Below are 57,671 nucleotides of genomic sequence, written 5' to 3'. Positions count from 1 at the left end.
GATTACATTCAGTTTTAGTCACGATGACGCATTAATGGGAATAATAATACATCTCTAATTGAAGGAGAATTTGTTAAAAGCATTACTAAACGGTCAATACCGATTCCTAATCCTCCTGTTGGAGGCATGCCATACTCCATTGCTTCAATAAAATCTTCATCCATCATATGCGCTTCATCGTTTCCAGCTGCACGTTCTCTCAACTGGGCTTCAAATCTTTCTTTTTGATCGATTGGATCGTTCAATTCTGTAAATGCATTTGCGTGTTCTCTTGCAACAATAAATAATTCAAAGCGATCTGTAAAGCGCTCATCATCCGCATTCTTCTTAGCCAACGGTGATATTTCAACCGGATGTCCATAAATAAATGTTGGCTGAATCAATTTTTCTTCAACTCTTTGTTCGAAAAATTCATTGACGATATGGCCAAATGTCATATGGTCTTCAATCTCAATATTATGCTCTTTTGCTAATGCACGGGCTTCTTCGTCGCTCATTTTCTTCCAAAAATCAACACCGACGTATTCTTTAATGGCATCAACCATATGAAGACGTCGCCATTTTGGCTCTAAGTTTATTTCATATTCCCCATATTGAATGGTAGTTGTACCAAGAACCTCTTTAGCAATATGTGAAATTAAATCTTCTGTAAGGTTCATGATATCGTGAAAGTCAGCATAAGCTTCATAAAGCTCGATCATCGTAAATTCTGGATTATGGCGAGTTGAGATTCCTTCATTACGGAAAACACGGCCAATCTCATACACTTTTTCCAAACCGCCAACAATTAATCTCTTTAAATGCAATTCGATAGCAATACGCATATATAATTGCATGTCCAAAGCATTATGATGTGTAATAAACGGTCTTGCTGCTGCTCCACCAGCAATCGAATGCATCATTGGTGTTTCTACTTCTAAATAACCTCTTTCATCTAAATAACGGCGCATGGATTGGATAATCTTGCTTCTTGTAATAAAAGTTTTTCTGCTTTCCATGCTAGTTATTAAATCTAGATAACGCTGACGATAACGCTGCTCGATATCTTTTAGACCATGGAATTTTTCCGGCAATGGGCGAAGTGCTTTTGATAGAAATGTAAAATCTTTCACTTTAATTGATAATTCGCCCACTTTTGTTTTAAATACTACACCTTTTACTCCGACGATATCTCCAATGTCAGCTTTATCAAAGATTTCATATTGCTCCTCACCAACAGTATCTTGGCGAACATAGATTTGAACTTGTCCATCTAAATCTTGGATGTGAGCAAAGCCTGCTTTTCCTTTGCCGCGCTTTGTCATAATTCGCCCTGCAACAGATACTTCTACTCCCTTTTCTTCAAGTTCTTCTTTTGTAAAAGAATCGTACTGTTCTTTTAAAGTTCTAGAAGTATCGGTTCTTTCAAAACGTTTTCCGAACGGGTCAATTCCTTTATTTTTTAACATGGCTAATTTTTCACGTCTTACCCGCAGTTGGTCATTTAACTCTTCAAGGCTCATTTCATCATCTCCAAATCTTTTTGTATATAAAAAGTTTTTAAACGGCGTAAACAATATAAAAAACTGCCAGTACGTACTGGCAGCAATTAAAAAATTAATCTCATCGGTATTATAGGTTAGAGTGTAGATTGTGTCAAATTCAAGTTTTTTGTTGCAATGTACATTTCTTATACTACTGCAATGTCTTGTTCAGACTTTGCTTCAAGAGTTGCAATATATTCTCTTAGCAAAGACTCTAGTTCTTCCCTTGTCTCACATTCATTTAAAGCATTGCGTACTTTTGCATTGCCTCTTAATCCCTTTAAATACCAAGCCGCATGCTTTCTCATTTCCATAATGGCTAGTTTTTCACCTTTTAATTGAATTAAACGGTCTGCATGAAGGAGACAAACTTCAATTTTTTCTTTTGGAGTTGGCGGATCCATTAACTCTCCTGTTTCCAAGTAATGAACCGTACGATAAATCATCCACGGATCACCTAATGCTGCACGTCCGATCATTACACCATCGCAGCCAGTCATTTCTAACATTCTTTTTGCATCTTCCGGGGTTTTCACGTCGCCATTGCCAATAACCGGAATGTTCACAGCTTCTTTTACTTGTTTAATAATATCCCAGTTTGCAGTGCCTTCGTACATTTGCACACGTGTACGTCCGTGCAATGCAACCGCCTTGCCGCCTGCCCGTTCCACTGCTTGGGCATTTTCAACAGCATAAATATGGTCATCATCCCAACCCATACGCATCTTTACGGTTACTGGTTTATCTACGGCATCAACGACAGCGGCGACAACCTCATAAATTTTATCAGGATCTAACAACCATTTTGCTCCTGCATCACTTTTAATGATTTTCGGTACAGGACAACCCATATTGATATCTATAATATCGGCGGTTGTATTTTTTTCTACAAACTTTGCAGCTTCTACTAATGTTTCAATTTCACCGCCAAAAATTTGTAAGCTTAAAGGTTTCTCTCTTTCATCAATATAAAGCATATCTAATGTTTTTTCATTTTTATATAAAATACCTTTATCACTTACCATTTCTGCACAAACTAATGCTGCACCAAATTCTTTTACAATTAAGCGAAAGGCTGCATTACATACTCCCGCCATCGGCGCAAGTACGACCGGATTTTTCAGTTCGATATCGCCTATCTTAAACATTTTTATCACCTCTTCACAGTTGAAGTGCCTTTTCACGATCAATGTATAATGATACACCTGGATCGTTTTTCAGATGATCTATATTGATGTTAAAGGATCCAAAGAGATCTTTATCAATCTCTAACAAAGGAATTACAACAAATGATCTTTCGAACATTCGTGGATGTGGAACGATTAAACGTTCTGACTTAATATTTTCTTTATTGTAAAGTAAAATGTCAAGATCTATCGTCCTTGGCCCCCACCGGACGTTCCTTTTTCTTCCAAGATCATTTTCAATTTTCTGGATCGAGTCAAGCAGTTCGAGTGCTGTGAGAGAGGTTGCAATTTTTACCACCATGTTTAGAAACAGCGGCTGTTCTGTATATCCGACCGGCTCTGTCTCGTAAATGGAAGAATAATCAACAATAGATATACAACGATGGGCAGCCAACATTTGGATTGCTTCTTTTAAAAATTTTTCACGGTTGCCTTCGTTCGTACCTAAACCAATAAATGCGATATTATTCATTTTTTCCACCTAAGTTATATTACTAAGACTTTATATAACAAACTCGTCTAAACTTCCCTATTCTTCAATAGTTTCTGTTTATAAACTGAACTCATTTTTGTTGTGCACACTTCTTTTACATCAAATATCATTTTGTTCTAATTTCAGCCTATCAACCTTTTTGACTAATTCAGCCAAGAATACAACCACCTCTAATTTGAACAATTCAAATACCTATCTAGGACTGATTATACTAAAGCATATTGTTAAAGCCAACCCAATAGTTACGTCTTTCACATTCTTCTTTGAGAATGGGAGTCTTAAAAATATTTATTTAAATAATAAACATTCCCGTCATTCCACTTATAATAGCTTACCACAGGCTGTTAAGAAAAAAAACTTTATTACCGCCCTCTGCGAATTTCAACCGCAACAGATTCATAGCAACCTGGAATCGGTGGATCCGGTTTAGTGATTTTCACGGTACAAAAATCAATTTTTGAAAAAGACTTTAAAAGAGCAGCAGCCAATTGTTCTGCCAAATGCTCTATAAGCTTGCTAGGCTTCCCTTCCACAATCGATTTAACAATTTGATATACTTCAGCATAGTTTACAGTTTCATTTAAGTCATCACTCTGTCCTGCTTTAGTTAAATCAAGTTCTAAGATGAGGTCAACGATAAAACGCTGGCCTAACTTATTTTCTTCAGGCATAACACCATGGTAGCCATAAAACTGTAGTTTGTTTAAATAAATTTTATCCATTGGCCATCACTACTGAAGCTGGTTTTCCTAACATAGCATCCATCATTTTCGCCATTCTAGCCATTTCTTTCACATCATGAACTCTTACGATATGGCATCCTCGTTCAATTCCAAGGCAGACAGTTGCACCCGTTCCTTCCATTCTTTCGTCAACCGGTAAATCTAACGCTCGCCCAATAAATCTCTTTCTAGATGTTCCTAATAAAACCGGATATCCCATATTTACAATCAAGTTTAAATGACGCATAACTTCTAAATTATGCTCATAAGTTTTCGCAAAACCGATGCCTGGGTCTAATATAATTTGTTCATCACGAACGCCGGCTTTTTTTACAATAGCAATACTTTCACGCAAATCAGCAATCATATCTTGCATTAAATTTAAGTAATTCATATTATCACGATTGTGCATAAGAATAATCGGAACATCGTAATGGGCAGCTACTTCCGCCATTTTCGGATCTGCTTTTGCTCCCCAAATATCATTTATGATGTCTGCGCCGGCTTCAATCGCCTGTCTGGCAACCTCTGCTTTGTACGTATCAATGGATAGAGGCTTTTCAATCGTGCTTTTTAATGCCTTAATTACTGGCAAAATTCGGCGCAGTTCTTCTTCTTCACTAATTTGCACGTGACCAGGTCTCGTTGATTCGCCGCCAACATCAATAAAATCCGCCCCATCTTGAACCATCCGTTTGGCCTGTTGAAGTGCGGATTCAAGATTATTAAATCGTCCACCGTCTGAAAAAGAATCAGGTGTAACATTTAAAATACCCATAATCCACGTTTTCTCGTTCATATCAAATTTCTTTGCAGAACATGTAATGTGTAACGTTTTGTTTCCTTCCATTTCCCGAAACCCTTTCTTTTCTAGACTTTTAATTTCATTATGATCATTCCTATTAGTCTTATACAATAAAACAAAGGGGTTGGATCTATATCAATACATTCTTGCTCAAGCCGCTTATTGTAAGCAAGATTCATATTGATAAAGACCTCAATCCCCTTTTTACATTTTTATTAAGAAAGAGAAACTTTTTTCCCATATGTTGTTATAAAATTTTGCAGTATTTCTTTACCATAGGAAGTAATAATGGATTCTGGATGAAATTGCACGCCTTCGATTGGCAAATTTTTATGACGAATGGCCATAATTTCGTCATCTTTCGTCCAAGCAGAGATTTCAAAACAAGATGGTAATGTCTCTTTTTTTACAATTAAAGAATGGTATCGTGCAGCTTTAAATGGCTGTTCTAAACCAGTGAATATTGTTTTCCCATCATGATATATTTCAGATGTTTTTCCATGCATTATTTGTTCAGCGCGCACAATATCTCCACCAAATACTTGGGCAATAGCTTGATGTCCTAGACATACACCGAATATCGGAATCTTACCGGCAAATGTTTGGATCGCTTCTAGGCTAATCCCAGCTTCATTCGGCGTACATGGTCCTGGAGATATCATTAAAAAGTCTGGATCCATTTCTTCAATTTCTTTTATTGTAATTTCATCATTGCGCTTTACAATAAGGTTTTGGCCTAATTCTCCTAAATACTGGACTAAATTAAACGTAAAAGAATCATAATTATCAATCATTAAAATCACTACGCTCACCTCTACTCATCATTTTCTATTCTCTGCTCATATCCATAATTGTAATAAACTTTAAAAGAAAAAAACAGTCCTAATTCGGAAAAGGACTGTTTTTCCTTTTATTTATTCTTCAAATTGGTAAAGAGCTGTACTTAAATAACGTTCTCCGTTGTCAGGCAAGATTGCTAATACTTTCTTACCTTTACCTAATTTTTTAGCAACTTTTAAAGCTGCAGCAATGGCTGCCCCTGAAGAAATACCGCATAAAATACCTTCTTCTCGGCCAGCACGACGTGCATGTTCGAACGCTTCTTCATTTTCAATTTTGATAACTTCATCATAAATATTTGTATTTAATACATCTGGTACAAATCCGGCACCGATTCCCTGAATTTTGTGAGGACCAGGTTTGCCACCAGAAAGAACTGGAGAATCAGCAGGTTCAACCGCAAAAATCTTAATGTCAGGGAATTTTTGTTTTAACACTTCACCAGCGCCTGTAATTGTTCCACCCGTCCCAATACCAGAAACAAACGCATCTAATTGATCCATTTGTTCAACGATTTCCTTACCTGTTGTTTCACGGTGAATTTGAGGATTTGCTTGGTTTTTAAATTGTTGTGGCATGAAATAGCCATGTTCCTTAGCAAGTTCTTCCGCTTTGCTAATCGCACCTTTCATACCCTCTGCGCCAGGTGTTAAAATAAGTTCTGCACCGTATGCACGTAAAAGATTACGTCTTTCTAAGCTCATTGTATCAGGCATAACAAGAACTGCTTTTAAACCTTTTGCTGCTGCAACCATCGCTAATCCGATACCAGTATTTCCGCTTGTTGGCTCAATAATAGTATCTCCTGGCTTTAATTCGCCTTTTTTGATAGCGTCATTGATCATTGCCATAGCAATACGATCTTTTACGCTGCTACCAGGGTTAAAATACTCCAACTTTACATATACTTCTGCATCATTTTCATCTGTTAGCCGGTTCAATTTTACGATTGGTGTAGAGCCAATTAATTCTTCAATGGAATTTACAACACGCATTTACGACACTCCAATCCCGAGTAATTATATTGATTTTTAAGTTTTTCTATCATTAACCTATCAAGTTTTCAGATTATTGTCAACAAAATTTACTCGACAATTCCAAATAATAGTTTTTTCAAGCAAAAAAACTTTTTATTCTTGAGCATTTCCGTAAAGGTGTTCCAATTCTTCTTTTGAAAAAAAGTATGATTGATTACAAAAATGGCAAAGAGCTTCCGCTTTTCCGTCCTCTTCTATCATCGCTTTTATTTCTTCACGCCCTAAACCAATGATGGCATCTGCAAATCTTTCTTTTGAACAATTGCATTTAAAAGACACCGGCATTTTTTCAAGTACTTTAATTTTTCCAAGCAATCTTTCTAATATTTCCTCTGGTGTAAGTCCCTCTTCGATTAGCTTTGATATAGGTGGAAGCGCTTGAATCTGATTTTCTATTTTTGTGATGGTCTCATCATCAGTTCCCGGCATTAACTGAATAATAAATCCACCAGCTGCTTTGATTGTATGATCAGGATTTACTAGTACACCAACGCCGACTGCAGATGGAACTTGCTCAGAGGCTGCAAAATAATAACTAAAATCTTCACCAATTTCACCTGAAATTAACGGTACTTGTCCTGTAAAATAGTCTCTCAATCCTAAATCTTTTACAATCGACAAAAATCCGTTTTTGCCAACCGCACGGGCAACATCCAGTTTTCCCTTCTCGTTTAATTCAAAATCAACATGCGGATTGGATACATAGCCTCGCACTTCTCCATGGGCATTTGTGTCAACGAGAATTACGCCAATCGGTCCGCCTCCATCAATTTTCACCGTTATTTTATCTTCACCTTTCAGCATCGCTCCCATCATCACCGCAGCAGTCATCGTTCTTCCAAGGGCTGCCGATGCTGTCGCCCAAGTGTCATGGCGTCTTTGTCCTTCTGCTACAGTTTCCGTTGAACGCACTCCATAAGCTCTAACTTGTCCATCATAAGCCAATGCTTTAATTAAATAATCATGCATCAAATTTGCTCCTTCCACTCGTTTGATTACGGGCAAAAATCATTTGCAGCCCTTTTAATGTCAAGAATGGATCAACAACATCAATCACATCTGATTCTTTCGCAATGAGTGAAGCTAAACCGCCCGTTGCAATCACCTTCGGCTCAACTAAAGCTTGTTCTTTCATTCTTTTAACGATCCCTTCAACTTGACCAACATAACCAAATAAAATACCTGCTTGCATTGCATGAACTGTATTTTTTCCAACAATGCCATTTGGTCTGGCAATTTCAATGCGGGGCAGTTTCGCTGCTTTCGTATAAAGCGCTTCCGTAGAAATATTGATTCCTGGTGCAATTGCCCCACCCATATACTGTTTGTTTTCATCGATGTAACAATATGTAGTTGCTGTACCGAAATCAACTATGATTAGCGGAGCCCCATATAGATGAATGCCGGCAACAGCATTTACAATTCGGTCTGCTCCAACTTCGCGTGGGTTATCGTATTTAATATTTAAACCGGTTTTGATGCCTGGTCCGACAATCATTGGTTCAAGATGAAAATATTTTTCACACATTCTTTCTAGGGCATGCATAATTGGTGGTACTACAGAAGATATAATAATTCCGGATATATCTGTTGTACTGATACCAACATGAGAAAATAGCGCTTTTATCAACATCCCATATTCGTCTTCAGTTTTATGACGACTCGTTTCAATCCGCCAATGATGTTTTAATTCCTCTCCTTCAAAAACACCTAAAACCGTATTCGTATTACCAACATCAAATACAAATATCATTGTGATCACCCTATTAAAATTAGATTTATAACATTTGAACAATTTCTAGCTAAAATAGGATGCCAAATGGCATCCTATTTACTAAAATTACTCTTTCGGTTCTGTTTCTTCGTTTTTTGAATTAATATGAACGATTACGTCATCTTTCCCTGACTCTTCTTTGGATGTTGAATCTGCATTTCCTTTTCCATTGCTGCCTTCTGGAAGAGTTCCATGTTCAAATAGATGTTTAATTTGTTCCGCATCTAACGTTTCAACTTCCAAGAGCGTTTGGGCAATTAAATGATGCTGTTTCGAATAATCTGTTAAGATTTTCTTAGCCCGTTCATAGCATTCTTTAATGATGCGTTGAATCTCCATATCAATTTCATAGGCTATTGTATCACTATAGTTTTGCTCGCTGTTAATATCCCTTCCAAGGAAAACTTGACCGCTTGTTGGATGACCAAATTGCATTGGTCCTAATTTGTCGCTCATACCGTATTCAGTTACCATTTTCCGGGCAATATTAGTCGCCCGTTGGAAGTCATTATGGGCACCTGTACTAACTTCCCCAAGCACTAATTCTTCCGCTACACGCCCACCAAGGAGGCCGGTAATTTTATCAAGTAATTCTGGCTTCGTCATAAAATAACGATCTTCTTTTGGAAGCATAACCGCATAGCCGCCCGCTTGCCCGCGAGGGACGATCGTAACTTTGTGAACCATATCGGCATCTTCAAGAACAACCCCGATAACTGTATGACCTGCTTCATGATACGCAACAATTTTTCTCTCTTTTTCGGAAATGACACGGCTTCGTTTTGCAGGACCTGCAATAACACGGTCAATTGCTTCATCAATGTCTTCAGCGGTAATTTGCTTTTTATCTGCTCTCGCTGCAACAAGTGCTGCTTCATTTAATAAGTTTTCAAGATCTGCACCAGAGAATCCTGGTGTGCGAAGCGCAATTGTTTTAAGATCAACATCTGGAGCAAGTGGTTTGTTTCGGGCATGTACAGCCAAAACAGCTTCCCGGCCTTTTACGTCCGGTCTATCCACAGTAATTTGACGGTCAAATCGACCTGGACGAAGGAGGGCAGGGTCCAAAATATCCGGACGGTTCGTAGCAGCTATAATTATAATACCTTCATTAGCACCGAAACCATCCATTTCAACAAGCAATTGGTTCAATGTTTGTTCCCGTTCATCATGTCCACCACCAAGACCTGCACCACGCTGACGACCAACAGCATCAATTTCATCGATAAAAATAATACATGGTGCATTCTTTTTGGCCGTTTCAAATAGGTCACGAACACGTGAAGCACCTACACCGACGAACATTTCAACAAAGTCTGAACCGCTGATTGAGAAAAACGGAACACCTGCTTCCCCAGCAACAGCACGTGCAAGCAATGTTTTACCTGTTCCTGGAGGTCCAACAAGCAGAACACCTTTAGGAATACGGGCACCAAGTGCAGAGAATTTCCGAGGATCTTTTAAAAATTCTACAACCTCGACAAGTTCTTGCTTTTCTTCATCAGCACCAGCAACATCTTTAAAACGAACCTTTTTCTTCTCTTCATTATAGAGTTTTGCTCTGCTTTTTCCGAAGTTCATCACACGGCTGCCGCCGCCTTGCGCTTGATTAAGCAAGAAGAAGAACAAAATAAATATGATGATAAAAGGGATAATTGAAGTAAAAAATGTAACCCATCCGCTCGTTTCTTCTGCCTGCTCAATATTCACGATAGCTCCGGATTTTCTTGCCATTTCTACAAAATCAGCAGCTGCCTCTGTTTGAAGAACATATGTAACGAAATATTGACCTTCAGTTTGCGACTTTAATTGGCCCCTTATTTCGTACACTAATCGGTCAGGCTGAAAGTTCATTGACTTAATATCGCCTTTTTCAAGGTGAGTGATAAATTGGTCGTATGTAAGCTGTTTTTGTTGTTGTCCTGTTCCACTAAAAAAGCTTACTACTCCAATTACAACTAAAAAAATCAATAAATAAAAGATTGTATTACGGAAGATCCGATTCATTACTTACCTCCTCCTGCGAAGCGAAAACACTATAGTAAATGGTAACATATAAAATAAAAAAAACACAACAAATTACCCTTATAAATAAGGATATTTTTTCTATATTTTGAAGGGATGTTTACGGTATGAGCCATTTCTATTTCTCATAAACTTCCGGCTTTAAAACACCAATATAAGGAAGATTACGGTAACGTTCAGCATAATCTAGACCATAGCCAACTACAAATGCATCTGGGACTTCAAAGCCTACTAAATCCGCTTTCAAATCCACTTTTCGTCCAGTCGGCTTATCAAGTAATGTTACAATTTTAATGGATTCAGCTTTTCGATATTGAAGGAGTTCTGCAAGGTAGTTTAGCGTCAGACCGCTGTCAATAATATCTTCTACAATAATGATATGGCGTCCTTCAACAGATGTATTTAAGTCTTTAATAATTTTAACCTCACCGGATGAGACTGTTGAGTTACCATAGCTAGAAACATCCATAAAATCCATTTCCAAATGAATATCCATATTTTTTACTAAATCACTCATAAAGAGCATTGCACCTTTTAATACACCAATCACAAGCGGAAAGCGGTCCTCATATTCAGCTGATAAAATAGCTCCAAGTTCTTTTACCTTTTTTTGTATATCTTCTTCTGAGATTAATACTTCTTTAATATCTGCGTTCATGCTTGTTCCTCCTAGAGCTCTTTGTTGTATAAAATATATTGCAATAATAAATAAACATGACTATTATTAGATGTACTTTCTCGTTGATCGAAAAAAAATCGTGATTTTTTTAAAAGCGGAAGCCAAAGAATTTCCCCATTGCCGTCCACTACAACAGGCCAACGATCCCTTTTTTCTCTTGGAATTTTCTCATCGATAAAAATATCTTTTAACTTTTTTGTTCCTACCATACCTTTTAACGTCATCCGGTCACCCGTTTTTCGAGTACGTATATGTATAGGTAATGCAATGTGATCACTTGTACAAATAAAATAATCAACACCGGACATCGTCTTTGGAATATCCTTTACCCATTCAGCTTTGATTGAAACATCATCAGTTATAAATACTTCCCCCGGCACCTGCAGCTCTAAAGGCAAGTAGTGTTTCTCTGTTTCCTCACCAATTGCTAATGTGCATTGATGATACGACTTTGTTACAATCAAGCCTTTTGGAAAATGTAATATACCTGAAGGATGTTTAGTTTTGAGCAAGGATAGTAACTGATCTATATGTATCGTAGCTAAATTGGAAGGAATACTTTTATAAAGATATTTTAATATTAGTTGAATACCTCTTCTTTGTAAAGAAATAGGAAGACTCTTAAACTCATTTATAAGAAATACAACTTTTTTTTCCGTTTTCTCAATCACTGCCTTTTCAATTCCTTGCGCTGCATATTCCTCTAAAAGCTTTTCATCCTCCATTAATAATTCACTTATCGTCTGAAAGCGCTCGGCTACATTTGGGTTTTCGCTTTTTAAAAAAGGAAGGACATAATGCCTAAACCGGTTTCTTTGATAATCATCCTTCTCATTGCTTGGATCAACTCGATAGGAAAGATGAAATTCATCTATATATTGTTCAATTTCATCTCTTGTCAAACATAAAAAGGGTCGGATTATCTCAGCACCATGAAAATCGCGTTTTACCGGGATGCCGGCCAATCCTTTTCCATAGCTTCCGCGTACCATCCTCATCAACATCGTTTCAACTTGGTCATCCCCGTGGTGGGCCAGTGCTAAGTATTGTGCGCTATATTTTTCTAACACTCTACTATAAAACTGATACCTGCATTCCCTTGCCGCAACTTGAGGAGTCAGTTGATGAATTTTTATGTATTCAGGCACATCAATCGAAGTGCCTTCAAACGTAATTTGAAGCTTTTCGCAAAAATCTTTTACAAACAGTAAGTCTTCATATGATTGTTTTCCTCTAAACATATGATCAACATGTGCAGCGATTAAGGATAACTCCCATTTATCTTTAAAAGTCCATAAATAATGAAGCAGGGCGATAGAATCTGGACCACCTGATACACCGACGACAACAGTTGAGCCTTTTTTTAATAATTGATGTTTTTCAATAAACTGCCGAACCTTATCAAACTTCATTCCAATCTTCCTCTATAGTTGATTGTAACAATTCTTCAATCTTTATTTTAGCAAATCTTTCACATGATATGTCCAGCAATATAAAGAAAGTAAGCAACGATTAATAAAATAGCAATAATCATTGTTTCAAAAATTCCTCTATATTTTTCCTTCCTTTTTATGTCTCTTTGTTTTTGCCTGAAAGAGGGCGCTTTCGTTTGTGTAATCGATGAAGGTGCTACTTCATTTCGTATCGGTTTCCTTTTATCAATCCTCCCATTTGCCACTTCCATTAATTCATTTCTCATATCTTGCGCGGAATGATAACGGCTTTGCAGGGCCTTCACAATTACCTTTTCATATCTTTTTAAAAGAGGTGCACTTTGAATGGCTTTGATTAACTGTGGCAGATGCCTGCTTTCGTCTTTTTTCGAAAAACGCTGCGGATAGCAAGCATTGATCATCACCATTGCAACAGCAAATAAATCATATGAAGGTTCTGCTTTCCTCGTTCCCAAATTCCAATAACCGCGATCATAAAATTCGGTAAATTCTTTAATAGAGCGACCCATTTTTGTCGTTCCGCCAACATCAAGCCAGCGTACTCTTGGTGGAGGCCCGACTACAATTAGATTATCCGGTTTTAAATCTCCAAAAATCCAGCCTTCTTTATGAAGTTTTTCTAAATCAGCAAGCAGCTGCAAAACGAGAACAATGAGCCATTCATTCCCATGTTTTTTTAAATAGGATAAAAAATCTTCCCCTTTTAAATATTCCATTACATAAAACGGTAAAGTTTTTCCGATGTTCCGCACATCCCAGTCATCGACATCAAGCAAAGAAGGCCCAAGGCAACCTTGGACCTTAGAAAAGTGTCGAAGCACATTTACTTCCGAAGTAATCGCCATATGATCCTCGCTTATTTTTAATGCAACAAGTCCCCTTTTCCCTTGGGCTAAGTAAACAGTTCCAGTAGCCCCAAACCCGAGAGTTTTTAAAATTGTATAGCTATGATGTTGCCATTTTCCTGTTATGATTGTGCCTGGCGTTATATTAAAAGCCGGTTTCTTCGATGTATTCATCATCATCAGAAATCCAGCTCCTTAATGTTCGAGATTTTTTCACACTAAACTGTTGAATAGCTGCACGAATGGCCGGACCTGTCGGAGTAATTCCACCTGATGTAAGTTTAGGGAATATACTTGAAATTGAATCGAGTTTAGGCGTCCAATCTAGTATTTTATCAGCATCGCCTCGCTTTCCTGGGAATGTGAAAATTGAGAAACGGTTTTTTCCAATGCGTGAATTTAAACTGATGGACAAATCAAACAATGCTTCTTTTACTGTTGGAATTTTATCTTTCATACTGCCGCTAATATCTATTAATATTAAAACTTCCAAGTCGACCGTTTCCCCAAGTTCATCAACAACTTCCATCACTTCGCCCCTCTTTTCAGGCGGGAGATCTTCAATTGTACTTGTTTTGCCGAGAATTTGCTTTAATTCAGCATTAACCACTCCTTGCAAAGTTTGCGTCATTGCTTTTCTTGTAACCATTTGCACAGTTTGTGACAACTGCTTCGTATATACAATTTGGCTAATACCACCTCCGCTTAAAGCAATCTCTTCAATTTCTCGTCTTCCTTCCTCTCCTACCGTATCGTTCTGCATTACACCGATCACATTGACGGTGATTCCTTGTTCTTTAGCTAATGCTGCCATTGCCACTGGATCTTCCCCAGAATTCGAACAGCCATCGGTTATTAGTAAAATTTGTTTAAGTGTTCCTTTTTTCATTCGTATCTCCTCCCAAAATGGTCTAGTACCATTTTTAACGAATAAAAAAGGAAATATACGCATATACTAGTCTTTCCTGGGAAATAATAAACCATTTCTTTTTTTATTTCCTTCACCGATGGCCTTTGGATCTTTCTAATTATAGATTTTAAATCGTTTCTACTGAGCTTTTTTGCTTGGATAAACTGGGATCGCCGCCCACTTCGGTATATTATGTTTAATTTTTGCAACAATGACCGTCATATCATCTTGAATTTGCCCGCTTGTGCGAATGACTTCTTCCAATATTATGTCTGCAACCGCTTGCGGATCTTCAGACTGAATTTCTTTCAATTTTCTCTTCATCCAAACATCGTAGTTTTCCACATGAGAGGGCCCTTCAAACACCCCATCGCTCATCATGATGAGCAAATCTCCTGATTTCAGTTGTTCGCTTACTACGTCAACTTCAAAATCTTTAATAATGCCAATTGGCAAATTGCTTGCTTCAATTTTCTTAATTTGCTCACCTCTTTTTATAAAACTTGGTGATGAACCTATTTTTAAAAACTTGACGCTAGCATCTTGTAGATCAATCATAGCCAAATCAAGCGTTGAGAAAATTTCATCGGTTGTTCGAAGTGAAAGGACAGAATTAACAGACTTAATTGCAACTTTTTCTTCAATACCTGATTGCAATATTTTTTGCAATAAAACTAATGTTTCATTGCTTTCTAGATAAGCCCTCTCGCCGTTTCCCATTCCATCGCTAATGGCAATGGCATATTTTCCAGCACCAAGCTCAATGGTTGAGTAACAATCTCCGGAAATAAGTGCCCCACCCTTGGCTGCATGAGCAACACCTGTTTCAACAACATAGGCACGAGCTGAACCTAAAGTTACATGGCAATACCCATGTGGATATGGAGCACATTCTTCTTTTTTAACAACGATTGTTTCACCTAAAATGTCCGATAACATCGGAGCAATGACTTTTTCCGCTTCTCCAGTTCCATGGCAATAAGGGATGCTTATTTCAATATCAACATTCCCTGATTTTAAGCTGTAAATATCAATTTGCCCCAATTCAATACCCATTCCAGCTAAAGCTTCTATAATTTGATCTTCTTGAAGCTGGTGATTTTCACGCTCACGTTGAATCTCTTTTGCAAAATCTTCCATTACTTGAGAAACCCCTAATAACTGATCAGCTACTAATCGTCTGCTTTCTTTCACCTGCTTTTTTAACCGTTGATTTGCATGATAAAAAGATAATTCTTGTTTAATTTCTTCATAAACTTTTGCAGCTTTAACACAATGGTTGTTCCATTCCCGCTGCAAAGAGCTGCTCTGTTTTTTTGGTTGATTTTCACATTCATGCATAATTTCAACCATGTAATCATATGTTGTATTAAAGTTTTCTTCCCAGCATTTCGATTTACGGAAACAAGTTTGACAAGTTTTTTCAGTAATATTGCTTAAAAAATAATCAATTTCTTTTTGCTGGTCGTCCTCCTCATGCCCATTTAGGCCATGGTAATTAAAACTATTGGAAAGCGCTTGGAACAACCTTGAAAACTGTTCGACCCGCTTTGCTGTAACATCTCTAATTTTACGCATATATTGCTGTTGCTCTTGTGCATGTTCATCCGTTCCAGGAATAAATTTTGCAATTCTCGAAATAAAAGATTGCGGTGTCAGGAAAAACATAAACATTGCTAAACAAGACTCGAAAATCGTTGGCATTAGTTCATTCGTTCCTTCTCCATATAAGCCAATGAGCAGCGTGCCTATCATAAGGCCTATTGCAACACCGTATTTTTTTCCGTCTTTTAACAATCCGCCGAGTAAACCTGAAAATGCAAGCAAGCTCATTTGATAAAGGCTGGCAACATTAGCAAGGCTTAAAATAAGACCTGTGACCACCCCTACGGTTGAACCAATTGCGGCTCCGCCGACAAAAGCAAATAACAATACCAAATATCTCGATAAAACATGTTCAACTGAAATATTATAAAATGACCAACCGATCGTACCTGTTAACACAGAAGCAAATAAAATAATTAAACAAATAATCTCTTCATTTTTCAAAGCTTGTTTTCTACGCCGTGTACTTAAAAGCGGCACACTTTGAATAAAGATAAGTGTAAGAATATAACCAAGACCCGCTTCAATAAAACTCATCATTACATCATAATATGTAATTTCATGCATCGAAATATATGTTAACGTTAGTCTTGTTACTAAACTTGCAACAAAAACATTAATCGGCAGCATCTTTAATTGATTTTTACTAATCTTTGAAAAAATGAGATGAAAGATAAAAAACGCTCCTATTGAACCAAAGGTAAAGCCTGCACTAGGTATGGACGTTGACAATGCTCCAAGCACTAAAGCGATAGCAGCTTGTCCGGTCTTTTCTTTCCGCATTAAGAAAACAGCTGCAAAAAACGGCAGTGCAAATGGTGCAATTTTCGCAAGAATTAAGGCTCGTCCCAATAAAAACCCAACAATAACTAATAAAAACCCTTTCTTCATAAATAAATGTTCAATCTTAGCGCCAATACGCTCGAAAAGACCCTCCATAACCCCTTGCGGCTGTGCTTGGAAAATCAACTCCCTTTCAATTTTTTGCATGCGAAACACTCCCCTGACAAAATGTAGTTGTTTTTTATTAAACCACAGCCTTTTTTCTTTTTTTGTCAAAACATCAGGGTAATTTTAAAAAAGTATTCGACGTATTTTATTATTCTTATGTCAAAAAATTCAGTTTTTTATATAGCCACTCCAGTCCTTTTTATAAATAGCAAGCATTTACATGTTAAATCGTCTATTTTCTTAGCCAAATTTGACGAAAAAAAGAATAGTTTATACGAATTTCTACAGAGTATTTTTCAAACCTGCTTTGTTTTGTTTATTAATAATGATATGTGATGTGAGCCAAAAGGTATACACCGTGCGCCCTTCTAAAAAATTAGAAAATATTTTGTACATGCACCTAAGCGGATTCTGGAAAATAAAAGCCTAGTATCGCGCCCCTCAATCTACTGAAATTAACACGAATTTCGAGTAACGAGTAAAAAGAAAAACAGCGATATTGAGAACCCATCTATTTCTCAATCCGCTGTTTTTTTTCGGTATTTTTTAGACAAGCCAAACTATTTTATACCCAACCTCTAAATCTTGCTGCCTCCGCCATTTTTCGAATACCTGTCATATAGGCAGCCAAACGCATGTTAACATTTCGTTGCTTAGATGTTTCGTATACATTATTAAATGCTTTTACTAGCATTTTCTGAAGTTTTTCGTTTACTTCCTCACTAGTCCAATAATAACCTTGATTATTTTGCACCCATTCAAAATAGGATACAGTAACACCGCCAGCGCTTGCTAAAACATCTGGAACTAACAAAATACCTCGTTCTGTTAAAATTTTTGTCGCTTCCAAAGTTGTCGGGCCATTTGCTGCTTCCACAACGATTGATGCTTTAATATTATGAGCATTTTGAGCTGTAATTTGGTTTGAAATGGCAGCAGGCACTAAAATATCACAATCAAGTTCTAACAGTTCTTTATTGGTAATTGTATTTTTAAATAAATTCGTTACCGTTCCAAAGCTGTCTCTTCGATCTAAAAGGTAATCTATATCAAGGCCATTAGGATCATGCAAACCACCAAACACATCGGAAATACCGATAACTTTCGCTCCCCGGTCATGCAAAAATTTTGCTAAATAGCTCCCTGCATTTCCGAAGCCTTGAATAACTACACGCGCCCCTTCAATAGATATGCCACGCTTTTTAGCGGCTTCTTCAATGCAAATGACAACCCCTTGGGCAGTAGCTCTTTCCCTGCCTTGCGATCCGCCAAGAACGAGAGGTTTTCCGGTAATGAAGCCAGGAGAATCATATTCGCGGATTTTGCTATACTCATCCATCATCCAAGCCATGATTTGCGAGTTTGTATACACATCTGGCGCCGGTATATCTTTCGTCGGACCTACAATCTGACTGATGGCCCTCACATAGCCACGGCTAAGCCGCTCTAATTCACCCATTGACATTTTCCGAGGATCACAAACGATCCCTCCCTTACCTCCGCCATAAGGCAAGTCAACAAGACCGCATTTCAAACTCATCCACATGGACAAAGCTTTTACTTCTTCTTCAGTCACTTCGGGATGAAATCGGATTCCGCCTTTTGTCGGACCTACTGCATCATTATGTTGGCACCGGTACCCGGTAAAAATTTTGATTGAACCATCATCCATTCGCACAGGGATTCTTACGGTTAATAATCTTAGCGGTTCTTTCAACAATTCATACATTTCTTCCGTATACCCTAATTTTTCTAAAGCCTCTTTAATAATCGTTTGTGTTGACGTAAATAAGTCCATTGATTCTTCTACATTTTGAACAGTTTTTTCTGCTGTTTTTGTACCAGACATCTTTCTAGCACCTCTTGTACTCTTATTATTTTTCTTAATTTGCTTTATCTTTTTCTAAAACTTTTTGTATCCTCTCAAATGCCCAATCAAGTTCTTCTTTGGTAATCACTAACGGAGGAGCAAAGCGAATGACCGTCTCATGCGTTTCTTTACAAAGGAGACCTTCTTCTTTTAATGCTTCACAATATTTACGTGCTGGTTCCGTTAGCTCAACACCGATAAATAAACCGCGTCCTCGGACTTCTTTAATGATTGGATTCTTGATCTCTCTTAATTTTTGAATAAAGTATTCTCCAAGTTTTAACGAACGTTCCGCAAGCTTTTCTTCAACTATAACATTGATTGCTGCGATGGAAACGGCACATGCCAATGGATTGCCGCCAAAAGTAGAGCCGTGTGAACCAGGATTGAACACACCAAGAATATCTTTATTGGCAACAACGCAAGAAATAGGGAACACCCCGCCGCCAAGAGCTTTTCCTAATATATACATATCAGGAACAATATCTTCCCAATCGCAAGCAAACATTTTTCCGGAGCGGCCAAGACCTGCCTGAATTTCATCGGCAATAAATAAAACATTATTTTCCTTACAAACTTCATACGCTTTCTTCAAATAACCTTCCGGTGGGATGACAATTCCCGCCTCACCTTGGATTGGCTCAATGATTAAAGCAGCTGTATTGTCGGTGATCGCATTTTTTAAAGCTTCCACATCTCCATACGGGACAATTTTAATGCCAGGGAGCATCGGTCCAAAGCCTCGTTTATATTCTGGATCTGATGACAAAGAAACCGCAGTCATTGTTCGACCATGGAAGTTTCCGGAACAAGCAATAATTTCAGCTTGATTTTCTGGAACGCCTTTGACATCATAAGCCCAACGGCGTGCTGCTTTAAAAGCTGTTTCTACAGCCTCGGCACCTGTATTCATCGGTAAAGCCATTTCTTTGTTTGTTAATTTACAAACCATTTCATACCAAGGCCCTAACTTATCATTATGGAATGCACGAGATGTTAAGGTAACTAAGTCTGCTTGATCTTTTAAAGCTTGGATAATTTTCGGATGACGGTGTCCTTGGTTAACAGCTGAGTATGCACTAAGAAAATCCATATATTTATTTCCTTCAGGGTCTTCCACCCACACGCCTTCTGCCTTCGAAATAACAATTGGCAGTGGGTGATAGTTCTTCGCTCCGTATTTTTCAGTCTGCTCTATGATTTGAGTTGATTTTTTGTTTTTTGAATCTACCATGTTCAATATATATCCTCCTTATCGTCTTCATACTCTAGTTTAAGAAGTTTCCACGAATCTCATTCCTTTACTGATCGTACTCATAATTTAATATATGCAAGAAATATGCCAACCTTGAACTATTGGTATATTAATCATTGGATGCAATATTTTTTTGCTTTTTATCAACATTAGAGCAAAAATTTTTTTCTTTATTATTTTGACTATAATAAATAAGTGCAAATTTTTCTTGCTCCTATTAGCTGTTTTGCTAAAATAATAGTAAATTTTATAAAGGGGACCCTTCTATGGCGGCTAAAAATAGTGGAACGATTCCTGTAAAAAATATATATTTCCAACGAATTCTCGATGAGATTGATGTAGGTATCCATGCGATTGACCAAAACGGAAAAACTATTATTTATAATCGGAAAATGAGCGAAATTGAAGGAATGCATATTGGAGATGTTCTTAATAAAAACCTTTTGGACGTTTTTTCTTTCAATCAAAACGAAGACAGTACACTTTTAGATGTTTTACAAAAAGGGCATGCGATAAAAAATGTTAAACAAACATACTTTAATATTCGCGGAAAAGAAATAACAACAATTAATAATACATTTCCGATTATTGAAGAGGGCAAAATCATCGGAGCCATTGAAATTGCCCGAGATATTACGAAGCTTGAAAAGCTTATTAGAGAAAATATGAATAAAAAAGGGAATACCCGTTATACATTTGATTCAATTATTGGAAAGAGCAAACAAATTCAAGAAGTGATTGAAGCAAGTAAAAGAGTGACGCGCACAAGCTCCTCTGTACTTATTGTCGGCGAGACCGGAACAGGAAAAGAATTGTTTGCTCAAAGCATTCATAACGGAAGTAACCGTTCGGGAAAACCTTTCATTTCTCAAAATTGTGCTGCTTTACCAGACAGTTTAATTGAAGGGTTGTTGTTCGGTACTAAAAAAGGAGCTTTTACTGGAGCAATTGAACGGCCTGGACTTTTTGAACAAGCTGAAGGCGGAACATTGCTTCTCGATGAGTTAAATTCCCTTAATCCCGCTTTACAAGCAAAGCTTTTACGAGTATTACAAGAAAAAACAGTACGGCGGATTGGTGATACGAAAGATCGTGAAATTGATGTCAGAATCATCGCAACGATTAATGAAGATCCATTCGAAGCCATTGCCCAAGGGAGGATTCGAAAAGACTTATATTATCGGCTAAGTGTTGTTTCCCTTTTTATACCGCCGCTCAGAGAAAGAAAAGAAGATATTCCTGAGCTTGTTCAATACTTTATTGATAAATACAACCAATTGTTTGGCATGAATGTGAAAGGTATTGATGATGAAGTTTTGAATATATTCCATCATTACGACTGGCCGGGCAATATTCGTGAACTGGAGCATATTATCGAAGGTGCCATGAATTTAATTGATCAGGAAGATCTCATTTCGTACATCCATTTGCCAATTCATTTCCGAAATAAAACACAATTGAAAAAAGAAGCAGATATTTTCTCTCAATCCAATCACTTGATTTCTCAAAAAGGAAAAAATATTAAACCATTGGATCAATATTTGAAAGAAGTCGAAACATATTACTTAACAAAAATTATGAAACATTATCAGTTTAATATTACAAAAGCAGCGGAAGCACTTGGCATGAGCCGCCAAAACTTGCAATACCGTCTTAAAAAATACAATATCAATAAAAAGTAAAAGTTCCATTATTATTACTTAATAGAAAAGGTTTAACTGGAAATTTAGCGCATAAAAAAAACTGGGTATGAAGCCCAGTTTTTTTCGTTGAATACGACATGGAACAACCTTTCCAAGTTTTGTACGATGTCCACTTTACATCCGTTTGCTCCAATTTCAACCTGCACGATCGATTAGTTAGGGGCAAACGCTAATTCACGCTTTGGCATGACATCAGCATCTTCGAAATCCGTAAAATAAATGACTTCGGATAAAATCTTGCAACCGGTCAGGTTGTCAAATTGTTTTTGAGCCTCCTCCTTGTTATCAAATTCGTACATCTTGATGCGGTCATGCGCATAAAGCGTTACAACCCACACAATCATTTCCCCCTTAAACAATTTTTACTTTCTAACCTCTACTATCATATGCAGGTATCAATACAAAATACTAAAAATAAAAAAATTTATAAAAGATTTATCTAAAAAGACTAAGAACTTACTCTCGTTTCTGCAATTTCATGTTCAATTTTCTCATCTTCACGTATATAGGCAATTTTAATTCCTAAGAAAGCAAAGATAATAGACAATATTGGTACGGTGAAATTTAAAATAGCATAAGGCGCATATTCAAATGGATGAACAGCGAGTGTTGATAAAATAAAAACACCGCACGTATTCCACGGAACTAACGCTGAAGTGACCGTACCGCCATCTTCTAAAGCACGGGAAAGATTTTTCGACTGAAGACCTTTTTCTTTAAACGCTTGAGCGTACATACGGCCAGGCAATAAAATTGAAATATACTGCTCGGCTGCCGTAATATTTGTTAAAAACGATGATACGACTGTAGTAGCAACAAGACTGCGTGCAGTTTTTGCCAGCTTCGAAATTTGAGCTACTATTGAACGGAGCATTCCGGTTCGTTCCATAACACCGCCAAAAGTCATGGCAACGATTGTAAGAGAAACAGTATACATCATATCATCAATACCGCCACGGTTTAAGAGACCATCAACTAATTCATTTCCTGTTTCAATTGAAAATCCGCCTTGCAATGTGTTCACCGCATCTGCAACAGAGCCGCCTTGAACAAAAACTTGGCAAAGCCAACCTAGCAATACCCCAACAATCAACGAAGGTAAGGCAGGAACTTTTAATGCAACTAAAACAATGATCAATACCGGAACAACAAGCAACCAAGGGGTTATAAAAAAGTTTTCATTTAATACATTCATCACTTCTAAAATCTTTTCATTGTTGAGTTCGCTTCCGCTATAATTTCTCCCTAAAATCCAATACACAACAAGGGCAATGACTAGGGCTGGTATCGTTGTGTAAAACATATGTTTTATATGCTCGAATAAATCCGTATTTGTAATTCCAGATGCCAAATTCGTTGTATCAGATAATGGTGACATTTTATCGCCAAAATAGGCACCAGAAATAATAGCACCTGCTATCATTGGCGCTGGAATTCCCATACTAATGCCAATCCCCATGCCGGCAACACCAATGGTTCCCATCGTTGACCAAGAACTTCCGATTGCTAAAGATACAATGGCACAAATGACACAAATGGACAAAAGGAACATCGAAGGGCTCAGAAACTTCAGACCATAATAAATCATCGTTGCGATAATTCCTCCGCCAATCCATGAACCAATGATCAAACCAACGATGATCACAATGACGATCGCTGGCAACGCCAATGTGATACCTTTATAAAACCCATCTTCAATTTCTTTCCACTTATACCCATATCTCCACGCAATGAAAGCGGATACAACTGCACCAACAATTAATGGAACATGCGGGCTTCCTTCAAATTTAATAATAGTAAAAGCCATTGTAATCATCATGACTAATAAAGGGATGATTGCAGCAGCAAAAGGTATATGTATTTCGTTTTTCTCCATAATCATTCCTCCTATAAATTTTCAAATATTTACTGTATTTCAACCTTTTTAATGCAAGGTTTATGCCAACATGGTAAAATATTTTAAATTTATAGAGGAAAATTGACCAATAAAATAATACAAGTCTTTTACCCAATCAATTATACTTTCCCTCTATGCAAAAAAAGTTGTCTACCGCTTAATATTTTTGCGCATAATATGAAAAAAATTTTTGCACTTTTTTCGTTTAAAAAACTAAAAAGCACCCAATCGGGTGCTTCATTTCTTTCGTATATATGATCTTGCCCTGATACAGACAGCAAGCATACTTTGAATAATTTTTGATATTAACCTCTACGCGCACCACGGCCGCCACGTTTTGATTCTGTATGGCGTTTTAATGATGCTAAGCGATCTTCACTATCTTTTAAGAAGCGAGCCATTTTTGACTCGAACGATTCGGCAGCACCACCACCGCGCTTTTCAGGTTTGAAATTTCGTGGGCGCTGTTGGCGTTGGGAATGTTCATTCACACCCGTTTCTGCCTGTTCTTTCGCTTTTTTAATAGATAAACCAATTTTACCATCTTTCTCAACATTTAAAACTTTTACAGTTACTTCATCGCCCACATGTAAGAAGTCGTTTATGTCTTTGACATAATTATCTGCAACTTCACTAATATGGACAAGACCTGTTGAGCCCTCTGGCAGCTCTACAAATGCGCCAAAATTGGTGATTCCTGTTACTTTTCCTTGTAACTTGCTGCCTACTTCAATTGACATAAAAAAAATGTTCCTCCTTGAATATAAACAAAATCATTTTATTTAATTATACTAAATTCAAAAATAACGGTCAATATTGTCAAATTGCCTCTTAAGGCAGCTTAAAAATAATCTCCCCTTCTTCAGATAAAAAATATTCACTTCTAGCAACTTTTGCGACATACTCCTCGTCATTCAGCTTTACAATTTCCGCACGATAATCCCTTTCTTGTTCTTTTAGTGACGAAAGCTCTTTTTCAAGCTTTATTTTTTCATTCATTTTTTCGTTAAGGATTTCCGATTGAGATAAGAGGACGGATCCAATTGTATAGCCGATGCCAAGAGCAAGAAGGCCGATAAATACAAGCCTGCGGTAAAGGCCGAGACGTTTCTTTTTCAAATCTTGCTGTTTTTTTATTTCTGCTTGGTTGTAGTTTTGATGTAATGCTGTAATTTTACGACTTCGGACTGGTTCCATCGAATTGGCTGCCCCCTTATTTACGGAAATTTTTCCACCATTTTACTATAATATTCTTCTTTGTAACATAAAAACCTTCTATTTTTTTAGAAAACATTTTGAACTTTTCTGGCACAAATCGCCATAATATTTTAAAAAACCACTTGATAGGTCGATAAATGATGTTGAAGAAGATGTGAAGAAGCTTCCATAAAAGCTTTCCTAACATTAGGAAAACATTTCCTATAAAAAGGACAATAGCTATTAAAAGTTTTATTAGTCCTCGAATTGGGCGTACAACAAAAAGCGTCAATAAACGTTTGATGAAAAAATACGTCCAAATCGATCCTTTTATTATCATTTCCAAAAATTTTAAATAAAGATTGCGGAATAGACTTTGATAGGCAGCATAGCCGCAAAGGATGGCCAAAATAATATAAAAACGAAGCTGTCCTTCATTCACAAGCAGAAGAATATAAAAAAAGAGTAAGGCCTGTACAATCCAAAATAATAAATCATATAGAAACAATACCCAAGAGGCGCGTTTAGGCCGCTTTAGGAAGCGACCATATGTATCCAATGCAACCCCTAGCCATCCTCCCATGATGATCATCGCAATCATCGTATGAAATTGAATGGCTAAACTCATTTGAACAACTTGCTAAAGAAACCTTTAGCTTTCTCCCCATGCTGATCATCAATATAAGTTAATGCGGAAATTCTCCCTTTAATAGCTACGACACCTTTATCAACGTCTAAATTTTTCATCTGCAAATTTTCACCGCGTATGACGAGAAAGCCCATCGTTGTTTCCAATAGAAATTCTTCATTATCAAAGCTTTCAACTTGCTTAATTCCTGATATTTCTAACGTTCGACGCCCTCTCATGATCACATCATGCTGAGGAGGTGTCCCTTTATTTGAAGATGTCATATCATAATAATGATCCATATCATACCCTCCTATCGTAAAAAATGTTTGAAGTAGTTGTAAAGAGACTTTTGTACCTTTCTTGAGTACATAAATCTTCTACTACACTATATGAGAGGAGCGCACGATTTAGACCAAGCTTAACAAAACAGAGACTCATAAAAAAAACCCTTTTTTTATAAAACAAAAGGGTTTTCTTCTTCACTTTCTTCTTCAACAGTGCTATCGATTTTTTCTTCTTTAATAACTGTATACATAGAAGCTGCATTCTCTTTTTTCGTCGTATCCTTTATTTCTTCCACTTTAACCGTAACTAATTTTTTGCCAAATCGAATTGTTAATTCATCGCCGACTTTCACGGTTGAACTTGCTTTCGCCCGATTTCCATTAATAGTAATTCTACCTTCATCAGCCACTTGCTTCGCTAATGTTCTCCGTTTGATGAGCCTTGATACTTTTAAAAATTTGTCCAAGCGCATCTCCATTTCAATGCCACGTCCTCTCTCTCATCCATTCATCTTAAAATTTTATCGCATTCCTAGCAATCATACTTTTTTGCCTCTTCCCAGATTGCATCCAATTCATCAAGCGACATTTCTGTAATGACTTGTCCATTTTCTTTCACTTTTTCTTCAATAAACCGGAATCGTTTATAAAATTTATTGTTCGTAAACCGTAGCGCTTCTTCAGGATCAATTTTATAAAATCTGGCCAAATTCACAAGTGCAAAAAGAATATCTCCAAATTCCTTCTTCATTTGCTCTTTCTCGTCACTAATAACCTCCTTTCGAAATTCATCGAGTTCTTCTTTTACTTTTTCCCACATCGGTTCAACATCTTGCCAATCAAAACCGACTTTTGCTGCCTTTTTCTGCAATTCATAAGCCCGATATAGACTTGGAAGTTCTTTCGGAATACCGTCTAAGATTGAAGCCTCTTCCTTGCCATTCTCCTTCTCGGTGCGCTTAATTTGCTCCCAATTTGTTACAACATCTTTGGCTGATTGTACCGTAACATCGCCAAAAACATGTGGATGACGGCGGATCATTTTTTCCGTAATAGCACGAATCACATCATTAATATTGAAATAGCCATCATCTTCACCAATTTGTGCATGAAGCATTACTTGCAAAAGAACATCGCCCAACTCTTCAATTAACAAATCAATATCACCATTGTCAATGGCATCCAACACTTCATACGTTTCTTCTACTAAATATTTTTTTAACGATTCATGAGTCTGTTCCCGATCCCAAGGACAGCCATTCGGTTCGCGAAGAGTTCTAATCACTTCACGCAATTTTTGAAAATCACCATAAACCAGCTCATCATCTTGAACAGGCGGCACATAAACGCTCGTTAAATTGTTGATTTCCACTTCCCGATCAAGTTCATATAATGGCAAGTGTTTAATCGTTTCACCCTTCGTTCCCGCTTGTGTCACTAGCACAACTTCATAATCATCCGGCAATCGTTCCATGAGGGTTAATTTTACTTCTGAGGCGATAAAACTGTCGTAAACTTGGCCGATAATAATATGCTGCCTTAAATTCAACTGACTTTCATGCAAATCGGTCCCGTCCAAAAACTGAAAACCTTCTATAGGGTCAATTTTCAGCGCCGTAAACATCGCATCAAAAAAACTTTGCCCACCTTCAATTGCCACATGATAACGATCCCCACGGGATCTCTCCAATAGCAATTTAACTGTTTTTTCGGCAACAAGCGGATGTCCTGGAACTGCATATGTAAGATCCGTTTCCTTTACTTTTTCTATTAGAGTTTCTACGATTTCCTCATAGACAACTTCAAAGCTATCATGTTTTTCATAAACTTTATCAAACGTTTCAAATTGAATACCTTCTTTTAACAAATCACTGACTACCGGATGGTCTTTTGTCCGCAAATAAAGATGCTGGGCATTTTTTAACTTCCGGTAAACACCGACTGAAAGCTGTTCTAAATCACCCGCTCCAAGCCCAAGAATCGTAATCGTATTTATCATTTTTACTCCTCCTTCAATAAACGCCGCTCTTTTCTTTTCATGATGAATACAAACTTTTCACCAAAAGGTAACATCCGTAATTCACTCTCTGTAAAAATGCCCATCTTCAAAATGGAATAAAGATATACCCATGCTCCCAAGAAAATGGCAGTTAAAGTTTCAACAGATGCTAGGAAACGATCGGTTGTAAGGCTTATTCCGAACAATTTATGAAATAAAATTTGGTAGCCAATTAAACAACAAACCATCCATGCACCAGCCAATAATGCTTTTATGAAATAAGATTTCAAGGATTGAATCTCCACCATATTTGACAGGTGCTTTATAAGCAACATCGCAATGACTAAAGAAGCGAGCACCGTTGCAGAGGCCGCTCCATACGTCCCGAACAGTGGTACAAACATATAATTAAGAAATAGTTTACAAATGACGCCAATGATAATACACAGTGCAGGTATGATACACGATCCTAACCCTTGAATAACCCCTGCAGCTGTCAATGCAAGTGAACAAAAGATGATTGTACATGCTAATATTGCCAATACATAAGACCCATTCATATCTGTATAGAGCATGAGATTGGCAGGTTTTATAATGGCCATTAACCCTAATGAAGCTCCAACGCCGGCAATAATGCAAATACGGAACGATAAATCAACTTTTTCTTTAATATTTTGAAAATCAGCTCGGACTTTAGCGCTTGAAATAAGCGGAACAACTGTTAATGACATAGATGCAGCCAACACCGTTCCTAATTGAATAAGTGGCTGGCCCCGATCAAAAATACCTTTAGCAATTTTTGCATCTGTCGCCGAAAAAAGTTTACTTTTAACCAATTGCGAATACAATGTCATGCTATCAGCGAGTTGTAATAATATTAATAACAGGCTGCTAATACAAATTGTTAAACCGTCCCGAGATAAAGTTTTAATTATCGATAAAGATGTGTATTTCATTACATTTCTCTTCGTACTTTGTTGAGGCTCATCTTTTTTTCTTTTTAGCCAATAAAAACATAATATAATCGCTCCACAACATGCACCGGCAATTGAACCGGCCACTGCTCCAGCCGCAGTCGTGTAAATCGATTGTCCATAGGCCACCAAAAAGTAAGTGATAAGCAAAATCGTCACAACGCGGACGAACTGGTCGACAAATTGTGAAATAGCTGTTGGACGCATATTATTGTGGCCTTGAAAATAACCTCTTATAACCGACACAATCGGAACAAACAAATATGTAAAAGCAACCGTTTTTATTGGAAGCGTCAAATGTTCATCCCCCATTAAGGAGGCAATTTTTTCCGCGTAAGTATAGAAAATGAAAAACAAGGCAATAAAGAGTAATGACAAAAAAATAAAGGAGACGAACAAAACCTTTCTTGCTTCTGCTTTGTTTGTTGGTGTCAATTCCGCTATTAATTTAGAAATGACTACAGGAAAACCATATGTAGATAAAATGAAAGCAACCCCGTAAAAAGGGTATACTTGCTGATATATGTAATAACCGATATCGCCAACGATGTTCTGAAATGGGATACGATAGACTGCGCTTAAAACTTTTATAATAATGCCGACAATTGTTAAAAGCAAAGCACTTTTTAATATATTTTTTCCCGTAAATGATTGATCGGCGTTCATAACCCTCTTCCTTTACCGTACACATTCAATGGAGGTATTATAACATATATTAGAAAAACACGTCATTTTCCCCAATGACAAATTATAATGTCTTTCTTAAAGTATAAAAAGGAGACAGCAACGCCGCCTCCTTTACGATTCTAAAAGTTATCTTCTGTAACAGTAATATACATAATGATGCAATATAATTATTGTTCCATTTGCCGTGCCAAAAAGCTTGATGCTGTTTCAGCCGCTTTTTGTTCGATTTCTCCTACAGGTTTTCCATCTCTAGATATAATGGTCACCGTTCCAATTGGGTCACCATTTGCAATAATCGGGCTGATGACAAAAGAGTTCACTTTTTCATCAATGCCATCAATAAATTCTACTTCTTTTTCTGTTGTTTCTAAATAAACTTGACGGTTTTCCATTGTCTTTTCAACAACTTGTCCAATGTTGCGATTTAAATATTCCTTCTTAGATCCTCCCGCAACTGCAATAAATGAATCCCTGTCGCTAATTAAAACCGTATGCCCTAAACTATCAAAAAGCGCTTCAGCATATTCTTTCGCAAAATCACTAAGTTCACTAATTGGTGAATATTTCTTTAAAATAACCTCTCCATCGCGATCAACGAAAATTTCAAGCGGGTCCCCTTCACGAATACGTAATGTTCTTCTTATCTCTTTCGGAATTACAACTCTTCCTAAATCATCAATTCGACGAACAATACCTGTTGCTTTCATTCTAGATGCCTCACTTTCATCTGATGATTGAAATTTATTGGTGATCTGGCTGTACAAATCCTTTGAATGAAGAAATCACCATTTTCTTGTGATTAGTATCTTACACCTTTTTAGTTCTATTCATCAGGAAAGTTAAATTTTTGCAAATGACAGGAAGGGAATGTTTTCCATCCCCTTAGCCTGTCACTTGTTCTTCTTTCATAGCAAGTTCTTTCAATAACTTTTCAATGAGATCTAACTGTTCCGCGCTAGATTTTCCATTTTGTTCAATAATAATTTTTAGCTTTTCACCTTCTTGACCGAGGCGAATATCTCTTACATATTTCGATGAAAGTTCAACCACTTTTCCAACGATTTCGGGTATGGCATCCATCAAAATCCAAATTTCTTGTTTCTTTTGAACAATCGACTCAACGCCGTTTGATTTCGCATATACTTTCAGTCTTGTTATCTGGAATAAATATTCTACTTCTTTAGGGAAATCACCAAAACGGTCAATCATTTCATCTTGCAAGTCTGCAATATCTTCCAAACTATCGAGCGCTCGGAATCGTTTATACATATCAATTTTTTGTTTTTCATCTTGAATATATTCAGATGGAATATAGGCATCTATATCAAGATTAATTTCAACATCTCGTGAAATTTTTTCTTTCGGCATACCTTTTCTTTCTTCGATGGCTTCTTTAAGCATTTGTGAATAGAGATCAAAACCTACTGAATCGATAAAACCATGCTGTTCAGCTCCCAAAAGATTACCGGCACCACGAATCGAGAGGTCGCGCATTGCAATCTTAAAGCCGGATCCTAATTCTGTAAACTCCTTGATCGCTTGCAATCGTTTTTCAGCAACCTCCGTCAACACTTTATCTTTCTGATAAGTAAAATAAGCATAAGCAACTCGGTTAGAACGGCCAACACGACCCCTGAGCTGATAAAGCTGAGAAAGACCCATCTTATCAGCATCATACACGATTAATGTATTAACATTTGGAATATCAACACCTGTTTCAATAATCGTCGTGCTGACAAGTACATCATATTCACCTTCTATAAATGATAAAATAACAGATTCCAATTCATTTTCATCCATTTGGCCGTGGGCATACGTAATTCTGGCATCAGGAACGAGCATTGAAATTTCTTCAGCTTTTCGTTCAATGTCGTCTACACGATTGTAAAGGAAATAAACTTGGCCATCTCGTGCTAGTTCTCTTTCAATTGCTTCCCTCACTAACGCCGGATTGTATTCTACAACATACGTTTGAATAGGAAAGCGATTTTCAGGCGGTGTTTCAATGACAGATAAATCTCTTACGCCAATCATTGACATATGAAGCGTCCTTGGAATCGGCGTTGCCGTCAATGTCAGCACATCAACATTAGCCTTTAGCTTTTTAATTTTTTCTTTGTGGGTTACGCCAAATCGTTGTTCTTCGTCAATAACTAGTAAGCCTAAATCATGGAAAACAACGTCTTTTGACAAGAGACGGTGCGTACCTACGACAACATCAATTGTTCCATCTTTAATCCCTTTAACCGTTTCCTGTTGCTGTTTTCTCGTCCGAAAACGACTAAGAATACCCACTTCGATCGGAAATCCTTGAAAACGCTCACGCATTGTTTCATAGTGTTGTTGGGCCAAAATCGTTGTAGGTACTAAAAAGGCCACTTGTTTTCCGTCCATTACTGCTTTAAAGATCGCCCGAATAGCAACTTCTGTTTTCCCATAGCCAACATCTCCACATAGAAGACGATCCATCGGTCGATCGCTTTCCATATCTCGTTTAATTTCTTCAATACAGCGTAGCTGGTCTTCTGTTTCTTGATATGGGAATGAAGCCTCCAATTCGCGTTGCAATTCAGTATCTTTTGAAAAAGCATAACCTTTGGAAGCCTGTCTCTCTGCATAAAGTTTTATTAAATCATCAGCAATATTTTGCACCGATTTTTGAACTTTATTTTTTACCTTCTTCCAATCATTGCCGCCAAGCTTATATAATTTTGGTTCTTTTCCTTCTGAAGCGACATATTTTTGAACTTGATCAATTTGTTCAACAGGCACATAAAGCTTGTCATTTCCTAAATAACGCAAATGCAAGTAATCTTTATGAACACCGTTAATTTCCAATGTTTCAATTCCTAAGTATTTCCCAATTCCATGATTAACATGAACGACATAATCGCCCACTTTTAATTCGGAATAACTTTTAATTCGCTCCGCATTGGAAAGTTTCTGTTTGCGTGGTGTTTTTTTCGCTTTTTTCTTAAAAAGTTCCTCTTCGGTAATAACAGCAAAATGCTGCATTGGCAATTCGAAACCGCTGCTTAAATCACCTTGCAAAATTTGGAACCTTGTCGTTGATAAATCAGCATCATTGGAAATTGCTTCTGCTTCAATTCCATAGTCTGCTAAAACATTACCTAGTTTTTTAACACGCTCTTCATTGGCAGCCAAGAAAACGACTGCATACTTTCCTTTTTTCCATCTTTCTAATTCACCTTTTAGCAAATCCATTTGTCCATGGAAATTTTGCATCGTTTTACAAGTAAAATTAATGATATTTTCTGGATGGGTATGCGGCACATGTCGTAGGAATAAAGATAAATAGAGTATTGGCTGCTTAGTTTTTCCTAATAAATCTTGAAAATGGTGGTGCAAAGACAAATCAACGATTAAATCTCCTCGTTGAATCAGTGCCAACTGCCATTCCGCTTCTTCCTTATCCAGATTTTGAGACATTTCTTGGATCCGGCTGATTTCATCCATCACAACAAGACTGCCATTCGGCAAATAATCTAGTAAACTAGCTGGCTTTTCATAATAGAGCGCCATATACTTGTACATTTCCTCAAAAGATTGGCCTCTTTTTAATTGTTCAATTTCATAGCTTATTTTCTCTGAAAGGGCTTCCCTCGCCTTTTGGTCTGAAACTTTTTTCAAGCTTTTTGCTAATCCAAGTTCCAGTTGGGCCGCTCCTCTCTCATAGTGTTCATCTAACAATAGGACTTCCGTAGCCGGACCGATGGAAATTTCGTTAATTTTTTCCAATGAACGCTGAACTTCAATATCAAAATAACGGATCGAATCAATTTCTGTATCAAAAAGCTCAATTCTGAGCGGTTGCTCAACTGTTAATGGATAAATATCTATAATTCCGCCTCGGATGCTAAATTCCCCAGGCGTTGACACCATTGAAGTTCGAACATATCCCATTTGGATGAGCTTTTGTAAAAATGTGTCCAATTGAATCTCATCGCCGACTTTTAAGTGAACCTGGTTCATCATCCATAATTCTTTTGGAGGTAAAATTCTCCTTAAGCCAGCAACCGGAGCAATAATGATGCCGTTATTGGCTTTGCACAAATAATTTAACGCATCAATCCGTTGCCCCTTCAGCTCTGGACTTGCAACGGCAATTTCCGCTGCAATTAGCTCATTGACAGGATATAAATAAATCTCATCATCACCGAGTATCTCAACTAAGTCATCATACATTTTTTGCGCTTGATAAAGATTATGCGTAACAATAAGCTGCGGCCGCTTCATTTCTTTATACAAAGCGGCAATAAATAAAGCTCTTGCCGATCCTGATAAACCGGCAACTAATTGTTCCCTAAGACCTTCAATAAACCCACTAGCAACCGTTTTTACTTCACCGTTCTTTAAAAAATATGATAACAACCTTATCATAATTGTCCCCCCCCGCTTAGAGCAAACAGAAAAACGCTTTGGTTTTCACCAAAGCCACTTTTTTCTATTGTATAAATGTATGCAATGAGTGAAAGTCTGGATTTCTCTCAAGCGCCTCTTGGCAATCTTCACAAATGGATTTAACAATTATATTACCATCGGAATCATAATTTATCATCTCTAAACGCTCTTCTTCACTTAATAGATGAAATCCAAGGCTTCTTGCATCAATCATATCTGAATCAACATCGCCAATATGAACTTGACAATGCCTGCAAAAATAGCGAATAGGCATAGGAAACCTCCTTAAAGTTACCTTTACACTTTATTATGTTCACCTTAAGGGGTTTCTATACTTTTCCATTTTACTGTTGGTTAAATTCATTCATGACTTCTAAAAATGTCTTTGAAAGCCATGTTTCACAAGCATTAGCCGCTTTTTTTACCGCTTCATCAATCACCGGTCTTTCCTCTTCTGAAAAGGAACTTAATACATAGTCCGTTACAGCCATGCCCGCTTTTGGACGATCAATGCCAATTCGGATTCGTTTGAATTCTTGAGTTCCTAAATGTTGAATCGTTGATTTAATACCGTTATGGCCGCCTGCACTCCCTTTCATGCGCAAACGTATCTTCCCAATCGGCAAATCAAGGTCATCGTAAATGACGATTAAATCTTCTATATCAATATCATAATAGTCAAGAAGAGGCCGAATTGACTCCCCTGATAAATTCATATATGTAAGCGGCTTTAATAATATGACTTTTTCGCCGCCAACCACCCCAACACCATAAAGACCTTTAAATTTTTCTTTATTTAATGGAATATTCCATCGTTTTGATAGTTCGTCAATAACCATAAAACCAACATTATGCCTTGTTTTTTCATAATTTTTCCCTGGATTCCCCAAACCGACAATATATTTCAATCTCCGTTCCCTCTCTTACTATAACTATATAATAAAAGCTCAAAAGACGTAACCATTTTATGGCTACGCCTTCTTATGTTATTTTTCTTCGCCAGTATCTTTTGCTTCACCTTCGTCTTGTACTTCACCTGAGCCGACTACAGCTTCAACTTTTGGCGGAAGGATTGACGCAATAACCGTATTTTCATCTTCAAGAATTGTATAATTTCCATCAACTTTAATATCGCCAACTGTGATTGTATCACCGATATTGTATTGAGAAACATCGATTTCAATCTTTTCAGGTATATCAGTAGGCAGACAGCGAACTGCCACTTTAAACAATGGTTGCTGTAATGTGCCACCTTCTTTTACACCTTGTGCTTCACCAACTAAGTTAACGATTACGTCTACCTCCACTTCGGAAGACATGTTCACTACAAAAAAGTCGGCATGTACAACTTCTCCATTAAGTGGATTGACTTGTACATCTTGAAGCATGACAGACTCCGGCTGTTCATTTTCAATTTGAAGTTGTATTATTCCGTTTCTGCCGGATTTTCTGACCGTTTTCATGAATTCAAGCAAATCGCAATAAATATGCTTAGGAGGCTTGTCTTTTCCGTAAACAACAGCGGGGATTTTTCCGCTGTGTCTAAGTTTTGTCAGCGCAGACCTTCTTAAATCTTCCCTTTTCTTTGCAGCAATTGTAGACAAGAATAATCACCTTCTTCATCGAATTTTTATTCCTATCTAACAATTTCTCCAAAAATCAAGGAAAAAAAACTTAAGAAAGTTAAAATATCGAATTAATCAAATAAAGTGCTGACAGATTGCTCTTCGTGAACGCGAATAATCGCTTCACTAATTAATGGTGCAACCGATAATTCGACAAGCTTCGGAATTTTCTTTTCCTCTGGAATAGCGATTGTATTTGTAACTACAAGCTCTTTAATTTTTGAATTCATAATTCGCTCCATTGCTGGACCAGATAAAACTGGGTGAGTGCAGCATGCATAAACTTCTTTTGCCCCATGTTCAACGAGCGCATTTGCAGCAAGTGTAATGGTACCAGCTGTATCAATAATATCATCAATAAGAATTGCTGTTTTCCCTTCAATGTTACCTACAATGTTCATAACTTCAGCAACATTTGGACGTGGACGGCGCTTATCAATGATTGCAATTGGCGCTTTCAAGCGGTCTGCCATTTTTCTTGCTCTTGTTACACCGCCATGGTCAGGAGAAACGACAACAATATCGTCTAAATTTTTCTGTTTAAAGTATTCTGTTAAAATAGGTACACCCATTAAGTGATCCACTTGGATATCAAAAAATCCTTGAATTTGCGGAGCATGAAGATCAAGTAAAATAACGCGTGTTGCTCCTGCTGTTTCAAGCAAGTTTGCCACAAGTTTAGCAGTAATTGGTTCACGAGCACGGGCTTTACGATCTTGACGCGCATAACCGTAATATGGCATCACAACGTTAATTGTTTTTGCAGATGCCCGTTTCAAAGCATCAACCATAATCAATAGTTCCATTAAATGTTCATTCACCGGTGAACTCGTTGACTGGATTACATAAACATCACAGCCACGGATACTTTCTTCAATGTTTATTTGTACTTCCCCGTCGCTAAAGCGAGAAACTGAACATTTTCCCATTTCAATTCCGATATGCTCAACAATCTCTTGGGCTAGAACAGGATTTGAATTTAAAGCAAACACTTTTAAATTTGGGTCCAGATATTGATTTGGCATTTTAATAAGAAACCTCCATCAAAATTTTAATTATTTATTATTCTTTTTTTCCATATATCCAACTTTATTCGTTTGCCGCATTCGGGCGATCGATAAGCTGCCTTCCGGAACATCATCTGTAATCGTAGATCCGGCAGCGATATAAGAACCTTTGCCGATTTTTACTGGCGCTATTAAATTGGAATTGCAGCCAACAAAAGCATGATCTTCTATAATCGTTAGATGCTTTTTCTCACCGTCATAATTAACTGTTATAGATCCACAACCGAGGTTTACATCTTTGCCAACTTCTGCGTCCCCGATATAACTTAGATGAGAAGCTTTGCTGCCTGTTCCAAGCACCGATTTCTTTATCTCAACAAAGTTTCCAATTTTAACTTTATCACCTAATGTAGACTGTGGTCTGATATGTGCAAATGGTCCAATGTTCACATCGTTTCCAATTTCGCTATCAAACGCTGCTGAATGGCGGATTACAGTCCTGTCGCCGACTTTGCAATTTTCAATTTCACTATTTGGTCCGATAATACATTCCGAGCCGATGATCGTTTTTCCTTTTATCATCGTTCCTGGATAAATAACCGAATCACGGCCAATCATTGCATCTGCTGAAATATAAGTGCAAGCTGGGTCAATAATGGTTACTCCATTTTTCATATGTAATCGATTGATTCGCATTTTCATAATATTCTCAGCCTCAGCAAGTGCAACCCGGTCATTAACCCCTAATGTCTCTTCAATATCATCTGTTTGATAAGCGGAAATTGTTTCGCCCTTATTTTTCAAAATTTCAATGACATCTGGCAAATAATATTCTCCTTGCGCATTATCATTATTTACTTCTTTAAGGGCTTGAAATAGCGCCTTATTGTCAAAGCAATAAGTTCCAGTATTAATCTCTTTCACTTTTAATTCCGCTTCATTCGCATCTTTATGTTCAACAATTTTTTCAACAAGACCATTTTCATTGCGGATCACTCGGCCATAACCAGTTGGATCGTTGGAAATAGCCGTTAAGATCGTCGCTTTTGCCTTTGTTTTCGCATGATGCTCCATGAGCGCCATCATTGTTTCGGGTGTAATTAACGGTGTATCTCCACAAATGACAAGGGTCGTTCCTTCTTCCTCTCCAAGTAAAGCTTCCGCTTGCCTTACCGCATGGGCAGTGCCAAGCTGTTCCTCTTGGAGGGCATATTCACATTTATTCCCTAAATACTCCTTTACCTTTTCAGCTCCATGACCTATAATAGTCACAACTCTTTTCATTTCCAATTTAGCAACATGGTCAATGACATGTTCTACCATTGGTTTCCCACATACAGGATGAAGAACTTTATAAAGTTTGGATTTCATCCTTGTTCCTTGACCAGCAGCCAAAATTATGGCATAACGATTCATTGAAAACCCCCACTTGGTCCCTTATTTACCAACTTCGAATATATCGCAAAAAAGGGTGTTTTTCAACATTTCCTACAAATTTGCCTTTTTTTTCATGAAAAAAGCTTGAAGTATGCGGACATCAATGGTAGCGAATTGGTTTAACTTATTGTGCTGTGAACACAATATCAAGAGGTTAATACTCTAACATTCCCCTATATACTCTCTTTGAAAATAGAGGTAGGCATTAGATTGTCTCTGTTTTTTTATCTTATGGAACACTTGCTTCTTTAATAAATTCATAATTTTATCTACTTTTGTCTGTAATTGTCCCATTGAACAATGTGTGTGTTTTTACCTTTATACAATTTCCAAGAGCAAGAATGAAAATGATCTCTCCATAAAAAATCACTGTTATACCTATTGATCGTAATGCAACAAACTAATTCAGTTTTCATAGTGTTCCCTCCAAACAGGAACAAAAACGATATGAGTCAAAAAGCCCAACCATTTTTCTGGTTGGGCTTTAACATTTAATATTAGGATGCTCCGGCCTCTTCATATTGCACTTCATCAAGCTCACCTAAACGATGATACTCGGCCAATACAGCATCTTGAATTTTTCCACGAGTAGTAGAATTAATAGGATGAGCAATATCACGGAATTCTCCATCTGGAGTTCGTTTACTTGGCATTGCCACAAATAAACCGTTATTCCCATCAATCACTCTAATATCATGAACAACAAATTCATGATCAAGCGTGATGGAGGCGATGGCTCTCATGCGTCCTTCGGTGTTCACACGGCGTAATCTTACGTCAGTCACTTCCATCAGTATCACCACCTTTTTCCTGAATAAAAACATATTACCAATAATTCAACAAATTTTTTTTAATTCCTTCCTGTTCACAAAAAATTTACAAAAAAAATCCAACTTTCAGAATAAAGTTGGATTTTTTGTGAACATTTATTTTACTAAGGCAACCACTTCAATCTCCACTAAAGCATCTTTTGGCAATCTAGCCACTTCAACGCAAGATCTTGCTGGTTTATGGTCTGTAAAGTATTGAGCATACACTTCGTTTAACTTAGAGAAATCATTCATATCTTTAATAAACACTGTCGTTTTAATGACTGTGTCCAAAGATGCACCTGCTTCTTTTAGTACAGCTTTTAAGTTCGCAAATACTTGATGTGTTTGAGCTTCAATATCGCCTTCAACCATTTTTCCTTCTGGTGTTAGAGGGATTTGGCCAGAGCTATAAAATAAATTATTGACAATAATCCCTTGAGAATATGGTCCAATTGCCGCTGGCGCCTCGTTTGTATGAATAGCACGCATATTTAATCCTCCTCTATTTGTAAAGGTTTTATAAATTGAAAATAATTTCCTTCTTCTACTTTTATTTGTTTTTCTTTGACATTGACCTCTGATAAGCGAATCAACGAAATATATTCATCCACTAGCCGCTCATCCGTATCTTCTGCTTCCACTAATACCCCAATGCCAGCTACTGTTGCTTTAAATTCTTCCAATAAGCTGATCATACCGTTGATCGTTCCACCAGCTTTCATAAAATCATCAACGATCAAAACATGGGATCCCTCAGCTAAGCTTCTCCGTGCAAGCACCATATTTTGAATTCTTTTCGTTGAGCCTGAAACATAATTAATGCTTACCGTTGATCCTTCCGTCACTTTGCTATCGCGCCGAACAATAACGACTGGTACACCTAAGTAAGAAGCAACTGCGTAGGCAATCGGAATTCCTTTCGTTGCCACGGTCATCACAACATCGATCTTTCGTTCCGCAAAAACTGAAGCAAATAACCGACCTATTTTATTTACGATGCGGGGATTCCCTAAAATATCATTTAAGTATAGATAACCGCCAGGAAGTAAACGATCAGACATGGAAAGCAGCTCTAATAGCTCACCGATCACCCGATGAGCCTCTTTTTCGGATGCATGCGGAATAAATTGAACCCCGCCAGCTGCTCCAGGTATTGTATATAAAGAGCCAATTCCTTGCTCTTCAAAAGTTTGCTTAATAATTCCTAAATCTTCACTAATTGAAGATTTTGCAGCCCCATAACGTTCAGCAAAAAATGTTAATGATACTAAATGGCGAGGATGATCGAGCAAGTAGCTTGTCATGTCTACCAATCTTCCGCTCCGCCTTACTTTCATTCGTGTACACCCCCTAAATCCGAATGTTTTATAGTTACTATACCACTTTTATACGGATTTAATCAAGGTGCCTCTTTCCTAACAACCGAACGGCATACACTTGGTCACAAAAGCCCCTTAATCCGTTATAAATTCGCTGCAGCCGTGACTGATATTGAACGAGGCCATAAACGGTCGGTCCGCTTCCGCTCATTAATACGGCATCTGCTCCAAAACGCTCCATTTTCGTTTTAATATTGTGAACTTCAGGATACATTTGAAGCGTTACACTTTCTAAAACATTTCCGACATTTTTGCAAATTCCATGAAAATCTTGGTTGCAAATTGCATCAATCATAGCTTCCGTATTCGGGTGTTTAATATTTTCTAATTTCAAATTTCGGTAAACCTCCGCTGTGGAGACACCAATCGTTGGTTTTGCTAATATAACCCAGCAAGGCGGCGGGGCAGGAAGATGTTCAATTTTTTCGCCACGCCCTGTTGCAAGAGCTGTTCCACCATAGACGCAAAAAGAAACATCAGAACCAATTTGCGCACCGAGTTCCGCCAATTCGTCGATGGAAAGCCCCAAGTTCCACAATTTATTTAATCCTCGAAGCGTTGCTGCTGCATCGCTGCTTCCTCCAGCTAATCCCGCAGCAACAGGAATCATTTTGAGAATAGAAATATATACGCCTTTTTTTACGTTATACCTTTCTTTTAAAAGCTTTGCTGCCTGATAAGCCAAATTTCGTTCATCATCCGGAACAAACCGGTTTTGGGAGGCAATTTTTATTTTATCTTCATTCAACTCCGCAAGCTCAATCCGATCGGCCAAATCGATGGTTGTCATAATCATTTTTACTTCATGATATCCGTCGTCTCTTTTATGCAAAACATCAAGAGATAAATTAATTTTGGCTGGCGCTTTTATGAGTATTCGTTTCTCCATTTTTCCACCTACTTCTTCCAAATACGCCTTATTATACTATTTACTGCTGATTATTGTACCATAAACATTCATTATAACCATTTTTAAAATTAGAAAAACACGTAAATTGCCCACAATGGCAAATTACGATGTAACAATTTATCCTTTTTTTAAGTAATAAAAAAAACCGGAGCTTGTATAAAGCTCCGGTCATCGCAGTGTTTTATTAGTAAAGAACTTTCTTTGGCTACGATTTTACTGTTTCTGTTGGTTCAACAAACTTTGCTGCGCAATTTCAACAGCACGTTTTACCATACTTCCGGCTTGTCTAGCGGTAATTCCGCCCCAGCCTTCCCTTTGAACAGTATCGTAAAATCCAAGTTCCTTTGCAAGTTCCTCTTTAAATTGCTGCGACATGATTCCTCTTCTTCTGCCCAATCATAATCGCCTCCTAAACACTGCGATACTTTTAGTATGTATAAATGTATATTCAATATGTAAAATAAAAGACAGTAAACATTTGTTTACTGTCCATTTATTGCAACATTCCCTGTATTATCATCTAAAAAAGTTAATTCTACTGTTTCCGTTAAAACATCTGCATAACTATAGGAGACCCGTTCAAACGAATTTTCATGTTGATCCAACTCAATAATAAATACTGAAGGATACGTTTCTGCTAAGATTCCAGATCTTTCAATCGTTTTGCGACGGCCACCATTTGCTCTAAGCGTTAGGCGTTTCCCAAGATTATTATCAAGAGTACGTTTAATCTCTGACAAAGTTTTTCCCATTCGCTCCACCTCACTATGTATAGTGTACCACAAAGCAAAACTATAGTCAAATCAAAATTAAAATTATATCAGTGGCCCCTTTTTACTGTCAATGGGTATATCAACAATTATTTTTTATTTTTTTTTACATCTATTATTTTACCACCGTTTAACAAAATTATTTATTTTTCTTTGAAAAAAAGCTGTTTCATTTTTCACTCGTTAAACCGAACGCTAAACGCTGAAACAGCTTTTTTAATCTATTTCATGGTCATGATAAGGCATGCCAATTCTAAGCAAACCTCTTGTTTCAACACCACCCAACCCTTTTTCCCCTGTCAAAGTATTGCGGAGCACATCCCACACATTAATATGCTCTTTAATAGGGGTATAGCTGATCTTAGCTACAATATAAACTGGGTCAAGCGCATGAATGTTAATGCGCAATGGTGAGCTTGCAAAATTGGCACCTGCTTTAATGAGCGATTCAAAATGGGATTGGCAAGCGCCGGCAAAGATTACGAGCTGATCTAAATGCGGAACTTTTTTCCTTGCCTCATAAACGGTCTCTACAAAATAACGGGAATGACGGTACGCTTTCAAATCGCTTGGCTTACCTTTTGATTTTAAATAAGCGTCATGCCCAGTGACGACTAATATGTCCGGGCGAACTTGGTCGATGTACTTCCCAACTTTCTCTGGCATTTCCTTTTCATTCATATGAACACCAAACATAGGGACACCTAATTTTTCATATAAAGCCCGGCATTTTTGTAAATAAACTGGATCACCATCTAAATGCAAGACCCGGCCCGGCATTTGAAAATACGATTCACTATGGCTATAGCCACCCGTTGCATAATATTCGTTTCGTTGCCGGATTAAATGATAATCTTGACGAAAAAGCCGGTACGATTTATCTACTTTTTCCTTTTCCTTTTTTTGTCTATGTGCATATTCATCATCACCAACAATGATTAAATCAGAGAGTGGAGCGTCAGCTATAAGCCGAAATTCTTCTCCAACTAAAACTGCTATATCCCCATGAATTTCCGTAACCCTGAAAAGCAAATCTTGTTGGTATGATTTACGGGTTACTAAATCTCCAACACGAATGCCCATTTTTCCCCTCCTCCATGTAGAAGAGATTTCATCCGATCTCTTATTCCTTCTTTTCATAGTAGCCTATGGCATGAAGGGGAAAAATGTGCTTACAGTTTTTAATCGGTATTCTTAAAAAAACGATTAAGCGAATCGCTTAAGTTTCCAAACTCCTCAATACTTAACGTTTCTCCGCGCCTTTTTGGATCAATACCTGCATCAAGAAGTGCTTTTTCGATTGTTTGCTTCTCAATGGTTTGTTTAAAGTGGCTTGTTAAATTATTAAAAATCGTTTTCCGCCGCTGAGCAAAACTTGCCCTTACGACTGTAAAGAAAAACTCTTCATTTTCTACCTTAATAGCAGGTGTTGGTCTTTTTGTTAAACGTATAACGGCGGAATCAACGTTTGGCTGCGGAATAAATACAGTTTTAGGCACTGTCATTACCATTTTTGCTTCTGTAAAATATTGAACAGCAATCGACAAAGAACCGTAGTCTTTTGTTCCTGGTGAAGCAGCAATTCGATCTGCCACTTCTTTTTGCAGCATCACTACAAGTCCACGAATAGGCAAATGGTCATTTAAAAGCTTCATAATAATGGGGGTTGTCACATAGTAAGGGAGATTTGCGACCACCATTAAATCTTGTCCATCTTCAAACTCTTCTGCAATAACTTGTTTGACATTTGCTTTTAAAACATCTTCATGAATAATTTTTACATGTGGATATGGTTCTAATGTTTCTGCTAAAATTGGCAAGAGGCGACCGTCAATCTCAAAAGCAACAACCTTTTTTGCCCGTTTTGCCAATTGTTCCGTCAAAGCTCCAATTCCCGGGCCAATTTCAATAACTCCGCTATTTTCAGTGAGCTCCGCAAAATCAACAATACGGTTTAAAATATTTAAATCAATTAAGAAGTTTTGCCCTAAACTTTTTTTAAAAGAAAATCCGTACTTCTCCAATATCATTTTCGTTCGTACCGGTGTTGCAATATCTTTCGTCATTGTTGTTCCTCCTGTAACACTTGAAGCATTGCTTCTAAAAAGAGCGATTTTTTTATTTGAAACATGTTTAGACGCTTATGAAGTTGTTTTCCATTTGTATAACCGATTTTTAAAATGATCCCAAGCTTTTCCCGACGTTCTTTTGAGCGAGGTTCGCCTATTAAACCGGCAGCTATTAAATCATTTTTTGTGATTTCCTCCTCAATCGCAACTGTTTCCTCATAAACAGCACTTAAAGCAGCTTGAATCGCTTCAATGGAAGCATGTTCAACACCAAGCCCTTTCCCATTTTTTGCGATTGCTTCATTCCGAGGCAAAAAAGCATGTTTGCATCCGGGCACCTTTTCAGAAATGATTTTTCGAATTCTTTCACCAGGAAAATCGGGATCCGTAAAAATAATAACACCACGCTGTTTTTGAGCAAGGCGGATCTGTTCAATCGTTTCTTCACTAATTTCCGATCCATTTGTTTCGATCGTATCTGCAAATACGGCTTGTTTTACCTTCACTGTATCATCTTTTCCTTCAACTACGATAATTTCTTTAATTTTTTTCATTTTTTTCCTCCAAAACTGAAACAAAAACGCATCTTTTTCGTCTATAAGTATAAGCGAAAGTAATAAAAATAAAAAACACAGAGGCTCCCCTCTGTGTGCATGATTATTCTAGTATTCTAGCAAACTGAAATTGCACATATAAAAACGTAAGATGCTTCTTGCTGTTTAAAAATTCATTTATTCTAAAATTTTAATCAGCACCGTTTTCTTGCCAAATTTATCAACTGTTTTTTTATCAGGGTAAAACAGATCGATTTTATTTCCTTTAATCGAGCTGCCTGTGTCTGCTGCAATGGCATAGCCATATCCTTCCACCCACACTTTTGAACCTAAAGGAATGACATTCGGATCAACGGCAATTACTTTTGCATCTGGATTTGCCCTTAAGTTAATTCCCGTTGATGTTTTACCAGAACACCCATTGCAATAGGCTGTATAGGCAGTCGCTTGAACATAAAATTCCTTTTTCACAGGACCATTATAACCGCGGGATGTCTGTTGCTTAATTGGTTTCGTACCTAAGGCAACAATTCGGTCTATGCTATCTTTTATTTTTTCTTTTTGAATGAGTTTTCTTGAAACTTCTTTTCCGTTTTCAAGAATGACTTCATAAGTCTTTTTTTCTAGACCTTTTTCGCCTTTCTTAATCACTTTTTCAACGCCTTGAGGTAACGATGAATCCTTTCGAGTTACAACCGCATAATCGATTGGTTCTTCCACCACATCGGTGACCTTTTCTACGCGTATTATCTTAATAACCATATTTTCAGTGACTTGGGTAGTAGCTTCTGGCTCCACGCGATCAAGTTCATTCAGTTTAATATCTTGTTGCTTCAAAAGGTCAACGACAGTAGTCGAAGTGGTCCATATTTGCTTTTTCTCATTTCCATCTTTGATTGTAATAGGAAAAGCTTTTTCTATAACAATTTCTGTCTTTTGATCAAGTTTTGTATCTCTACTCGGTCGAATGCGGTCACGATCTGTTAAGGCTATGTTCTGCTCTTCAATAAATTCTCCAACTGTTTTCGCGGCCGACCATACTGTTTTTTGCTCTCCCCAAACTGTAATTTGAATTGGCTTCGCCGGTTCCCAAACAACTTTCATGTCTTTTTCTATCGGCGTATCTAACGAGGGCTGGACTTTATCTTGTTTAATGACTTCGATGTCAAGATCAGCCAATAGCTCTTCTACTGTATCAGCATGGGTTCGAACCTTTACTTCTTTTCCATCAAGAACGGCCGTTACGTGCTGTTTCGTACCTTCATATGCTAGTACCGTTATTAGCAAGATCGCTAGAATACTAGATATAGCAACGATTATTTTCTTTTTCGAAATCAGCATCTATCTGCCTCCTTTTACTGGAGTGATTATATAAAGCTTTTTCCTTATTGTCAACTATGATTTACCATCCCACTCCCCCTTGACAAATCCTAGACATGTTACTTTGTCTATCGCTTCACATTATAAAGCTTATTTCTGAAAAAAATCTACCCAAAAATATCGACAACAACATTCGTCAAATCAGCATAGTAGTTGCATCGGATGATTTTAAACAATTTTGTGGCAAAACACACCCTGGGAAGAAGAACTAAACGACCGGAAGTATGTAAAAAATTGAAGGGACAAAATTATTTGACTTAAGCTGGATTTTACTGAATAAAAAACCTAGCGGATTGCTTAATGTCTCTCAGATTGAAAAAAGCATGCAAACTAACCGCTAGGTGTTTAGTACAAGAAGAAAGACTATCGTTATTTAAAGCCACTAAATAATCGATTCAATTTGTTATGGAATTTGGAAAAGTTTTTTTGCATTTAGACTTGTTTGACGGGCAACTTCTTCATAAGAAATGCCTTTTAGTTCAGCAATTTGTTCTGCCACTAGTTTTACATAGGCAGGTTCGTTCCGTTTGCCCCGATATGGATGTGGTGCAAGATATGGACAATCCGTTTCGATAAGTAGTTTCTCTAACGGTACTTCACTAGCAACCTCTTTTGGCTTTTTCGCATTTTTAAACGTAACTGGACCGCCCAATGAAATTAAAAAGTTCATTGCAATGCATTCTTTGGCTGTCTCAACACTTCCGCTAAAACAATGCATGATGCCGCCTACTTCAGCAGCCCCTTCTTCTTTTAAAATGGTGATAATATCTTGGGTAGCTTCCCGGTTATGAATAATAATTGGTAATTTGACTTTTTTCGCCAATCGAATTTGTTTGCGAAAAACTTCTTGTTGAACATCTTTTGGTGATTTATCCCAATAGTAGTCTAAGCCCATTTCTCCAAGGGCAACGACTTTTGGATGGTTTGCCAACTCTTCCATCCACTTTAAATCTTCTTCTTTCATATCAATGGCATCAACAGGATGCCAGCCAATGGCTGCATAAATAAAATCATATGTTTCTGCAATGCGAATCGCACTTTGAATCGTTTCTTTATCAAAGCCGACTACAACCATATTAGAAACTCCTGCTTCTTGAGCCCGTTTTATTACTTCTGCTTCATCTTCGGCAAATTGATGTGCATTTAAGTGTGCATGTGTATCAAATAACATAAAGCAACTCCCTCGTTTATTTAACATAGAAGGCCAACTTACCAGTTAGTCGGCCTCCAAGAAATTACTTAATTTTCGTACCGTTTGGAATAGATGAATCAATTGTTGCAACTTTCAATGTTCCATCAGTCTTTCCAGCTAAAATCATCCCTTGCGATAGCTCACCGCGAAGTTTGACTGGTTTTAAGTTTGTTACACAAATAACTTTTTGACCTACAAGTTCTTCCGGAGAATAATATTCTGCAATTCCAGAAACGACTTGCCGCTTTTCATCACCTAAATCCAATTGCAATTTTAAAAGCTTATCTGCTTTTTTAATCTTTTCGGCTTTGATGACTTCAGCAACACGCAGATCGACTTTCATAAAATCATCAATCGTAATTTCGTCAATTTCTGAGCCTTTTTCCTCTTTCTTATCAGTTTCAGGTGCTGTCTCCGTTTTTGTTGCAGGCGGCTGCATATCTTGTTTGATTGCCTCCACTTCTTTCTCAGTGTCCAAGCGCGGAAAAATCGGTTCTCCTTTTTTCACTTTCACTCCGCTTGGAAGTATGCCAAATTGATATAAAGATTCCCAGCTTGTTAATTGTTCACCTAGAATGCCGAGCTGTTCCCAAATTTTCTTTGGTGTTCTTGTTAAAAACGGTTGCAGCATGATGGAAATAAAACGTAATGATTCTGCTAAGTGGCACATAACGGAAGCAAGTTCGCCTTTTTTGGCTTCGTCTTTAGCGAGCGCCCATGGTTGAGTTTCATCGATATATTTATTCGTACGGCTGACAAGCTGCCAAATAGCTGTTAAAGCAACTGAAAACTCCATTCGATCCATCGCTTCTTCTACTTTTTTTACCGTTTCTTTTGCTATATCTTCCAGATCTTTGTCGAAATCAGTCACTTGACCATCGTAAGCCGGTATAACCCCATCGAAATACTTTTCTACCATGGCAACAGTGCGATTTAACAAGTTTCCTAAATCATTAGCCAAATCAAAATTAATGCGATCAACAAAACCTTCCGGTGTAAATACGCCATCTGAACCAAATGGAACTTCACGTAATAAATAATACCTGAGAGCATCCAATCCATAGCGATCAATTAACGTTACCGGATCAATGACATTTCCTTTTGATTTCGACATTTTTCCATCTTTCATTAACAACCAACCATGAGCAAAAACTTTTTTCGGAAGCGGCAAGTCAAGAGCCATGAGCATAATTGGCCAATAAATAGTATGGAAACGTACAATTTCTTTTCCAACTAAATGAACATCAGCTGGCCAATATTTTCTAAATTTCTCTTCGTTTTCCGTTCCATACCCTAAAGCGGTAATATAGTTGGATAAAGCATCAATCCATACATAGATAACGTGTTTTGGATCACCAGGTACTTTGATGCCCCAATCAAATGTTGTTCTTGATACCGCCAAATCTTCCAATCCCGGTTTTATAAAGTTGTTAATCATTTCATTTTTGCGTGATTCAGGCTGGATGAATTCTGGATTCTCTTCATAATACTGTAACAGACGATCAACATACTTGCTCATTTTGAAAAAGTATGATTCCTCTTTGACCATCTCGACTGGACGACCGCAATCTGGACAATTTCCTTCGACAATTTGCCGTTCTGTGAAAAATGATTCACAAGGTGTACAGTACCAGCCTTCATATTGATCTAGATAAATATCGCCTTGTTCAACTAATCTTGAAAAAATCTTTTCAACAATTTTTTTATGGCGGTCTTCGGTTGTTCTAATAAAATCATCATAAGAAATATCGAGCTTTTTCCAAAGTTCTTGGATGCCAGATACTATTTCATCGACAAATGCTTGAGGACTGACTCCTTTTTCAGCTGCTTTTCTTTGGATTTTTTGACCATGCTCGTCTGTCCCTGTCAAATACATTACATCAAAACCGCGCAACCGCTTATAACGGGCCATCGCATCGCCGGCAACAGTCGTATATGCATGTCCAATATGTAATTTGTCACTCGGATAATAAATTGGTGTAGTTAAGTAAAATGTTTTTCTTTCGCTCATAAAAAAAATGCCCCCTAAATGAACCATAATTATTCGTACTTTATATATTATCACCAAAATATACATAATCGAAAGTATACGTCAAGATTCTTCCTTTTCATACCTCTTTGAAATGGTCTTTTCTTGATATTTAGTATGAAAAAATTTTTATAGGTTAAGAACCTAATCTGAATTTACTAAATACCTCTCCAACGATTCTTCTAACCAACTTTTTTATTATTCTTATAAATGTAGAATTTTGTCGAATTTTTTCTGTCTAATGTGACAAAAATCACTTATAAACAATGTCATTTATTGTAAAATTAACATAGTAATTGCTTTTTCACTATTTTTAAAGGGTAATATTTAGAAAGTTTTAATATCAACATTTTTTCCTATTTACTATTTACATTTTATAAAAAATCTACACTTTTTTTACAAAAATAAAGTTGACGTTTTTGGGAAAAATTGTTATGATGGAAACAGACAGAAATTTGTCGAATGATGGCGAAGAAAAATATTAAAATATATTATTTTTATTTAAAAGGGAGATTGATCAAATGAAGTCTACAGGAATTGTTCGTAAGGTTGATGAGTTAGGCCGCGTCGTTATTCCAATTGAATTACGCCGCACATTGGGTATTGCTGAAAAAGATGCCCTTGAAATTTATGTTGATGATGACCGCATTATTTTAAAGAAGTACAAGCCTAATATGACATGTACGATTACTGGTGAAATCTCTGATAACAACTTTACATTGGCAAATGGCAAAATTGTTTTAAGCCGTGAAGGTGCAGAGATTTTATTAAAAGAACTGCAAGAAAGCCTTGCTGCCTCTAAATAAAACAAGCATTCAATTTTTAAGAAAGTCTAGAAAGCTAGTATAACAATAAAAATCTATAAAAGATCTAATTAATAATTATTTCAGCTCCTTGTGGTCATACAATAAACTGCTATTTGGCAACATTAATTGCCAATATCCTTCCTATGATCATCTCAGCGAACAGCCGCCTCTTTTATGCTGAGATTAAGATCCACTAAATTAAAAGAATTATAATTGATTGATTCCATTGCAGTTGGACTTTTCCGTACTACCACTAGGTGCTGAAATATGAGAATTACTTTCATTATCAACGCCGTTTATTGTTGCTAAACGCCATCACAAAATAAAAGTTCCTATTAAATAAGTGGAGAAAAACAATCTAGCGTTTCTCCACTTTTTTGTTTTTAAAACTTTTCTATTAAGAAAATCCTCTCAAACCAAAAGGTATAACGATAACCAATTACTAAGGTTTATATTTTTAAGTAATTTCCATGTCACTCATATGGAAAGCTTGATAGACCATTCTTTTCGGCATCTCCCGCTCTTCAGCAACCCGTTTAATTGCTTCTTTTGAACGCATGCCTTCTTTTTCAATATAATATTGAACATGATCTTTCAATTGTAGATGAGCCCACCATTTTTCTTCCTGTTCCAATTGTTCTTCACTTGCACCTTCCACAACTAAACAAAACTCCCCTCTAATTGTTCCAGCAGAAATCCACTCCAACAATTCATGAATTGTACCTCTAATATATTCTTCGTACTTTTTTGTCAATTCGCGGGAAAGAGAAGCACGTCGATTGCCCCAAGCTTGTTCAATGGCTGTCAGCGTTTCTTTTAATCGATGGGGAGCTTCATAAAAAATAACCGGATCTTTTATTTGTTTTAATCTTTCAAGTTCTTGAGTTCTTTCTTTTTTTTCTCTTGGCAAAAATCCATAAAAATAAAAATGGTCAGTTGGTAGTCCTGATGCAACCAAAGCTGTCAGCGCTGCATTGGCTCCTGGCAACGCAATGACCTTCAAATTTTCCTCAAGCGCTTCAACAACTAAATCATTCCCAGGATCAGAAATAACCGGCATTCCTGCATCACTAACAAGCACGACTTTTTTTCCTTGGCGAATCTCTTCTAAAATTTTTTTACCGCTTTCCCTTTTATTATGTTCATGGTAACTAATTAAGGGTTTTTTAATTTCAAAATGATTTAATAGCTTGATCGTCTGCCGCGTATCTTCAGCTGCAATTAAATCCGCTTCTTTTAACATTCGTATCGCACGTAGCGTAATATCCTCAAGATTCCCAATGGGCGTCGGTACTAAATAAAGGGCTCCTTCTTGTTCCAAATGGAAGCTTTTTTGCTCAGTTCTCACCTTGGTCCCCCCTTTTTCCACAAAGTTTTCTATAACGGATATATTCCTCTTTTTGCGTCCTTGATAGTCGTTTAATATTGTATTCTGCTTTAAGGGCCTCCGATTTAGAAGAAAAATTTTCCGAAAATAAAAGTTCGACAGGTCTTCTGCCTCTCGTATATTTTGCTCCTTTTCCAGCTTGGTGCATGGCTATTCTTTTCTCTAAATGATTTGTGTATCCTGTGTAATACGTGCCGTCAGAACATTCCAAAATATATACATAATGTTTATCGTTTTCCATACAAAATTTCTAGTAACTCCTCTGTATATTCATTGTTTTCTTTATATACAAAAAGCGGAGGCAATATTTTTAAACCAGCCTTGCCGTACTTTGTCCCTTCAATCAAAAGCGTATTTGCTTCTTTCCCCGCTTTTGGATAGACAAGCCGCATTCGTTTTGGCTCAATTTTATATTGTCTCATCAAAGTTACGATATCTAACAACCGTTCTGGACGGTGAACATAAGCAACTTTCCCACCGTGGCGGACAAGCTGGCTTGACACCCTAACGACATCTTCCAATGTGCAAAAAATTTCATGGCGGGCAATCGCCAAATGAGGATTTTCGTTGTATTGTGTTTCACTCGGTGTAGGGAAATAAGGCGGATTACAAGTAACAACATCGTAATTACCATGTCCAAGTAAATTCGGCATATCTTTTATATCACCGTGAATGACAGACAAGCGGTTCTCCAATTGATTATACCGAATGCTCCTTTTAGCCATATCATAAATTCGTTCCTGGATTTCAACACCTGTAATCGTCCCCTTTGTCCGCTCACTCAAAAGGAGAGGGATAACAGCATTTCCTGTACATAAATCAATCAAATTTCCTTTTTGAATCGGGACATATACAAAATTGGCAAGGAGCACTGCATCTAATGAAAAATTAAAAACAGAGGGACTTTGAACAATCTTCATCCGCTCATCCAATAAATAATCTAAACGTTCATCATCATATAATTCAATCATAAAAACCTTCCTTATTCATTGATGACAACATAACAAATGAAAAAGTACATAATATTACTCTTATATAAAACGATCATTTAGCTATCTATTTCCTGTAGTTTGATTGCATTTCCTTCACAAAGTATAAAAAAGATTCCTAGCAGATTAAAGGCATGTGCGATAGAACAAATATTTTTGTGAATATCATAAATTTTTGTGTCCTTTTTTGCCTAAAAAGCCTTTCCCTTATGAAGGAAAGGCTCATACATTTAAAATTCTATTTTTTATTTAAAAACGATAGGCAAAACAAACAATCTCCTTCTTGCCGCACACTTCCATAATGAACATTACATATATGGAAGCCTTCTTGATAAAGCCGGGCTAAGTTGTCATAACCTTCTCCTATATCAGCCACTGTTTTCTCTTGCTTACTTTTTTTCTTTTTGCCTTCTCCCTTTTTTACCTCTTTTTCAAGGCGCTGTCTAAGGTGATGGTTTTCCATTTGTAATTGGTGATTTTCTTCTAATAGTTCGGCCAGTTGTATTTTAAATTCACCTAATTGTTTATATAGATGGCTGATTTGTTCTTCAAGATGAATAGCTTGGTCAAATAATTGTTTTTTGTCCACTTGAAAACACCTCTATTTCGTGGCCTAAAACGACATCGTTCCCTGTTCAAGTAATTCACCAATTGTATATTCTACTACGCGTTCAAGTTCAAATAATTCTACTTGAACGACCCCATCTAGTATATTGATACCGACTACTTTTCCACTTCCTTGCGGTGTCATAATTGACTCGCCCAAGTCAGGCAGTTCTGCTTTAGCTGTTTCATAATCATCATTTTCAAATTTTAAACAGCACATGAGTCGTCCACAAAGTCCGGAAATTTTCGCCGGATTTAATGATAAGTTTTGATCTTTTGCCATTTTAATCGATACCGGGTCAAAATCCCCCAAAAACGTTGAACAACAAAGGATTCTGCCGCAAGGGCCAATCCCGCCAAGCATTTTCGCTTCATCACGGACACCAATTTGGCGCAACTCAATTCTCGTTCTAAAAATTGCAGCCAAATCTTTTACTAATTCACGGAAATCAATCCGTCCATCAGCAGTAAAATAAAAGATAATTTTATTTCTATCAAACGTATACTCGACTTCGACGAGCTTCATTTCTAGTCCATGCTCTTCAATTTTTTCCATGCAAATGGTATACGCTTTTTTTGCTTCTTTTTTATTTTCTTCTACGTTGAGCAAATCTTTTTCATCCGCTAATCGAATAACTTTTTTTAGCGGCAACACAATGTCATGCTCATCCACTTGTTTAGGATTCGTTACTACTTTGCCATACTCAATGCCGCGTACGGTTTCAACAATGACATGGTCTCCTTTTTGAATTTGCAACTCACCTGGATCAAAATAATATATTTTTCCCGCTTTTTTAAAGCGGACACCAACTACTTCATACAAGCCTTATCCCTCCTGCAACTTGAGTATCAGCTGCTCCATCAATAATGAAGGATTTACATTGGCATTCAGCCGCTTTTTAGCTTCTAAAATTAGAGCTAAATGATCGGCTATTTTCTTTTGAGAATAACCTACTGACTGTTCCTCAAGCAATTCTGTTTGATCTATATAAATGATGTTATTTTCTTTTCCTATCAGGATATATAATAAATCTTTAAACCATAATAATAATAAGTCCAAACCTGTATTCAGCTGCTCCTTTTCCTTAAAATGAGGCATCCATTTTTCTTGTAAAAATAATAGAGCCTGGGAGCCTCCTCGCTTTATGAGGAATTCATTTAATTGTATCACTATCGTTCGAGCTTGTGCAAACCATTCATCTGAAAGAATCCCAAGTGCTTCATTTAAATTATTGGTAAGAGATGAAACTAATTTTCCTAAATGGTTTGGAACCCCTTGCTCAATTAATTTTTCTAATAGCAAATCTGGCGGCAACGGTTTAAAATTCAAAATTTGGCATCTTGAAAGAATTGTCGGCAAAATTTGCTGCACTTGTTCAGTGAGAAGGATGGCAACTGTTCGTCCACTAGGTTCCTCAAGGAATTTTAATAAACTATTGGCAGCTTGCGTCGTCATTTTATCAGCATGTTCTAGTATATAAATTTTTCCTTTTGCTTCGACGCTCTTCTTTGAAAATTCACGTTGCAACTCTATAATTTGCTCTTTTTTTAATGATAGACCATCTGGTGATATAAAGAGAACATCAGGATGATTCCCTGAATCGATCCGCTTGCATTCAATACAGACATGGCAAGGTTCTGCTCCTGTTTTATTGTTACAAAAACAGCTTTTAGCAAATTGGATGCTAATTTCTTTTTTACCTGTCCCTCGGCCGCCTTCAAATAAATAAGCATGGGCAACCCGGTCTTTCAAAATACTATTTGTCAACATCCTTACTACATTCGGCTGTATTGTTTGTAACTGTTCCCACGTTTGCATAATGATCACCAATTTTTATAATTCACGTTCAATTTTTTAGAGCGTCATACACTCATTATATCATTAATAATTGTTTAATGATGGTTTTAACGTCTTCATAAACATCATCTTCTGGCTGCTCGGCGTTGATTGTTTTGATTCGTTCTGGAAAACGCTCAATCAACTGTATATATCCTTCCCGAACTTTGTAATGAAATTCCATAGTTTCTAAATCCAAGCGGTTAATTTCCCGCCCTTTACTATTATTGATTCTCTCAAGGCCTATTTCTGGCGTAACATCGAGATAAAATGTTAAATGCGGCATCCAACCATCTATAGCAAATTGATTAATTTGTAATACTTGATCAATGCCAAGTCCACGTGCATACCCTTGATAAGCTAAACTGCTATCAATGAATCGATCACATAAAACGATTTGTCCATTTGTAAGGGCTGGAACGATTTTCTCCACTAAATGCTGCCTTCTTGCAGCAGCGTACAATAATGCTTCTGTACGCCCATCCATCATTGTATGATTTTTATCTAATATTAGCGAACGAATTTTCTCGGCTATTTCTATACCTCCAGGTTCGCGGGTTATTACAACAGATTGCCCCTCAGAGGTCAAATATTTAAAAATGCGCTGGATGATCGTTGTCTTTCCCGCTCCCTCCGGTCCTTCAAACGTAATAAATAATCCTGTTTCCATGAAATTCTCCTACATCTCATTTGTTTTTCATACTCATAGATTACTACATTGCTATTCGGATGACCAATTGTTTTTATTTCCTTTGAAAAACTTCAATCCCCGTTTTCCAAATATCGTCGTTATTTTGAAAATAAGCACCAGCTTTACGCAATGATATAAACTGTTCGATATGGCCGGCGGTTATTTTTTCACCTTCTATAAGCAACGGAACCCCTGGCGGATAAGGAATAATAGTGGTTGCAGAAATTCGATGAATCGATTCTTCCACCGACATTCTTACTTTAGAATAATTTTTCATCTCACCGTATGTAAGAGCCAGTTCTGAAATTTCATTTAAAAAAATGTATTCTTCCTTATTTCGGTTTAAGGTCAGTCTAGGCTTGGCTAAAATCGGCAAGCCATCTACTGCTTTTTTTATTTTTTCAACAATGGTTGTCCCATTTTTTAGAGGAGCAAGCGGCATAACAAATACTACATTCCAACGATCGGCCATTTCTGTGTAAATAGACTCTGTTTCAAGCCTTTTTTGCAATTCAAACCCTGTTAGAGGGCACCTCGTTTGAACGATCACCTTTAATGGGTCAGCATAGCTTTGTGGATCGCTCTTAACAATTTTTAGCTGAGGCACCGTGTTTAACTGTTCTCGAAAATGTAGAATGCTATCTATTATTGCAATTTTTTCATCTTCTGTTATATGAGCCAAATAATATCGAGCTATATCCAATGAAGCCATAATTGGATATGATGGACTGCTAGACTGAATGACTTGCAAGTAATATTGTAATTTTTCTAAATCGACACGATGACTATTGAAATGGAGAAAAGAACCCATTGTCATCGCAGGTAATGTCTTGTGTGCAGAATGTACAACGATATCTGCACCAAAATGAATAGCAGAGGGAGGAAATGGCTCTCCTAAAGTTAAATGGGCACCATGCGCCTCATCTACAAGAACGATTAATCCTTTTGCTTTTGCATATGTAATGATTTGTTCCAGCTCTTTTGAAACAATCCCATAATAGTTTGGTGAAGTTAAAATTAAAGCTTTTGCATTATCGTATTTATTTAGTGCTTGTTCGACAGTTTCACGTGAAACATTTGTCGAAAACTGTCCTTCTTGATCATATTCCGGTGATAAAAAAACTGGACGGACTTTTGCTAATTTTAAGCCGTTTGTAATTGATTTATGGCAGTTTCGTTGGACAAAAACAACATCGTTTGGTTCACAAGATGCTAGGATCATCGCTAAATTTCCTGCCGTCGAACCTCCAACAAGAAAAAAACTCTTTTTCACTTTATAAAGAGCTGCCGTTAAATCTTGAGCATCTTTAATTACACCAATAGGAGCATAGAGGTCGTCTAAATTCCGAAGCTCTGTTTGATCTATTTTTAATAGTTCCTTAAATATATTTTGTTTTAATGCGGGAAAAACTGTGCTATTTTTATGTCCAGGCACATGAAATGAAATTGGATTCATATGACTATGTCTTAATAAAGCACTATATAAAGGGAGTTCATCTTGATTCACTGCTCAACCTCCTTTTTATATTTTCTATTTTACAAGATTACTATTTAAATAGTGACCTTTTTGCACTCCTCTGCAAAATTGCTATACTCATATGTTCTTCTTTTAATGTAACTCTATGATTTAGTAGAATATCAATTGAACTTATTTTTAAAATAAAAGAAAAAACAGATCCCAAACTTTATGGATCTGCCTCATTTTCTGTGAAGCAAAGGTTCTGTAACCTTTTTCAATTGATTGATATAATATTTGTACTTTTCGTCCTTTGTTTCAGTTGATACCATTTCTTGTTCACAATCGCTGCAAATAAATTCCGTAAATAAATGGATACCTTTTTCTTTTTTCTTTTCACATATTACACACGTTTCCCCGACAGAACCTTTACTTTCAGTTATTCGACTACCCATTCTATCCATCTTTTTTTCTATCTTTTTGTCCACCCATTGACTACATTGTTTCGTATTAATTGTTAATTTTTTATTTTCGTCCATCCAGTTTCCACCTCCACAGCAACAGTATCGCCAGTCGAAGTGAATTTTATACATAATTCAAAATAAAATGAATAGTTGCTACATTCAATATAAAAATCAGATTAAAGCATTATGATTGTATGAATTAGACGATTTTATTGTGTCTGTCTAGTATGAACAATTGTTTCGACTTTTTATGCAAAAAAGAAAAGCAGCATTTTATGCTGCTTTTTCTTTCTTGCTTGGCAACGTCCTACTCTCGCAGGGGGAGGCCCCCAACTACCATCGGCGCTGAAGAGCTTAACTTCCGTGTTCGGAATGGGAACGGGTGTATCCTCTTCGCCATCGTCACCAAACTATGTATTCAATTGAGGTTTGTTCCCTCAAAACTAGATAATCTTCATTCACATTTACTGTCCAGCTCCGGCCTTACGGCACCGGCCTACGC

56 protein-coding genes and 1 rRNA gene are annotated in these 57,671 nt (G+C 37.1%); 2 read left to right on the top strand and 55 right to left on the bottom strand.

What is annotated here, in order from left to right; translation table 11 throughout:
• Positions 1 to 14 precede the first annotated feature (14 nt).
• The 17 genes from lysS to HR057_RS14190 form a co-directional block, all read right to left on the bottom strand.
• Entirely contained in the window at positions 15 to 1,502 is a 1,488-nt protein-coding gene (gene lysS / locus HR057_RS14270) for a lysine--tRNA ligase (protein WP_173732113.1), read from the bottom strand.
• Positions 1,503 to 1,669: 167 nt separating this feature from the next.
• The gene (gene dusB / locus HR057_RS14265; protein WP_173732112.1) at positions 1,670 to 2,671 is read right to left on the bottom strand and encodes a tRNA dihydrouridine synthase DusB; all 1,002 of its coding nucleotides are present in this window, start codon (positions 2,669 to 2,671) and stop codon (positions 1,670 to 1,672) included.
• Positions 2,672 to 2,684: 13 nt separating this feature from the next.
• Entirely contained in the window at positions 2,685 to 3,182 is a 498-nt protein-coding gene (gene folK, locus HR057_RS14260; protein ID WP_173732111.1) for a 2-amino-4-hydroxy-6-hydroxymethyldihydropteridine diphosphokinase, read from the bottom strand.
• Between the two features lie 383 nt (positions 3,183 to 3,565).
• Complete coding sequence (gene folB / locus HR057_RS14255) at positions 3,566 to 3,925, bottom strand: dihydroneopterin aldolase (protein ID WP_173732110.1); 360 nt, start codon at positions 3,923 to 3,925, stop codon at positions 3,566 to 3,568.
• Positions 3,918 to 4,775 carry a dihydropteroate synthase gene (gene folP / locus HR057_RS14250; protein ID WP_173732109.1) on the bottom strand — a complete coding sequence of 286 codons (858 nt, stop codon included), beginning with the start codon at positions 4,773 to 4,775 and terminating at the stop codon, positions 3,918 to 3,920. The genes folB and folP overlap by 8 nt, the downstream gene beginning before the upstream one ends.
• A 170-nt stretch (positions 4,776 to 4,945) precedes the next feature.
• Complete coding sequence (gene pabA, locus HR057_RS14245) at positions 4,946 to 5,533, bottom strand: aminodeoxychorismate/anthranilate synthase component II (RefSeq protein ID WP_173732121.1); 588 nt, start codon at positions 5,531 to 5,533, stop codon at positions 4,946 to 4,948.
• 111 nt (positions 5,534 to 5,644) lie between these two features.
• A complete protein-coding gene (gene cysK / locus HR057_RS14240) occupies positions 5,645 to 6,565 on the bottom strand; it encodes a cysteine synthase A (RefSeq protein WP_173732108.1) in 921 nt (306 codons plus the stop codon).
• Between the two features lie 135 nt (positions 6,566 to 6,700).
• Entirely contained in the window at positions 6,701 to 7,576 is an 876-nt protein-coding gene (hslO, locus tag HR057_RS14235) for an Hsp33 family molecular chaperone HslO (protein ID WP_173732107.1), read from the bottom strand.
• A complete protein-coding gene (locus HR057_RS14230) occupies positions 7,569 to 8,360 on the bottom strand; it encodes a type III pantothenate kinase (protein WP_173732106.1) in 792 nt (263 codons plus the stop codon). Before HR057_RS14230 ends, hslO begins: the two co-directional genes overlap by 8 nt.
• 87 nt (positions 8,361 to 8,447) lie before the next feature.
• Complete coding sequence (gene ftsH, locus HR057_RS14225; RefSeq protein ID WP_173732105.1) at positions 8,448 to 10,388, bottom strand: ATP-dependent zinc metalloprotease FtsH; 1,941 nt, start codon at positions 10,386 to 10,388, stop codon at positions 8,448 to 8,450.
• A 136-nt stretch (positions 10,389 to 10,524) separates the two neighbouring features.
• The gene (gene hpt / locus HR057_RS14220) at positions 10,525 to 11,064 is read right to left on the bottom strand and encodes a hypoxanthine phosphoribosyltransferase (protein WP_173732104.1); all 540 of its coding nucleotides are present in this window, start codon (positions 11,062 to 11,064) and stop codon (positions 10,525 to 10,527) included.
• 11 nt (positions 11,065 to 11,075) lie between these two features.
• A complete protein-coding gene (gene tilS, locus HR057_RS14215) occupies positions 11,076 to 12,497 on the bottom strand; it encodes a tRNA lysidine(34) synthetase TilS (protein ID WP_173732103.1) in 1,422 nt (473 codons plus the stop codon).
• Between the two features lie 59 nt (positions 12,498 to 12,556).
• Positions 12,557 to 13,561, bottom strand: a complete 1,005-nt coding sequence (locus tag HR057_RS14210; RefSeq protein WP_173732120.1) for a serine/threonine protein kinase — start codon at positions 13,559 to 13,561, stop codon at positions 12,557 to 12,559.
• Positions 13,530 to 14,273, bottom strand: coding sequence for a VWA domain-containing protein (locus HR057_RS14205; RefSeq protein ID WP_173732102.1), 744 nt, complete (start codon positions 14,271 to 14,273; stop codon positions 13,530 to 13,532). Before HR057_RS14205 ends, HR057_RS14210 begins: the two co-directional genes overlap by 32 nt.
• 159 nt (positions 14,274 to 14,432) lie before the next feature.
• On the bottom strand, positions 14,433 to 16,889 hold the full coding sequence (gene spoIIE / locus HR057_RS14200) for a stage II sporulation protein E (RefSeq protein WP_173732101.1): 2,457 nt from the start codon (positions 16,887 to 16,889) through the stop codon (positions 14,433 to 14,435).
• Between the two features lie 526 nt (positions 16,890 to 17,415).
• Complete coding sequence (locus HR057_RS14195; RefSeq protein WP_173732100.1) at positions 17,416 to 18,699, bottom strand: Glu/Leu/Phe/Val family dehydrogenase; 1,284 nt, start codon at positions 18,697 to 18,699, stop codon at positions 17,416 to 17,418.
• Positions 18,700 to 18,733: 34 nt separating this feature from the next.
• Positions 18,734 to 19,954 (bottom strand): ornithine--oxo-acid transaminase, encoded by a 1,221-nt coding sequence (locus tag HR057_RS14190; RefSeq protein ID WP_173732119.1) that lies wholly within the window; start codon positions 19,952 to 19,954, stop codon positions 18,734 to 18,736.
• A 287-nt stretch (positions 19,955 to 20,241) separates the two neighbouring features.
• Here HR057_RS14190 and HR057_RS14185 point away from each other — a divergent pair, with 287 nt between their 5' ends.
• Positions 20,242 to 21,657 (top strand): sigma-54 interaction domain-containing protein, encoded by a 1,416-nt coding sequence (locus HR057_RS14185; protein WP_173732099.1) that lies wholly within the window; start codon positions 20,242 to 20,244, stop codon positions 21,655 to 21,657.
• A 173-nt stretch (positions 21,658 to 21,830) separates the two neighbouring features.
• Here HR057_RS14185 and HR057_RS14180 read toward each other — a convergent pair whose 3' ends face one another.
• The 28 genes from HR057_RS14180 to metG form a co-directional block, all read right to left on the bottom strand.
• Complete coding sequence (locus tag HR057_RS14180; protein ID WP_173732098.1) at positions 21,831 to 22,016, bottom strand: hypothetical protein; 186 nt, start codon at positions 22,014 to 22,016, stop codon at positions 21,831 to 21,833.
• Between the two features lie 110 nt (positions 22,017 to 22,126).
• Positions 22,127 to 23,554, bottom strand: coding sequence for a Na+/H+ antiporter NhaC (gene nhaC / locus HR057_RS14175; RefSeq protein WP_173732097.1), 1,428 nt, complete (start codon positions 23,552 to 23,554; stop codon positions 22,127 to 22,129).
• A 326-nt stretch (positions 23,555 to 23,880) separates the two neighbouring features.
• On the bottom strand, positions 23,881 to 24,315 hold the full coding sequence (locus HR057_RS14170; RefSeq protein WP_173732096.1) for a S1 domain-containing RNA-binding protein: 435 nt from the start codon (positions 24,313 to 24,315) through the stop codon (positions 23,881 to 23,883).
• A gap of 91 nt (positions 24,316 to 24,406) precedes the next feature.
• The gene (locus HR057_RS14165; RefSeq protein WP_173732095.1) at positions 24,407 to 24,772 is read right to left on the bottom strand and encodes an FtsB family cell division protein; all 366 of its coding nucleotides are present in this window, start codon (positions 24,770 to 24,772) and stop codon (positions 24,407 to 24,409) included.
• Positions 24,773 to 24,788: 16 nt separating this feature from the next.
• Positions 24,789 to 25,400, bottom strand: coding sequence for a spore cortex biosynthesis protein YabQ (gene yabQ / locus HR057_RS14160; RefSeq protein ID WP_173732094.1), 612 nt, complete (start codon positions 25,398 to 25,400; stop codon positions 24,789 to 24,791).
• Positions 25,397 to 25,702, bottom strand: coding sequence for a sporulation protein YabP (gene yabP / locus HR057_RS14155; RefSeq protein WP_173732093.1), 306 nt, complete (start codon positions 25,700 to 25,702; stop codon positions 25,397 to 25,399). The genes yabQ and yabP overlap by 4 nt, the downstream gene beginning before the upstream one ends.
• A gap of 155 nt (positions 25,703 to 25,857) precedes the next feature.
• Entirely contained in the window at positions 25,858 to 26,160 is a 303-nt protein-coding gene (locus tag HR057_RS14150) for an RNA-binding S4 domain-containing protein (RefSeq protein ID WP_173732118.1), read from the bottom strand.
• 59 nt (positions 26,161 to 26,219) lie between these two features.
• Positions 26,220 to 27,686, bottom strand: coding sequence for a bifunctional methyltransferase/pyrophosphohydrolase YabN (yabN, locus tag HR057_RS14145; protein ID WP_173732092.1), 1,467 nt, complete (start codon positions 27,684 to 27,686; stop codon positions 26,220 to 26,222).
• A 2-nt stretch (positions 27,687 to 27,688) separates the two neighbouring features.
• The gene (locus HR057_RS14140; protein WP_173732091.1) at positions 27,689 to 29,326 is read right to left on the bottom strand and encodes a putative polysaccharide biosynthesis protein; all 1,638 of its coding nucleotides are present in this window, start codon (positions 29,324 to 29,326) and stop codon (positions 27,689 to 27,691) included.
• Positions 29,327 to 29,514: 188 nt separating this feature from the next.
• Positions 29,515 to 30,054: a stage V sporulation protein T gene (gene spoVT / locus HR057_RS14135; RefSeq protein WP_173732090.1), complete on the bottom strand. Its 540-nt coding sequence runs from the start codon at positions 30,052 to 30,054 to the stop codon at positions 29,515 to 29,517.
• A gap of 175 nt (positions 30,055 to 30,229) precedes the next feature.
• Entirely contained in the window at positions 30,230 to 33,748 is a 3,519-nt protein-coding gene (mfd, locus tag HR057_RS14130; protein ID WP_173732089.1) for a transcription-repair coupling factor, read from the bottom strand.
• Positions 33,749 to 33,812: 64 nt separating this feature from the next.
• A complete protein-coding gene (locus HR057_RS14125) occupies positions 33,813 to 34,043 on the bottom strand; it encodes an anti-sigma-F factor Fin family protein (RefSeq protein ID WP_173732088.1) in 231 nt (76 codons plus the stop codon).
• A 70-nt stretch (positions 34,044 to 34,113) separates the two neighbouring features.
• Complete coding sequence (gene pth, locus HR057_RS14120; protein WP_173732087.1) at positions 34,114 to 34,677, bottom strand: aminoacyl-tRNA hydrolase; 564 nt, start codon at positions 34,675 to 34,677, stop codon at positions 34,114 to 34,116.
• Between the two features lie 78 nt (positions 34,678 to 34,755).
• A complete protein-coding gene (locus tag HR057_RS14115; protein WP_173732086.1) occupies positions 34,756 to 35,373 on the bottom strand; it encodes a 50S ribosomal protein L25/general stress protein Ctc in 618 nt (205 codons plus the stop codon).
• Positions 35,374 to 35,465: 92 nt separating this feature from the next.
• The gene (locus HR057_RS14110; protein ID WP_173732085.1) at positions 35,466 to 36,419 is read right to left on the bottom strand and encodes a ribose-phosphate diphosphokinase; all 954 of its coding nucleotides are present in this window, start codon (positions 36,417 to 36,419) and stop codon (positions 35,466 to 35,468) included.
• A 30-nt stretch (positions 36,420 to 36,449) separates the two neighbouring features.
• Positions 36,450 to 37,817, bottom strand: a complete 1,368-nt coding sequence (gene glmU / locus HR057_RS14105; protein ID WP_173732084.1) for a bifunctional UDP-N-acetylglucosamine diphosphorylase/glucosamine-1-phosphate N-acetyltransferase GlmU — start codon at positions 37,815 to 37,817, stop codon at positions 36,450 to 36,452.
• Positions 37,818 to 38,335: 518 nt separating this feature from the next.
• On the bottom strand, positions 38,336 to 38,629 hold the full coding sequence (spoVG, locus tag HR057_RS14100; protein WP_173732083.1) for a septation regulator SpoVG: 294 nt from the start codon (positions 38,627 to 38,629) through the stop codon (positions 38,336 to 38,338).
• A gap of 135 nt (positions 38,630 to 38,764) precedes the next feature.
• Positions 38,765 to 39,139: a RidA family protein gene (locus HR057_RS14095; protein WP_173732082.1), complete on the bottom strand. Its 375-nt coding sequence runs from the start codon at positions 39,137 to 39,139 to the stop codon at positions 38,765 to 38,767.
• Between the two features lie 2 nt (positions 39,140 to 39,141).
• Entirely contained in the window at positions 39,142 to 39,987 is an 846-nt protein-coding gene (gene purR, locus HR057_RS14090) for a pur operon repressor (protein WP_173732081.1), read from the bottom strand.
• A gap of 58 nt (positions 39,988 to 40,045) precedes the next feature.
• Entirely contained in the window at positions 40,046 to 40,918 is an 873-nt protein-coding gene (gene ispE / locus HR057_RS14085) for a 4-(cytidine 5'-diphospho)-2-C-methyl-D-erythritol kinase (protein WP_173732080.1), read from the bottom strand.
• A 234-nt stretch (positions 40,919 to 41,152) separates the two neighbouring features.
• A complete protein-coding gene (locus HR057_RS14080) occupies positions 41,153 to 41,335 on the bottom strand; it encodes a small, acid-soluble spore protein, alpha/beta type (RefSeq protein WP_173732079.1) in 183 nt (60 codons plus the stop codon).
• Positions 41,336 to 41,421: 86 nt separating this feature from the next.
• Complete coding sequence (veg, locus tag HR057_RS14075; RefSeq protein WP_173732078.1) at positions 41,422 to 41,691, bottom strand: biofilm formation stimulator Veg; 270 nt, start codon at positions 41,689 to 41,691, stop codon at positions 41,422 to 41,424.
• A gap of 234 nt (positions 41,692 to 41,925) precedes the next feature.
• Positions 41,926 to 42,792, bottom strand: a complete 867-nt coding sequence (gene yabG, locus HR057_RS14070; RefSeq protein ID WP_173732077.1) for a sporulation peptidase YabG — start codon at positions 42,790 to 42,792, stop codon at positions 41,926 to 41,928.
• A gap of 98 nt (positions 42,793 to 42,890) precedes the next feature.
• Entirely contained in the window at positions 42,891 to 43,775 is an 885-nt protein-coding gene (gene rsmA, locus HR057_RS14065; protein ID WP_173732076.1) for a 16S rRNA (adenine(1518)-N(6)/adenine(1519)-N(6))-dimethyltransferase RsmA, read from the bottom strand.
• Positions 43,772 to 44,332, bottom strand: a complete 561-nt coding sequence (rnmV, locus tag HR057_RS14060) for a ribonuclease M5 (protein ID WP_173732075.1) — start codon at positions 44,330 to 44,332, stop codon at positions 43,772 to 43,774. Before rnmV ends, rsmA begins: the two co-directional genes overlap by 4 nt.
• 177 nt (positions 44,333 to 44,509) lie before the next feature.
• Positions 44,510 to 45,673, bottom strand: a complete 1,164-nt coding sequence (locus tag HR057_RS14055; RefSeq protein ID WP_329955893.1) for a ubiquitin-like domain-containing protein — start codon at positions 45,671 to 45,673, stop codon at positions 44,510 to 44,512.
• Positions 45,674 to 46,115: 442 nt separating this feature from the next.
• Positions 46,116 to 46,883 (bottom strand): TatD family hydrolase, encoded by a 768-nt coding sequence (locus HR057_RS14050; protein ID WP_173732074.1) that lies wholly within the window; start codon positions 46,881 to 46,883, stop codon positions 46,116 to 46,118.
• Positions 46,884 to 46,947: 64 nt separating this feature from the next.
• The gene (gene metG, locus HR057_RS14045) at positions 46,948 to 48,915 is read right to left on the bottom strand and encodes a methionine--tRNA ligase (protein ID WP_173732073.1); all 1,968 of its coding nucleotides are present in this window, start codon (positions 48,913 to 48,915) and stop codon (positions 46,948 to 46,950) included.
• A gap of 539 nt (positions 48,916 to 49,454) precedes the next feature.
• Between metG and HR057_RS14040 the strand changes: the two genes are divergently transcribed.
• Positions 49,455 to 49,739: an AbrB/MazE/SpoVT family DNA-binding domain-containing protein gene (locus HR057_RS14040; RefSeq protein ID WP_173732072.1), complete on the top strand. Its 285-nt coding sequence runs from the start codon at positions 49,455 to 49,457 to the stop codon at positions 49,737 to 49,739.
• A 457-nt stretch (positions 49,740 to 50,196) separates the two neighbouring features.
• Here HR057_RS14040 and rsmI read toward each other — a convergent pair whose 3' ends face one another.
• The 10 genes from rsmI to rrf form a co-directional block, all read right to left on the bottom strand.
• Complete coding sequence (gene rsmI / locus HR057_RS14035; RefSeq protein ID WP_173732071.1) at positions 50,197 to 51,087, bottom strand: 16S rRNA (cytidine(1402)-2'-O)-methyltransferase; 891 nt, start codon at positions 51,085 to 51,087, stop codon at positions 50,197 to 50,199.
• Positions 51,077 to 51,367: a GIY-YIG nuclease family protein gene (locus HR057_RS14030; RefSeq protein WP_173732070.1), complete on the bottom strand. Its 291-nt coding sequence runs from the start codon at positions 51,365 to 51,367 to the stop codon at positions 51,077 to 51,079. Before HR057_RS14030 ends, rsmI begins: the two co-directional genes overlap by 11 nt.
• Complete coding sequence (locus HR057_RS14025; RefSeq protein WP_173732116.1) at positions 51,354 to 52,094, bottom strand: tRNA1(Val) (adenine(37)-N6)-methyltransferase; 741 nt, start codon at positions 52,092 to 52,094, stop codon at positions 51,354 to 51,356. Before HR057_RS14025 ends, HR057_RS14030 begins: the two co-directional genes overlap by 14 nt.
• Positions 52,095 to 52,353: 259 nt before the next feature.
• Positions 52,354 to 52,704 carry a DNA replication initiation control protein YabA gene (yabA, locus tag HR057_RS14020; RefSeq protein ID WP_173732069.1) on the bottom strand — a complete coding sequence of 117 codons (351 nt, stop codon included), beginning with the start codon at positions 52,702 to 52,704 and terminating at the stop codon, positions 52,354 to 52,356.
• Between the two features lie 24 nt (positions 52,705 to 52,728).
• On the bottom strand, positions 52,729 to 53,544 hold the full coding sequence (locus HR057_RS14015) for a PSP1 domain-containing protein (RefSeq protein ID WP_173732068.1): 816 nt from the start codon (positions 53,542 to 53,544) through the stop codon (positions 52,729 to 52,731).
• Positions 53,545 to 53,547: 3 nt separating this feature from the next.
• On the bottom strand, positions 53,548 to 54,543 hold the full coding sequence (gene holB, locus HR057_RS14010; RefSeq protein WP_173732115.1) for a DNA polymerase III subunit delta': 996 nt from the start codon (positions 54,541 to 54,543) through the stop codon (positions 53,548 to 53,550).
• 52 nt (positions 54,544 to 54,595) lie between these two features.
• Positions 54,596 to 55,228, bottom strand: a complete 633-nt coding sequence (gene tmk / locus HR057_RS14005; protein WP_173732067.1) for a dTMP kinase — start codon at positions 55,226 to 55,228, stop codon at positions 54,596 to 54,598.
• A gap of 73 nt (positions 55,229 to 55,301) precedes the next feature.
• The gene (locus HR057_RS14000) at positions 55,302 to 56,756 is read right to left on the bottom strand and encodes an aminotransferase class I/II-fold pyridoxal phosphate-dependent enzyme (RefSeq protein ID WP_173732066.1); all 1,455 of its coding nucleotides are present in this window, start codon (positions 56,754 to 56,756) and stop codon (positions 55,302 to 55,304) included.
• Positions 56,757 to 56,947: 191 nt separating this feature from the next.
• A complete protein-coding gene (locus HR057_RS13995; protein WP_374723886.1) occupies positions 56,948 to 57,244 on the bottom strand; it encodes a sigma factor G inhibitor Gin in 297 nt (98 codons plus the stop codon).
• 219 nt (positions 57,245 to 57,463) lie between these two features.
• Positions 57,464 to 57,579: ribosomal RNA gene (gene rrf, locus HR057_RS13990) — 5S ribosomal RNA — on the bottom strand.
• Between the last annotated feature and the right edge of the window lie 92 nt (positions 57,580 to 57,671).

Origin of the sequence: Calidifontibacillus erzurumensis, assembly GCF_013303125.1 — a bacterium.
In the GTDB taxonomy this organism is placed as follows: domain Bacteria; phylum Bacillota; class Bacilli; order Bacillales; family Bacillaceae_J; genus Calidifontibacillus; species Calidifontibacillus erzurumensis.
The sequence above is the reverse complement of the archived record's forward strand: the minus strand, read 5'-3'. Positions and strand labels throughout refer to the sequence as shown.

Coding starts and splice junctions, on each gene's coding strand:
- lysS (WP_173732113.1), bottom strand. CDS start 1,502: ATGAGCCTTGAAGAGTTAAATGACCAACTGCGGGTAAGACGTGAAAAA.
- dusB (WP_173732112.1), bottom strand. CDS start 2,671: ATGTTTAAGATAGGCGATATCGAACTGAAAAATCCGGTCGTACTTGCG.
- folK (WP_173732111.1), bottom strand. CDS start 3,182: ATGAATAATATCGCATTTATTGGTTTAGGTACGAACGAAGGCAACCGT.
- folB (WP_173732110.1), bottom strand. CDS start 3,925: ATGGATAAAATTTATTTAAACAAACTACAGTTTTATGGCTACCATGGT.
- folP (WP_173732109.1), bottom strand. CDS start 4,775: ATGGAAGGAAACAAAACGTTACACATTACATGTTCTGCAAAGAAATTT.
- cysK (WP_173732108.1), bottom strand. CDS start 6,565: ATGCGTGTTGTAAATTCCATTGAAGAATTAATTGGCTCTACACCAATC.
- hslO (WP_173732107.1), bottom strand. CDS start 7,576: ATGCATGATTATTTAATTAAAGCATTGGCTTATGATGGACAAGTTAGA.
- HR057_RS14230 (WP_173732106.1), bottom strand. CDS start 8,360: ATGATATTTGTATTTGATGTTGGTAATACGAATACGGTTTTAGGTGTT.
- ftsH (WP_173732105.1), bottom strand. CDS start 10,388: ATGAATCGGATCTTCCGTAATACAATCTTTTATTTATTGATTTTTTTA.
- hpt (WP_173732104.1), bottom strand. CDS start 11,064: ATGAACGCAGATATTAAAGAAGTATTAATCTCAGAAGAAGATATACAA.
- tilS (WP_173732103.1), bottom strand. CDS start 12,497: ATGAAGTTTGATAAGGTTCGGCAGTTTATTGAAAAACATCAATTATTA.
- HR057_RS14210 (WP_173732120.1), bottom strand. CDS start 13,561: ATGATGAATACATCGAAGAAACCGGCTTTTAATATAACGCCAGGCACA.
- HR057_RS14205 (WP_173732102.1), bottom strand. CDS start 14,273: ATGAAAAAAGGAACACTTAAACAAATTTTACTAATAACCGATGGCTGT.
- spoIIE (WP_173732101.1), bottom strand. CDS start 16,889: ATGCAAAAAATTGAAAGGGAGTTGATTTTCCAAGCACAGCCGCAAGGG.
- HR057_RS14195 (WP_173732100.1), bottom strand. CDS start 18,699: ATGTCTGGTACAAAAACAGCAGAAAAAACTGTTCAAAATGTAGAAGAA.
- HR057_RS14190 (WP_173732119.1), bottom strand. CDS start 19,954: ATGGTAGATTCAAAAAACAAAAAATCAACTCAAATCATAGAGCAGACT.
- HR057_RS14185 (WP_173732099.1), top strand. CDS start 20,242: ATGGCGGCTAAAAATAGTGGAACGATTCCTGTAAAAAATATATATTTC.
- nhaC (WP_173732097.1), bottom strand. CDS start 23,554: ATGGAGAAAAACGAAATACATATACCTTTTGCTGCTGCAATCATCCCT.
- HR057_RS14170 (WP_173732096.1), bottom strand. CDS start 24,315: ATGTCAATTGAAGTAGGCAGCAAGTTACAAGGAAAAGTAACAGGAATC.
- HR057_RS14165 (WP_173732095.1), bottom strand. CDS start 24,772: ATGGAACCAGTCCGAAGTCGTAAAATTACAGCATTACATCAAAACTAC.
- yabQ (WP_173732094.1), bottom strand. CDS start 25,400: ATGAGTTTAGCCATTCAATTTCATACGATGATTGCGATGATCATCATG.
- yabP (WP_173732093.1), bottom strand. CDS start 25,702: ATGGATCATTATTATGATATGACATCTTCAAATAAAGGGACACCTCCT.
- HR057_RS14150 (WP_173732118.1), bottom strand. CDS start 26,160: ATGCGCTTGGACAAATTTTTAAAAGTATCAAGGCTCATCAAACGGAGA.
- yabN (WP_173732092.1), bottom strand. CDS start 27,686: ATGATAAATACGATTACGATTCTTGGGCTTGGAGCGGGTGATTTAGAA.
- HR057_RS14140 (WP_173732091.1), bottom strand. CDS start 29,326: ATGAACGCCGATCAATCATTTACGGGAAAAAATATATTAAAAAGTGCT.
- spoVT (WP_173732090.1), bottom strand. CDS start 30,054: ATGAAAGCAACAGGTATTGTTCGTCGAATTGATGATTTAGGAAGAGTT.
- mfd (WP_173732089.1), bottom strand. CDS start 33,748: ATGATAAGGTTGTTATCATATTTTTTAAAGAACGGTGAAGTAAAAACG.
- HR057_RS14125 (WP_173732088.1), bottom strand. CDS start 34,043: ATGCCTATTCGCTATTTTTGCAGGCATTGTCAAGTTCATATTGGCGAT.
- HR057_RS14110 (WP_173732085.1), bottom strand. CDS start 36,419: ATGCCAAATCAATATCTGGACCCAAATTTAAAAGTGTTTGCTTTAAAT.
- glmU (WP_173732084.1), bottom strand. CDS start 37,817: ATGAATCGTTATGCCATAATTTTGGCTGCTGGTCAAGGAACAAGGATG.
- spoVG (WP_173732083.1), bottom strand. CDS start 38,629: ATGGAAGTGACTGACGTAAGATTACGCCGTGTGAACACCGAAGGACGC.
- HR057_RS14095 (WP_173732082.1), bottom strand. CDS start 39,139: ATGCGTGCTATTCATACAAACGAGGCGCCAGCGGCAATTGGACCATAT.
- purR (WP_173732081.1), bottom strand. CDS start 39,987: ATGAAAGTAAGGCGGAGCGGAAGATTGGTAGACATGACAAGCTACTTG.
- ispE (WP_173732080.1), bottom strand. CDS start 40,918: ATGGAGAAACGAATACTCATAAAAGCGCCAGCCAAAATTAATTTATCT.
- veg (WP_173732078.1), bottom strand. CDS start 41,691: ATGGGAAAAACTTTGTCAGAGATTAAACGTACTCTTGATAATAATCTT.
- yabG (WP_173732077.1), bottom strand. CDS start 42,792: ATGGGCATTCGTGTTGGAGATTTAGTAACCCGTAAATCATACCAACAA.
- rsmA (WP_173732076.1), bottom strand. CDS start 43,775: ATGACGAAAGATATTGCAACACCGGTACGAACGAAAATGATATTGGAG.
- rnmV (WP_173732075.1), bottom strand. CDS start 44,332: ATGAAAAAAATTAAAGAAATTATCGTAGTTGAAGGAAAAGATGATACA.
- HR057_RS14055 (WP_329955893.1), bottom strand. CDS start 45,673: ATGCTGATTTCGAAAAAGAAAATAATCGTTGCTATATCTAGTATTCTA.
- HR057_RS14050 (WP_173732074.1), bottom strand. CDS start 46,883: ATGTTATTTGATACACATGCACACTTAAATGCACATCAATTTGCCGAA.
- metG (WP_173732073.1), bottom strand. CDS start 48,915: ATGAGCGAAAGAAAAACATTTTACTTAACTACACCAATTTATTATCCG.
- HR057_RS14040 (WP_173732072.1), top strand. CDS start 49,455: ATGAAGTCTACAGGAATTGTTCGTAAGGTTGATGAGTTAGGCCGCGTC.
- HR057_RS14030 (WP_173732070.1), bottom strand. CDS start 51,367: ATGGAAAACGATAAACATTATGTATATATTTTGGAATGTTCTGACGGC.
- tmk (WP_173732067.1), bottom strand. CDS start 55,228: ATGGAAACAGGATTATTTATTACGTTTGAAGGACCGGAGGGAGCGGGA.
- HR057_RS13995 (WP_374723886.1), bottom strand. CDS start 57,244: ATGGACGAAAATAAAAAATTAACAATTAATACGAAACAATGTAGTCAA.